The 57,671-nt window shown below is 36.6% G+C and carries 53 protein-coding genes, 1 tRNA gene and 2 pseudogenes (2 of these 56 running past the window's edge); 39 read left to right on the top strand and 17 right to left on the bottom strand.

The genetic code is table 11. From position 1 onward, the window contains the following. Positions 1-332, bottom strand: partial view of an NAD(+) kinase gene (locus A6A10_RS07455; RefSeq protein ID WP_121122621.1) — the beginning only. 553 nt of this gene lie to the left of the window's left edge; only the first 332 of its 885 coding nucleotides appear in the window; it begins with the start codon at positions 330-332; its stop codon lies beyond the left edge, outside the window. Between the two features lie 139 nt (positions 333-471). On the opposite strand from A6A10_RS07455, the gene A6A10_RS07450 reads away from it, so the two are divergent. The 4 genes from A6A10_RS07450 (at position 472) to A6A10_RS07435 (ending at position 4,462) form a co-directional block, all read left to right on the top strand. After that, positions 472-2,421 (top strand): ABC transporter ATP-binding protein, encoded by a 1,950-nt coding sequence (locus A6A10_RS07450; protein ID WP_121122619.1) that lies wholly within the window; start codon positions 472-474, stop codon positions 2,419-2,421. Beyond that, complete coding sequence (tcdA, locus tag A6A10_RS07445; RefSeq protein WP_121122617.1) at positions 2,421-3,197, top strand: tRNA cyclic N6-threonylcarbamoyladenosine(37) synthase TcdA; 777 nt, start codon at positions 2,421-2,423, stop codon at positions 3,195-3,197. Before A6A10_RS07450 ends, tcdA begins: the two co-directional genes overlap by 1 nt. 72 nt (positions 3,198-3,269) lie before the next feature. Continuing rightward, a complete protein-coding gene (locus tag A6A10_RS07440) occupies positions 3,270-3,473 on the top strand; it encodes a hypothetical protein (protein WP_121122615.1) in 204 nt (67 codons plus the stop codon). Continuing rightward, positions 3,473-4,462 carry an amidohydrolase family protein gene (locus A6A10_RS07435; RefSeq protein WP_121122613.1) on the top strand — a complete coding sequence of 330 codons (990 nt, stop codon included), beginning with the start codon at positions 3,473-3,475 and terminating at the stop codon, positions 4,460-4,462. Before A6A10_RS07440 ends, A6A10_RS07435 begins: the two co-directional genes overlap by 1 nt. 502 nt (positions 4,463-4,964) lie before the next feature. Here the strand turns inward: A6A10_RS07435 and ampD are convergent. Then, positions 4,965-5,519 carry a 1,6-anhydro-N-acetylmuramyl-L-alanine amidase AmpD gene (gene ampD / locus A6A10_RS07430; RefSeq protein ID WP_121122609.1) on the bottom strand — a complete coding sequence of 185 codons (555 nt, stop codon included), beginning with the start codon at positions 5,517-5,519 and terminating at the stop codon, positions 4,965-4,967. Positions 5,520-5,577: 58 nt separating this feature from the next. Between ampD and A6A10_RS07425 the strand changes: the two genes are divergently transcribed. Further along, positions 5,578-6,417, top strand: coding sequence for a 23S rRNA (adenine(2030)-N(6))-methyltransferase RlmJ (locus A6A10_RS07425; protein ID WP_121122607.1), 840 nt, complete (start codon positions 5,578-5,580; stop codon positions 6,415-6,417). An 18-nt stretch (positions 6,418-6,435) separates the two neighbouring features. Further along, positions 6,436-7,077 carry an orotate phosphoribosyltransferase gene (gene pyrE, locus A6A10_RS07420; protein WP_121122605.1) on the top strand — a complete coding sequence of 214 codons (642 nt, stop codon included), beginning with the start codon at positions 6,436-6,438 and terminating at the stop codon, positions 7,075-7,077. A 79-nt stretch (positions 7,078-7,156) separates the two neighbouring features. On the opposite strand, the gene rho is transcribed toward pyrE, so the two are convergent. After that, the gene (rho, locus tag A6A10_RS07415) at positions 7,157-8,419 is read right to left on the bottom strand and encodes a transcription termination factor Rho (RefSeq protein WP_121122603.1); all 1,263 of its coding nucleotides are present in this window, start codon (positions 8,417-8,419) and stop codon (positions 7,157-7,159) included. Between the two features lie 200 nt (positions 8,420-8,619). On the opposite strand from rho, the gene hslR reads away from it, so the two are divergent. The 14 genes from hslR to recF all read left to right on the top strand — a co-directional run bounded on the left by hslR (position 8,620) and on the right by recF (position 23,957). Next, a complete protein-coding gene (gene hslR, locus A6A10_RS07410; RefSeq protein ID WP_121122601.1) occupies positions 8,620-9,033 on the top strand; it encodes a ribosome-associated heat shock protein Hsp15 in 414 nt (137 codons plus the stop codon). Continuing rightward, a complete protein-coding gene (gene hslO / locus A6A10_RS07405; protein WP_121122598.1) occupies positions 9,030-9,899 on the top strand; it encodes an Hsp33 family molecular chaperone HslO in 870 nt (289 codons plus the stop codon). The genes hslR and hslO overlap by 4 nt, the downstream gene beginning before the upstream one ends. A 68-nt stretch (positions 9,900-9,967) precedes the next feature. After that, a complete protein-coding gene (dnaQ, locus tag A6A10_RS07400; RefSeq protein ID WP_121122596.1) occupies positions 9,968-10,735 on the top strand; it encodes a DNA polymerase III subunit epsilon in 768 nt (255 codons plus the stop codon). A 102-nt stretch (positions 10,736-10,837) separates the two neighbouring features. Continuing rightward, positions 10,838-10,914 (top strand) — tRNA-Asp (locus A6A10_RS07395). A 174-nt stretch (positions 10,915-11,088) separates the two neighbouring features. Further along, positions 11,089-14,733 carry an exodeoxyribonuclease V subunit beta gene (gene recB / locus A6A10_RS07390; RefSeq protein ID WP_121122827.1) on the top strand — a complete coding sequence of 1,215 codons (3,645 nt, stop codon included), beginning with the start codon at positions 11,089-11,091 and terminating at the stop codon, positions 14,731-14,733. Positions 14,734-14,761: 28 nt separating this feature from the next. After that, complete coding sequence (cmoA, locus tag A6A10_RS07385; protein WP_121122594.1) at positions 14,762-15,487, top strand: carboxy-S-adenosyl-L-methionine synthase CmoA; 726 nt, start codon at positions 14,762-14,764, stop codon at positions 15,485-15,487. Between the two features lie 122 nt (positions 15,488-15,609). Next, entirely contained in the window at positions 15,610-15,834 is a 225-nt protein-coding gene (locus A6A10_RS07380; protein WP_121122593.1) for a YejL family protein, read from the top strand. Position 15,835: 1 nt separating this feature from the next. Then, the gene (locus A6A10_RS07375) at positions 15,836-17,566 is read left to right on the top strand and encodes a DUF3413 domain-containing protein (RefSeq protein ID WP_121122591.1); all 1,731 of its coding nucleotides are present in this window, start codon (positions 15,836-15,838) and stop codon (positions 17,564-17,566) included. Positions 17,567-17,754: 188 nt separating this feature from the next. Continuing rightward, complete coding sequence (locus A6A10_RS07370) at positions 17,755-18,342, top strand: Crp/Fnr family transcriptional regulator (protein ID WP_121122589.1); 588 nt, start codon at positions 17,755-17,757, stop codon at positions 18,340-18,342. 112 nt (positions 18,343-18,454) lie between these two features. Beyond that, positions 18,455-19,768, top strand: coding sequence for a cation:proton antiporter (locus A6A10_RS07365; RefSeq protein ID WP_121122587.1), 1,314 nt, complete (start codon positions 18,455-18,457; stop codon positions 19,766-19,768). Positions 19,769-19,880: 112 nt separating this feature from the next. Then, positions 19,881-20,150, top strand: a complete 270-nt coding sequence (gene rpsO / locus A6A10_RS07360) for a 30S ribosomal protein S15 (protein ID WP_121122585.1) — start codon at positions 19,881-19,883, stop codon at positions 20,148-20,150. A 152-nt stretch (positions 20,151-20,302) separates the two neighbouring features. Continuing rightward, a complete protein-coding gene (gene dnaA / locus A6A10_RS07355; RefSeq protein WP_195759397.1) occupies positions 20,303-21,655 on the top strand; it encodes a chromosomal replication initiator protein DnaA in 1,353 nt (450 codons plus the stop codon). 9 nt (positions 21,656-21,664) lie between these two features. Next, positions 21,665-22,768, top strand: coding sequence for a DNA polymerase III subunit beta (dnaN, locus tag A6A10_RS07350; protein WP_121122582.1), 1,104 nt, complete (start codon positions 21,665-21,667; stop codon positions 22,766-22,768). 100 nt (positions 22,769-22,868) lie between these two features. Further along, entirely contained in the window at positions 22,869-23,957 is a 1,089-nt protein-coding gene (recF, locus tag A6A10_RS07345) for a DNA replication/repair protein RecF (protein WP_121122580.1), read from the top strand. 93 nt (positions 23,958-24,050) lie between these two features. Here the strand turns inward: recF and greB are convergent, their stop codons facing one another. From greB to nhaB, 10 genes and pseudogenes are all read right to left on the bottom strand, one after another. Then, complete coding sequence (gene greB, locus A6A10_RS07340; RefSeq protein ID WP_121122578.1) at positions 24,051-24,530, bottom strand: transcription elongation factor GreB; 480 nt, start codon at positions 24,528-24,530, stop codon at positions 24,051-24,053. Continuing rightward, on the bottom strand, positions 24,530-25,465 hold the full coding sequence (locus A6A10_RS07335; RefSeq protein ID WP_121122576.1) for a KpsF/GutQ family sugar-phosphate isomerase: 936 nt from the start codon (positions 25,463-25,465) through the stop codon (positions 24,530-24,532). The genes greB and A6A10_RS07335 overlap by 1 nt, the downstream gene beginning before the upstream one ends. Before the next feature lie 150 nt (positions 25,466-25,615). Continuing rightward, a pseudogene (locus tag A6A10_RS07330) lies at positions 25,616-25,924 on the bottom strand (fructose PTS transporter subunit IIB); the annotation flags it as partial. Positions 25,925-26,083: 159 nt separating this feature from the next. Then, positions 26,084-26,644 (bottom strand): annotated as a pseudogene (locus A6A10_RS09705) (fructose PTS transporter subunit IIB); the annotation flags it as partial. A gap of 56 nt (positions 26,645-26,700) precedes the next feature. Beyond that, on the bottom strand, positions 26,701-27,645 hold the full coding sequence (gene fruK, locus A6A10_RS07320; RefSeq protein WP_121122574.1) for a 1-phosphofructokinase: 945 nt from the start codon (positions 27,643-27,645) through the stop codon (positions 26,701-26,703). Beyond that, positions 27,645-28,766, bottom strand: coding sequence for a fused PTS fructose transporter subunit IIA/HPr protein (gene fruB, locus A6A10_RS07315; protein ID WP_121122572.1), 1,122 nt, complete (start codon positions 28,764-28,766; stop codon positions 27,645-27,647). Before fruB ends, fruK begins: the two co-directional genes overlap by 1 nt. A gap of 128 nt (positions 28,767-28,894) precedes the next feature. Then, positions 28,895-29,311, bottom strand: coding sequence for a nucleoside-diphosphate kinase (ndk, locus tag A6A10_RS07310; RefSeq protein ID WP_121122570.1), 417 nt, complete (start codon positions 29,309-29,311; stop codon positions 28,895-28,897). 8 nt (positions 29,312-29,319) lie between these two features. Next, positions 29,320-31,362, bottom strand: a complete 2,043-nt coding sequence (gene metG, locus A6A10_RS07305) for a methionine--tRNA ligase (protein WP_121122568.1) — start codon at positions 31,360-31,362, stop codon at positions 29,320-29,322. Positions 31,363-31,530: 168 nt separating this feature from the next. Beyond that, positions 31,531-32,073 (bottom strand): disulfide bond formation protein DsbB, encoded by a 543-nt coding sequence (dsbB, locus tag A6A10_RS07300; protein WP_121122566.1) that lies wholly within the window; start codon positions 32,071-32,073, stop codon positions 31,531-31,533. Between the two features lie 12 nt (positions 32,074-32,085). Beyond that, on the bottom strand, positions 32,086-33,627 hold the full coding sequence (gene nhaB, locus A6A10_RS07295) for a sodium/proton antiporter NhaB (RefSeq protein WP_121122563.1): 1,542 nt from the start codon (positions 33,625-33,627) through the stop codon (positions 32,086-32,088). Between the two features lie 166 nt (positions 33,628-33,793). Here nhaB and fadR point away from each other — a divergent pair, with 166 nt between their 5' ends. Continuing rightward, positions 33,794-34,516: a fatty acid metabolism transcriptional regulator FadR gene (fadR, locus tag A6A10_RS07290; protein ID WP_121122561.1), complete on the top strand. Its 723-nt coding sequence runs from the start codon at positions 33,794-33,796 to the stop codon at positions 34,514-34,516. Between the two features lie 203 nt (positions 34,517-34,719). Here the strand turns inward: fadR and A6A10_RS07285 are convergent, their stop codons facing one another. Further along, entirely contained in the window at positions 34,720-36,594 is a 1,875-nt protein-coding gene (locus tag A6A10_RS07285; RefSeq protein WP_121122559.1) for a SurA N-terminal domain-containing protein, read from the bottom strand. 107 nt (positions 36,595-36,701) lie between these two features. Continuing rightward, on the bottom strand, positions 36,702-37,502 hold the full coding sequence (locus A6A10_RS07280) for a sulfite exporter TauE/SafE family protein (RefSeq protein ID WP_121122557.1): 801 nt from the start codon (positions 37,500-37,502) through the stop codon (positions 36,702-36,704). Between the two features lie 263 nt (positions 37,503-37,765). On the opposite strand from A6A10_RS07280, the gene A6A10_RS07275 reads away from it, so the two are divergent. From A6A10_RS07275 to A6A10_RS07250, 6 genes are all read left to right on the top strand, one after another. Then, on the top strand, positions 37,766-39,445 hold the full coding sequence (locus A6A10_RS07275) for a solute:sodium symporter family transporter (RefSeq protein ID WP_121122555.1): 1,680 nt from the start codon (positions 37,766-37,768) through the stop codon (positions 39,443-39,445). 3 nt (positions 39,446-39,448) lie between these two features. Next, positions 39,449-40,897 carry a sulfatase family protein gene (locus A6A10_RS07270; RefSeq protein ID WP_121122553.1) on the top strand — a complete coding sequence of 483 codons (1,449 nt, stop codon included), beginning with the start codon at positions 39,449-39,451 and terminating at the stop codon, positions 40,895-40,897. A gap of 184 nt (positions 40,898-41,081) precedes the next feature. Further along, on the top strand, positions 41,082-41,654 hold the full coding sequence (locus A6A10_RS07265; protein ID WP_121122551.1) for a methylated-DNA--[protein]-cysteine S-methyltransferase: 573 nt from the start codon (positions 41,082-41,084) through the stop codon (positions 41,652-41,654). 60 nt (positions 41,655-41,714) lie between these two features. Further along, the gene (gene metC, locus A6A10_RS07260; RefSeq protein ID WP_121122549.1) at positions 41,715-42,908 is read left to right on the top strand and encodes a cystathionine beta-lyase; all 1,194 of its coding nucleotides are present in this window, start codon (positions 41,715-41,717) and stop codon (positions 42,906-42,908) included. Positions 42,909-42,991: 83 nt separating this feature from the next. Beyond that, positions 42,992-44,090 (top strand): peptide chain release factor 2 gene (gene prfB, locus A6A10_RS07255; protein WP_121122547.1). Its coding sequence is split into 2 segments (ribosomal slippage): positions 42,992-43,066 and positions 43,068-44,090, totalling 1,098 coding nucleotides; the frame shifts between segments, so codons are not numbered across the junction. 67 nt (positions 44,091-44,157) lie between these two features. Beyond that, a complete protein-coding gene (locus A6A10_RS07250) occupies positions 44,158-44,826 on the top strand; it encodes a TenA family protein (protein ID WP_121122545.1) in 669 nt (222 codons plus the stop codon). A gap of 95 nt (positions 44,827-44,921) precedes the next feature. Here A6A10_RS07250 and tusA read toward each other — a convergent pair whose 3' ends face one another. Continuing rightward, positions 44,922-45,161, bottom strand: coding sequence for a sulfurtransferase TusA (tusA, locus tag A6A10_RS07245; RefSeq protein WP_121122543.1), 240 nt, complete (start codon positions 45,159-45,161; stop codon positions 44,922-44,924). 32 nt (positions 45,162-45,193) lie between these two features. Here tusA and pepQ point away from each other — a divergent pair, with 32 nt between their 5' ends. From pepQ to kdsA, 10 genes are all read left to right on the top strand, one after another. Continuing rightward, positions 45,194-46,525: a Xaa-Pro dipeptidase gene (pepQ, locus tag A6A10_RS07240; RefSeq protein ID WP_121122541.1), complete on the top strand. Its 1,332-nt coding sequence runs from the start codon at positions 45,194-45,196 to the stop codon at positions 46,523-46,525. Between the two features lie 91 nt (positions 46,526-46,616). Next, positions 46,617-47,993, top strand: coding sequence for an argininosuccinate lyase (gene argH / locus A6A10_RS07235; protein WP_121122539.1), 1,377 nt, complete (start codon positions 46,617-46,619; stop codon positions 47,991-47,993). Between the two features lie 110 nt (positions 47,994-48,103). Next, entirely contained in the window at positions 48,104-48,916 is an 813-nt protein-coding gene (locus tag A6A10_RS07230; protein ID WP_121122537.1) for a D-hexose-6-phosphate mutarotase, read from the top strand. Positions 48,917-48,977: 61 nt separating this feature from the next. Next, positions 48,978-50,048: a uroporphyrinogen decarboxylase gene (gene hemE / locus A6A10_RS07225; protein ID WP_121122535.1), complete on the top strand. Its 1,071-nt coding sequence runs from the start codon at positions 48,978-48,980 to the stop codon at positions 50,046-50,048. A 2-nt stretch (positions 50,049-50,050) separates the two neighbouring features. Next, a complete protein-coding gene (locus tag A6A10_RS07220; protein WP_121122533.1) occupies positions 50,051-50,641 on the top strand; it encodes a YjaG family protein in 591 nt (196 codons plus the stop codon). Between the two features lie 139 nt (positions 50,642-50,780). Next, on the top strand, positions 50,781-51,053 hold the full coding sequence (locus A6A10_RS07215; RefSeq protein WP_121122531.1) for an HU family DNA-binding protein: 273 nt from the start codon (positions 50,781-50,783) through the stop codon (positions 51,051-51,053). 127 nt (positions 51,054-51,180) lie between these two features. Continuing rightward, the gene (prfA, locus tag A6A10_RS07210; protein ID WP_121122823.1) at positions 51,181-52,263 is read left to right on the top strand and encodes a peptide chain release factor 1; all 1,083 of its coding nucleotides are present in this window, start codon (positions 51,181-51,183) and stop codon (positions 52,261-52,263) included. Between the two features lie 3 nt (positions 52,264-52,266). Beyond that, positions 52,267-53,136, top strand: a complete 870-nt coding sequence (gene prmC, locus A6A10_RS07205) for a peptide chain release factor N(5)-glutamine methyltransferase (RefSeq protein WP_121122529.1) — start codon at positions 52,267-52,269, stop codon at positions 53,134-53,136. Beyond that, positions 53,124-53,972 carry a SirB1 family protein gene (locus A6A10_RS07200; RefSeq protein ID WP_121122527.1) on the top strand — a complete coding sequence of 283 codons (849 nt, stop codon included), beginning with the start codon at positions 53,124-53,126 and terminating at the stop codon, positions 53,970-53,972. The genes prmC and A6A10_RS07200 overlap by 13 nt, the downstream gene beginning before the upstream one ends. Positions 53,973-54,001: 29 nt before the next feature. Then, positions 54,002-54,856 (top strand): 3-deoxy-8-phosphooctulonate synthase, encoded by an 855-nt coding sequence (kdsA, locus tag A6A10_RS07195; protein ID WP_121122525.1) that lies wholly within the window; start codon positions 54,002-54,004, stop codon positions 54,854-54,856. Between the two features lie 102 nt (positions 54,857-54,958). On the opposite strand, the gene A6A10_RS07190 is transcribed toward kdsA, so the two are convergent. Next, a complete protein-coding gene (locus A6A10_RS07190) occupies positions 54,959-55,993 on the bottom strand; it encodes an amidohydrolase family protein (protein ID WP_121122523.1) in 1,035 nt (344 codons plus the stop codon). Between the two features lie 544 nt (positions 55,994-56,537). On the opposite strand from A6A10_RS07190, the gene A6A10_RS07185 reads away from it, so the two are divergent. Then, positions 56,538-57,485, top strand: a complete 948-nt coding sequence (locus tag A6A10_RS07185) for a 2-hydroxyacid dehydrogenase (RefSeq protein ID WP_121122521.1) — start codon at positions 56,538-56,540, stop codon at positions 57,483-57,485. Positions 57,486-57,496: 11 nt separating this feature from the next. Beyond that, positions 57,497-57,671, top strand: partial view of a superoxide dismutase family protein gene (gene sodC / locus A6A10_RS07180; RefSeq protein WP_121122519.1) — the 5' end (the start) only. Its footprint extends 365 nt past the window's final position; only the first 175 of its 540 coding nucleotides appear in the window; it begins with the start codon at positions 57,497-57,499; its stop codon lies beyond the right edge, outside the window.

The raw sequence follows: 57,671 nt of genomic DNA, 5'->3' as shown, positions 1-57,671 counted from the left end.
TCAAAGGCAGTTTGAGGGGCAATATCCGTTAAAAATCCAAGATTACCACGATTGATCCCAATTAACGGCACGTCGTATTGAGCCAATCGTCTAGCCATTCCTAGCATATTGCCATCACCACCGATTACAATGACTAAGTCAGCCTGTTCACCAATTTCTTCAATCGTACTTGGATTGGGGAGATTCAGTTGAGTTGCAATTTTACTTTCAACTAACAAGTTATATTTTCTGTCTTTCAGCCAGTTATAAACAGCGATATGAGTTTCGAAGGCAATATCGTGACGAGGTTTGCCAACAATTGCGATCGTTTTGAAACGGCTATGTGGATTCATAATTTTTACCTAATGGAAAATCTGGTGCTATCTTATTACTCTACTGCCAATTTGTAAAATTTCTTACGAAACTGACCGCTTACAAGAGCCACCAAAACTGCTAGAATTAGGACAAATTTATTTATGAGAAAAAGACAATATGGCATTAATTAATCTTTCAAATGCTTATTTAGGTTTCGGCGATCATCCTTTGCTCGATAATACCGAATTGCATATTGAAGCAGGTGAGCGAGTTTGTTTGGTCGGTCGAAATGGAGCGGGTAAATCAACCCTAATGAAAATTTTGGCTAAAGATATTCAGCTTGATGACGGAAAACTGATTTTTGAAAAAGATATCGTTGTTGCACGTTTAGAGCAAGACCCTCCTCGTCACGCAGAAGGCACAATTTTTGATTATGTGGCAGAGGGCATCGCTCATTTAGCCGATCTCTTAAAACAATATCATCATATTTCACTGCAAATGCAGACAGATTACAGTGAAACGTTAATGTCTAAACTTTCCAACGTTCAAACTCAGCTTGAACACGCAAATGGATGGCAATTTGAAAATCGTATTCAAGATACCTTACAACTGCTGGAATTAAATCCAGACACACCATTATCGGCGTTATCGGGTGGATGGTTACGTAAAGCGGCATTGGCTCGTGCATTAGTTTCTAATCCCGATATTTTGTTACTGGATGAGCCAACAAACCATTTAGATGTGGATGCGATTGCTTGGTTAGAAAATCTGTTATTAGATTTTAAAGGGAGCATTATTTTTGTTTCGCACGACCGTGCCTTTATTCGCAAAATGGCGACACGCATTGTCGATTTAGATCGTGGAAAATTAGTCTCTTACCCCGGAAATTACGATTTATATTTAGAAACTAAAGCGGAAGAATTACGTGTTGAAGCCTTACAAAATGAACTTTTTGACAAAAAATTAGCACAAGAAGAAGTGTGGATTCGTCAAGGGATCAAAGCTCGTCGTACACGTAACGAGGGCAGAGTAAGAGCCTTAAAAGCATTGCGAGAAGAACGTCGTAATCGTCGTGAAGTGTTAGGAAGTGCAAAAATTCAGATCGATCAGACCGCTAAATCGGGCAAAATCGTATTTGAATTAGAAAATGCCAGCTATGAAATTGACGGAAAATGCTTACTGAAAAATTTTAGCACTAAGATTTTACGAGGCGATAAGATCGCTCTAGTGGGTCCAAATGGTTGTGGTAAAACGACGTTTATCAAATTATTATTAGGTGAATTACAACCATCATCAGGTTCAATTCGTTGCGGAACAAAACTGGAAGTTGCTTATTTTGATCAATATCGTGCTGAGTTAGATCCAGAAAAAACTGTGATGGATAATGTGGCAGATGGCAAACAAGATGTTGAAGTCAATGGCGTAAAACGTCATGTACTCGGTTATTTACAAGATTTCTTATTCCCACCAAAACGTGCAATGACTCCCGTTAAAGCTCTATCGGGTGGAGAACGTAATCGCTTATTACTGGCTAAATTATTACTGAAACCGAATAACTTACTGATTTTAGATGAACCGACCAATGATTTAGATGTGGAAACATTAGAATTATTGGAAGAGTTGTTAGCCGATTATCAAGGTACGTTATTGATCGTTAGCCATGACCGTCAATTTATTGATAATACCGTAACGGAATGTTACTTCTTTGAAGGCGATGGCGTGCTGAATAAATATATCGGTGGTTATCACGATGCGAAACAGCAACAAGCCAATTATTTTGCCACACTTGCAGAAAACAAGCGGTCAGATTCTTCTAAAAATATGCAAAAAGTTGCCGAGAAACCACCGCTTGCAGAACCACAAAAACCAAAAGCAGAGCCAACTAAAAAAGTTAAATTATCCTACAAAGAACAACGTGAGTTAGATAATCTGCCAGCTCAAATGGAACAACTTGAAGCTGATATTGAACAGCTACAAACAGAAGTAAACAGTGCCGACTTCTTCTCAAAAGAACCAAGTTACACCCAAGCTCAATTACAAAAGTTAGCGGACGCAGAAATGGCTCTTGAAAAAGCCTTTGAACGCTGGGAAGAGCTGGAAAATATCAAGAATGGGAATAATGGGTAATGACAGAAAGAATTGATAATTACGAGCAACGTTTTGGCGGTATTGGTCGCCTTTATACACCTGAAGGCTTGGCAATACTCCGTCAATCGCATATTTGTGTGGTAGGAATTGGTGGCGTGGGTTCTTGGGCGGTAGAGGCACTTGCTCGTTCGGGGATTGGTAAAATTACGATGATCGATATGGACGATATTTGTGTGACGAATATCAATCGTCAAATTCATGCGATTTCTGGCGAAATTGGTAAGCTAAAAACGGAAGTGATGAAAGAGCGTATTGCGAAAATCAATCCTGAATGCCAAGTACAGATTATTGATGATTTTCTAACAAGCGATAACCTAGCCGAATATATCACCCATGATTACGATTATGTGATTGATGCGATTGATAGCGTGCGTGTAAAAGCCGCGTTAATTGCTTTTTGTAAACGTAATAAAATTAAAATTATTACTACTGGCGGTGCAGGGGGGCAGACTGATCCTACGCAAATTCAAATTACCGATTTAAGCAAAACGATTCAAGATCCGTTGGCATCGAAAGTACGCAGTTTATTGCGAAAAGAGTACAATTTTAGCCAAAACCCAAAACGCAAATTTGGGATAGACTGTGTGTTCTCTACTCAGCCTTTAATTTTTCCCAAAATGAGTGAAGAGTGTGAAATTTCGGCTACAATGAATTGTGCCAATGGCTTTGGGGCAGCGACAATGATTACCGCGACTTTTGGTTTTTTTGCGGTAAGCCGAGTGATTGATAAATTATTAAAAACAGCAGTAAATTGATAACGCAAACGTTTGCATTTTAATTTGGAAAAACTTATACTATCCGCCTAGTGCCAATAAGGAACTAGAAAAATGCAACATAGACCATTTAAAGATAGCAATACAGTTAGTCTGCAAACACTACATATTTACTTAAAAGAATTTATACAGCTAAACCTTGAAAAATTACGAGGTTTAGCTGTTTTTTTATGGTTAATAAATAATTTTTTAGAAAAAGATCTCTTTTTTAAGAGATCTTTTTTTTGTACCCAATTTTTAGCAGTAGAGGATAAATAATGAGCCAGTTGATTCGCACATTAAAAGGGCATATTCGTGATGAAGTTATCAAAAAAGGGGGATGGGTAAATTCCCACGCTCACGCTGACCGAGCATTTACGATGACACCAGAGAAAATCAAAATTTATCAAGAATCGAATCTTCAACAAAAATGGGATTTAGTTGATGAAGTAAAACGTCAATCAACGGTGGAAGATTATTATCGTCGCTTTAGTCAATCGATTGAATTGATGATTTCACAAGGGGTAACAGCCTTTGGCACTTTTGTAGATATTGACCAAGTGTGTGAAGATCGTGCCATCTTAGCGGCTCATAAAGCGAGAGAAGTGTATAAAAATGATATTGTCCTTAAATTTGCTAACCAAACTTTAAAAGGTGTGATCGAACCTAACGCGCGCAAATGGTTTGATATTGGTTCAGAAATGGTCGATATGATTGGTGGATTACCTTACCGTGATGAATTGGATTATGGTAAAGGATCCGAAGCTATGGATATCCTAATGGATAAGGCAAAATCCCTCGGTAAAATGTTACACGTTCATGTGGATCAATTTAATACCCCAAGAGAAAAAGAAACAGAGCAATTATGTGATAAATCCGTAGAGCATGGTATGCAAGGGAGAGTTGTGGCAATTCATGGTATTTCGATTGGCTCGCATCCAAAAGAATATCGCCAACAGTTATACAAAAAAATGAAGGCTTGCGACATGATGGTCATTGCTTGCCCGATGGCATGGATTGATAGCCCGCGTAAAGATGAAGTTTTACCTTTCCATAATGCCTTAACTCCAGCGGATGAAATGATCCCAGAGGGGATTACTGTTGCACTCGGTACAGATAATATTTGTGATTACATGGTGCCGTTGTGTGAGGGCGATATGTGGCAAGAATTAAGCCTGCTTTCAGCGGGTTGCCGTTTTACTAATCTTGAAGAAATGGCAAATATTGCGAGTATCAACGGGCGAAAGGTGCTTGGTTTAGATTATTAAATTGTAAATTTATGAGATAGATCAGAGAAAATATCAAAATTAATGGTTAGATTTCACCTAAATACGATTTTTAAAAGAGGTGGGGCTTGAGTGTATTAGGTTTATTAGACGATATAATAGATTCACTAATTTAGGCTGTGGTTATGTTTATTCCTGCGGAGTTTCTCAGTTCTTTTTTGGAAAAATTTTTTCAGGTGGAAAATGAACGATTAAGAAAGGTTATACATATAGTGTTATTTTTTCTGATTGCTTATATCATCGGAATAATATTTAAGTTTACGTTAATTAAGTTAGATGCTTTTCCATTAACAAAGATCTTAGCAAATATCTTTTGATTTTATGATTGGTGGACTAGAGCTTCACAAAAACTATAAGTATCGGTAGAAAATGACCAAGGAAGTAGAAGAGAAATCAGGGATAATTGAGCGTAAGTAATCTGTTTTCTCTTCTACCCATTTTTAAATTTTGCAAATTGTGAATAGTAAGTTACCGCTTACTTAGGTTATTTAATTTGAGAACGGTAATATTCCCAATCAAAATACTGACCGGGATCGATTTTTCTACCAGGTGCAATATCACTATGACCGACAATTCTATCGGGCGTGATTTTTGGGTAAGTTTGCAAAATCGCATGGGTTAGCTGAATAAGCGTTTGATATTGCTCGACAGTGAAAGGTTGATTATTACTGCCTTCTAATTCAATCCCGATAGAAAATTGATTACATTTTTCTCGACCTTGAAAGGAAGATAAACCAGCGTGCCAAGCCATATCATTAAAATTAACGTATTGAGTGAGTTTACCTTCTCGATTGATAAAACAGTGAGCAGACACTCGCAAATCCTTAATTTCTGCAAAATAAGAATGCTGAGTTGGATCGAGTTTCCCTTGGAAAAATTGATCGACAAAATCGCCACCGAACTCATCGGGAGGCAGGCTAATATAATGAATAACTAATAGTGAAATATCATCAATGATGGGTCTTGGATCAAAGTGTGGGGATAAAACCCGCTTTTGATCGACAAGCCAACCATTTTCAATCTTTAAAGTTTTCTGCATAGTGTAAATAACGGAAATAAGCTAGAATGAACGCCATTTTACAAGAAAGAGAATAAAAATGCTGAGTTATCGCCACAGTTTTCACGCAGGCAACCACGCCGATGTCCTAAAACATACCGTTTTAACCTTAATTCTGACCGCTTTAAAACAAAAAGAGAAAGGATTCTTCTATTTAGACACCCACGCAGGTGTGGGTCGTTATAGCTTATTCAGTGCTGAAGCGGAAAAAACAGGGGAATATATTGAGGGTATCGCTCGCTTATGGGAACGAGATGATTTACCCGAAGAAGTTTCCTTATATATCGCTGAATTAAAGAAAATCAATAAAGGAAAATTACGTTTTTATGCAGGTTCGCCATTGCTTGCGGTACAACAACTTCGCCCTCAAGATCGTGCATTACTGACCGAATTACACCCTAATGATTATCCGTTACTCCGCAATGAATTTGCTCGTCAAAGAAATGTAGTGACCAAGCGAGAAAATGGTTTTCAGCAATTAAAATCTGCTCTACCGCCTAAAGAAAAGCGTGGATTAATTTTAATCGACCCTCCTTATGAATTAAAAGAAGATTATGAATTAGTGGTAAAAGGAATCGAAGAAGGTTACAAACGTTTTGCGACTGGTGTATATGCTATCTGGTATCCAGTTGTATTACGTCAGCACACTAAGCGTATTGTCAAAGGCTTACAAGCAACAGGCATCCGCAAAATTTTACAAATTGAACTAGCGGTTCGCCCTGATTCCGATCAGCGAGGCATGACCGCAAGTGGCATGATTGTAATCAACCCACCTTGGCAGCTTGAAGCGCAGATGAAGAAAATTTTACCTTATTTAACAGAAATCCTTGTGCCAGAGGGAACAGGCAGTTGGGATGTAAGTTGGATTACACCTGAGTAATTGAGTTGAGGAAAGAAAATGCAATCTTATAAACATGATTTTATCGAATTTTGTTTAAGCCGTAACGTCCTAAAATTTGGTGAGTTTACCCTGAAATCAGGCAGAATCAGCCCTTATTTTTTTAATGCAGGGCTATTTTATACAGGACAAGATCTTGCCAAGTTAGGTGAGTTCTACGCTCAAGCTATTCAAACGAGTGGTATTGAGTTTGACGTGTTGTTTGGTCCTGCTTATAAAGGTATTCCGATTGCCACTACCGTTGCTGTTGCCTTAGCCAATCAATTTGATATTGATAAACCTTGTTGTTTTAATCGTAAAGAAGCGAAAGATCACGGCGAAGGTGGAAATTTAATTGGTAGTGCATTACAAGGCAATATTTTGCTTGTTGATGATGTGATTACCGCAGGCACTGCAATTCGTGAATCAATGGAAATTATCAATGCTAATAAAGCAAATTTAGCAGGGGTATTGATTGCACTAAACCGCAAAGAAAAAGGCAAAGGCGACTTATCTGCTATTCAAGAAGTAGAAAGAGATTATCAGTGCCAAGTTTTCTCAATTATTGATTTTGACGATTTACTACAATTTATCGAAAAATCCCCACAATACGCACCATATTTGCCGAAGATGAAGGCATATCGAGAACAATACGGTGTTTAACAAGCGGTCACTTTAAGCGATTTATTTGTAAAAAAAGCGGGCTAATTAGCCCGCTTTTGTATTATTAAGATAATAGAAACTATGAACGTTTCATAATTTCAAAGAATTCATCATTGGTTTTAGCCACAACTAACTTATCAATTAGGAATTCCATTGCTTCAACTTCGCCCATAGGATGAAGAATCTTACGTAAGATCCACATTTTTTGGAGTTCGTCTGGTGTTGTGAGAAGATCTTCTTTACGAGTACCAGAGCGGTTGAAGTCGATTGCAGGGAATACACGTTTTTCAGCAATTTTGCGTGATAAGTGTAATTCCATGTTACCTGTTCCTTTGAACTCTTCAAAGATAACTTCGTCCATTTTAGAACCCGTATCTACTAAGGCTGTGGCAATAATGGTTAAGCTACCACCTTCTTCCACATTTCTCGCAGCACCGAAGAAACGTTTTGGTCTGTGTAATGCGTTGGCATCCACACCACCTGATAAGATTTTACCTGATGCTGGAGTTACCGTATTGTATGCACGGGCTAAACGAGTGATAGAGTCGAGCAAAATTACTACGTCTTTTTTGTGTTCCACTAAACGTTTTGCTTTTTCAATTACCATTTCTGCAACTTGAACGTGGCGAGAAGCCGGTTCATCAAAGGTCGAGGCAATCACTTCGCCTTTTACTGAGCGTTGCATTTCTGTTACTTCTTCAGGACGTTCATCAATCAGTAATACAATCAAAATACACTCTGGATAATTGTGCGTGATGCTTTGTGCAATATTTTGTAGTAATACTGTTTTACCTGCTTTTGGCGGCGCGACGATAAGACCACGTTGTCCTTTACCAATTGGCGAAGCAAGATCAAGAATTCTTGCGGTAAGGTCTTCAGTTGAGCCATTACCACGTTCCATTCTTAAGCGTGAATTTGCGTGAAGAGGGGTTAAGTTTTCGAAAAGGATTTTACTGCGGGAGACTTCGGGTTTGTCGTCATTGACACGATCAACTTTGAGTAGGGCAAAATAGCGTTCACCTTCTTTCGGTGGGCGAATTTTCCCTTCAATCGAGTCACCCGTTTGTAGATTGAACCTACGAATTTGACTTGGAGAAACATAAATATCGTCAGGACCCGCTAAATACGAGCTGTCGCCAGAACGTAAGAAACCAAAGCCATCTGGCAAGATTTCAAGAACACCACGACCGAAAATGTCTTCACCACTTTTAGCGTGTTGTTTAAGGATTGCAAAAACGATATCTTGTTTACGTAAGCGGGCTAAGTTTTCTAAGCCCATTTGTTCCTCGCCCATACGAACGAGTTCTGATACTGGGGTATTTTTTAACTGTGTAAGATGCATATATAAAATATTTTTTGTTTAAAAAGATTGGGTTTAAGTTTGATTAATTTAGCGAAATTTTATACTAAGAATTGAGTGGCGAAGAATACCGCTAAATTAAATTTTTTGCAAATTTTTTGTGTGATCTTACCGCTTTTTTGCTTGAAAAAACGTAAAATTGCACCATATTTTAGCTTGTCGTTTTTTATTTCGGTAGAATTATGAAAAAACAGAGTAATGAAACTGGTGATGTTAGGTTAGATAAATGGTTGTGGGCAGCTCGATTTTATAAAACCCGTAGTATTGCAAAAGCAATGATTGAAGGGGGAAAAGTCCATTATAATGGACAACGGGCTAAAGTCAGTAAAACCGTTGAAATCGGTGCCTTTATCAAACTTAGACAAGGAAACGAAGAAAAAGAGGTTGAAGTATTAGCCTTGAGTGATCAGCGAAGAGGTGCGCCAGAAGCGCAGTTACTTTATCAAGAAACGGAAAATAGTATCAAAAATCGTGAGAAACTTGCCTTCGCTCGCAAAGCTAATGCACTTTCTATGCCTCATCCAGATCGTAGACCGAATAAAAAAGAACGTCGTGATTTGATTAAATTTAAAATAACTAACTCGGAAACACTATGACTTATACACAAGACAATGACAAACTTTACCGCTTTTTATTCCAAAACCGTGCAGTAAGAGGGGAGTGGGTCAGATTAAATAACACTTTCACAGAAACTTTAAATACCCACCATTACCCAAAAGCAGTGCAAAATCTTTTAGGGGAAATGTTGGTTGCGACCAGTTTATTAACCGCAACCTTAAAATTTGAAGGCAATATTACTGTACAAATTCAAGGGGATGGTCCATTAAAACTTGCAGTCGTCAATGGCAATAATCAACAGCAAGTACGTGCTTTAGCGCGTGTTGATGGCGAAATTGCAGACGAAGCCACTTTATCTGAAATGATCGGCAATGGTGTGCTAGTGATCTCTATTATTCCTGAAGAGGGCGAACGCTATCAAGGTGTGGTTAGCTTGGACAAACCGACCATTAGTGAATGTTTAGAAGATTACTTTGTTCGTTCAGAACAATTAGAAACACAATTAGTTATCCGTACGGGCGAATACGAAGGGAAAGCCGTTGCGGGTGGCATATTATTACAAATTATGCCAGATGGAACAGGCACACCAGAGGATTTTGAGCATTTAGCCACTTTAGCCTCAACCATTAAGGATGAAGAAATCTTTGGACTAACCGCAGAAGAATTGCTTTATCGCTTGTTCCACGAAGAAAGCGTTGAAGTTTATCCATCTCAAGACACAGAATTTAAATGTGGTTGTTCAAGAGAGCGTTCGGGGGCGGCGATTATGCTCGTTCCTGATGATGAGATTGAAGAAATGCTTGCAGAAAAAAATGGTGTAATTGATATGCAATGCGAATGTTGTGGTACACAATATTTCTTTGATAAAAAAGCCATAGATGAATTGAAAAGCACAGCAGCATAAATAACATAGCAAGCGGTTAGATTGGTAAAATATTTTGCAGATCTCACCGCTTGTATATAGAGGATAATATGAACGAACAACCAATTTTACGCCAAGTGGTATTGGATACAGAAACAACGGGGATGAATTTCAATGGTGCGCCTCATATTGGGCATAACATCATTGAAATTGGTGCCGTCGAGGTGATTAATCGCCGTTTAACTGGACGGAATTACCACGTTTATATTAAGCCTCCTCGTGAAGTGGATGAAGAAGCGATTCAAGTTCACGGTATCACAAATGAAATGTTGCAAGATAAACCGACCTTTGCGGAAATTGCCCCAGAATTTTTGGAATTTATCAAAGGGGCGGAATTAGTCATTCATAATGCCCCCTTCGATGTGGGATTTATCGATCAAGAATTTGCAACCCTCGCCAACAACACGCCTAAAGTCGAAGAAATTTGTCAGGTAACGGATAGCTTACAATTAGCCCGTAAAATGTATCCGGGGAAACGTAATAACTTGGATGCTTTGTGTGATCGCTTAGGTATTGATAACAGCAAACGTGTACTCCATGGCGCCTTACTGGATGCGGAAATACTTGCAGATGTGTTCTTAATGATGACTGGCGGGCAAATTGCTCTGCTTGCCGAAGATGACGCTGATAATAGTAATAGTTCACAGGATTACGCTGTTCAGCATCAGATCATTGACACCGATGGGCTTATTGTTCTATCGGCAACTGAGGATGAACAAGAAGCACATCAAAAGTATTTAGAGTTGCTTGATAAAAAATCCAAAGGAAACTGCTTATGGACAACGTTATATCAGTCTAACAACGAGCAGATAAACTAAAATTTCAGCGAGTTGTATAGTAAAAAAGCAATCGTAAATTTTTTTGAAAAAAAGTGTTTGACGAGGCGAATCGAAATCATTAATATACGCCTCGTTCTTTGCGGAGTGGTAGTTCAGCTGGTTAGAATACCTGCCTGTCACGCAGGGGGTCGCGGGTTCGAGTCCCGTCCATTCCGCCAATTAATTTAAACGTCATAATATACCTCCTTAGTACGTTAAAGCAAAAGCCCTCTAGATTTAGAGGGCTTTTGTTTTTCTAAAATTCTTATATTCCTTCACTGATCATTTCTCATTTCAATGCTAAAATCAGCACAATTATTTTTCTAAAAAGAATGATAGCCAAAATGACGCAAATGCAAACTCTCAACCCTATTTCTCTCCCTCTTGATCGTTCAGTATTGATCGAAGCTTCCGCTGGTACAGGTAAAACCTACACCATGGCAAATCTTTATTTGCGTTTGTTGTTAGGGATTGATTGTGTGCCTTTGCAAGTTGAGCAGATTTTAGTGGTAACCTTTACCAAAGCTGCAACTCAGGAATTGAGGGATAGGATTAGACAGAAATTGTCTGATGTGATGCGTTATTTTCAGGATCCTGATTCAAAAGAAGCAGTTCGAGCATTTGAAAAAGCTCCGTTCTTGCGAGAAGTTTATCAACAAGTGGAAGATAATTTAGAACACGCTTTGTTGCGTTTAAAATTAGCTGAACGTGATATGGATTTGGCAAGTATTTTTACTATTGATAGTTTTTGTCAGAAAATGTTATTCCAATTTGCGTTCGATTCAGGCATTCGCTTTGACGTTAATTTGCAGACTGATGAAACTGAGTTACTCGATCGCCTTAGCGAAGAAAGTTGGCGAGAGTTGTTCTATTCTGTGGGTGTGGTAGAGGCTAAATGGATTTCTGATACTTTATCTAATCCAAGTAATGCACTCAATAAAGTGCGTTCGTATTTGTCGGGCGATATTCCGCCTTTAGCTCCGGAACAAGAAAAATGGTTGAATGAGGATTATCGACAATCATTATTAGAATTTGAACATTTCTCAAAAACCTCTTGTGCATATTGGCTAGAAAATTATGAGGCTATCATTTCTCCTATTCAGCAAGCTTTTGATAAGCAAAATGAAGAAAATATAAAAATATTGAATGGAGTAAGTTATAAAGAAAAATCTTTTCAAAATACATGGCTACCAACTATTAATCGTTGGGCTAATAGCGAAAATCAATTTTTCCCTGCTAAAGAGTTAAGTTATTTTGGACAATCATTACTTGAGCAAAAAGCAAGTAAAGGAGCAGAGGTTCTTCGCAGTGAGCATTTTGTTAAAATTGATGATTTTCTCGCGGAATATGAACAGAAATTTGTTAATTTAGCCCAAGAAATTGAAAGCAAACTTCGTTACCATTTTTTCCTGCATTTACGTCAAAAATTAATCGAATATAAAGATCATCACGCAGAGAAGAATTTTCAGGATATGCTGATTTATCTCTATCAAGCGTTGAAAGGGGATAATGGTAAAGTTTTAGCGGAGAAAATTCGTCAGCAATATGGCTTTGCAATGATTGATGAGTCACAAGATACCGATCAAGTTCAGTACGAAATCTTTAGACGAATTTTTATAGATGAACAGGAAAACCAAGGGTTTATTATGATTGGTGATCCTAAACAGTCGATCTATAAATTCCGTGGTGCTGATATTTTTTCTTATTTAGATGCCTCAAAAAAAGTGTCCGGCACTTTTACGTTATCAAAAAACTGGCGTTCTTTACCTAATGTGGTTGAGTTTGTGAATAAAATCTTCACTTTTCCTGATTCCGTGGAAGCGAGTCCTTTTTTGTATGAAGATATTGGTTTCAATCCAACAGCGTTTAAAGAAACTGAGACCAAATTAGAGAATCAAGAAGAAGTAAATATTTATTTACTTCGAGAGGCTTATGAGAGAGGGCATTATCAATCGGATCTTGCGGCGCAACATTGTGCTGATCAAATTCAGCAGCAATTACATAATGCAGAGCAAGGTAATTTATTCGTTTCAGAAGAAAAAGAAGAGTTTGATGCAGATGGTAATGTGCAATCCATATTAGTTGAAAGGACATTGGTACCAAAAGATATCGCAATTTTGGTGCGATCTCATGATGAAGCGAAGAAAGTAAAACAAGCCTTATCGGAACGCGATATTCAGTCAGTATTTTTATCTGAAAAGGAAAGCGTTTATCAGACTCAAGAAGCATTAGACATAATCGCAATTTTAGAAGCCTGTTTAAACCCTTATCAACAAAGGGCGATTCTTTCTGCTCTTGGTTCAGAATTATGGGGGCTAACGGCTGATGAGATCTATCAAATTAAAAATAATGAAAAATTATGGGAATATTACGTTGAGCTATTTAGTCGCTCTCGTCTTATTTGGCAAACTCAAGGGATTTTGCCAATGTTGCATAATTTGTTTTTAACAGAACAGATTATTCAACGTATTAACCAAACAGATGATGCTGATCGTCGGGTTACGAATATTCTGCACTTGGCGGAATTGCTACAAGAAAAGATGGAAGTGACAGAAAATGAATCAGCATTATTACGCTGGTTTTCTCAACAAATTGAACAGCCAACGGGAAGTGATGAGCAGATTTTACGTTTAGAAAGTGAAGAAAATCTCATTAAGATTATTACAATCCATAAGTCTAAAGGGCTCGAATATCCTGTTGTTTGGTTGCCATTTTTGGGTAAAAAAAGCCAAGGTTTTTCAGGCAAAGGAATGTCTATTTATCGTCAAGAAGATAATCAAATTGCGTGGGATTTATTGGGGGATGATGAGGACATTAAGGCATTACAAAATAAAGCGGAATATGCGGAAGATTTACGCCTGCTGTACGTGGCATTGACTCGAGCGAAATACCAACTGCATGTGATCCTACCAGAAAAATGGTCGGCGAATTGGAATGCCATGCACTATTTATTGACTGATGGATTGCCTCAAAAGGATACTGACACAGCGGTGTGCTTAGAGAAAAAAAGCATAGCATATCGTAAAGTATTATTGGATTCAGAGCCAGAAACCACCAAGTTTTCGCCATCATCTGCTCAAGATATTCAGATTCCAAAAGTTAAAACGTTTGAGCATAAAATTAAACAAACTCATCAAGTCACGAGTTTTACTGCATTACATTCACAACATAGTTATTTATTGCAAAAAAATGATGGGATCTTACCGCTTGCTGTGAATGATGAGGCATTGGACTATGATAAAACGGCTCAAGAAAGCGTTGATGTTGAGCAAGATAACGACGAGTTTATTGAATATAGCCCTTATCGATTCCCACATAGCACGAAAGTGGGGAATATATTGCATCGCTTTTTAGAGTTGTGTGATTTCACTCAACCTATTGATGAAGATAAAGTACTTTCAGTGTGTGAGCAACTTGGCTTATCGGAAGAGTGGGTAGAGCCGACGATTGCGTGGTTTAACGCAATATTAGCCACACCTTTTGGGGAGCAACCTTTTGCATTAAATCAGATTGGATCACATAAGCGTTTAAATGAATGGCAATTCTATTTACGTTTGAGTAATGAAAAAGCATTATCTAAGTTAAATCATTTGTTGAAAAAATACAGTCCACTTGCTAAAAATGCACCCGATTTACAACTTTTCCAATTAGAAGGTTTTGTGCGTGGTTTCGTCGATTGCTTTATTGAAGTGGACGGTAAATTTTATATCATTGACTATAAATCAAACTATTTAGGGCATTTGCCACAAGATTATCAATTAGAAAATATTGAAAAAAAGATGATTCAATATCGTTATGATCTACAATATATCCTTTATACCTTGGCAGCTCATCGTTATTTAAAATCTCGTTTAGGGGATAATTATCACTATGCACAACATTTTGGCGGGGTGGCTTATCTCTTTTTAAGAGGCATGGATGGTACACCACAAAGTGGGGTATTTTTTGAGAAACCAAGTGAACATTTGATTGAAGAAATGGATGCGTTATTCGCATGATATAACTCATTATTAAGATAAAATGACTATGATGAAAGATACTTTATTTTCTGCACCCATTGAAAAATTGGGTGATTTTACTTTTGATGAATCTGTTGCGGAAGTTTTCCCTGATATGATTCAACGTTCTGTACCGGGCTATTCGAATATCATTACCGCTATTGGTATGTTAGCAGGACGTTTTGTAACGGATAATTCTAACGTGTACGATTTAGGTTGTTCTCGTGGGGCGGGGATTTTATCCATTCGCCGTAATATTGAGGGCAAAACCGCCCATATTATTGGGGTAGATAATTCTGAGCCAATGGTTGAGCGTTGTCGTCACCATTTGAGTGCTTACCATTCAGATATCCCAGTTGATGTATTGTGTGAAGATATTCGCAATATTGATATTCAAAATGCCTCAATGGTGGTGTTGAATTTTACCTTACAATTTTTGCCACCCGAAGATCGATTAGCTTTATTAACCAAGATATATCAAGGATTGAATCCTAATGGTGTGTTGGTGTTATCTGAAAAATTTACCTTTAGTGATAACCAGATGAACGAATTACTGATCGACTTGCACCATACTTTTAAACGTGCAAACGGGTATAGTGAATTGGAAGTGAGCCAAAAACGTAATGCGTTAGAAAATGTGATGCGAACAGATACGATTCAAACCCACAAAGAACGTCTTAAACAAGCAGGATTTGATAAGACAGAGTTATGGTTTCAATGCTTTAATTTTGGATCGATGGTTGCAGTAAAATAGCGTAAGCGGTCACTTAAACAACATTTTTTGCAAAAAATTCACAAGATCTGACCGCTTGTTTTCAGCGTATTTATCTATTTTGTGGTACTATCTGCGTAATTTTCACGATGAGATAAGAATAAATGGCAAGTAAATCAAAATATCAGGACAAACAAGTTGAAGCACTATTAAGTGATTTAATTATTACGCTAGAGAAGCATAAAGCCCCTGTTGATTTATCCCTAATGGCATTAGGTAATATGGTGACGAATATTTTAGTGACCAATATTAAAAATCCACAACAGCAAGAAGCATTAAGTGATGCTTTTTGTAGTGCGTTAAAAAATTCGTTAAAGTCAGCAAAATAAAATGCTTAGTTTAATCCAACGCCTACTACCTAAAAATTCATTACAATACCGAGAGGAAACCTCGCGCCGTATTGTGTGGGGGCATTGGTTTGCACTATTTAATATTGTTATCGCATTATTGCTATCCTCTCGATATGCCTTTAATGCCGATTGGCCAGATACATTACTTGGGAAACTGTACTTTTTCTTAAGTTTATTTGGCCATTTTAGTTTTGTGATTTTTGCGTTTTATCTGTTATTGCTGTTCCCGCTGAGTTTTATTATCGGCAATACAAGGACATTTCGTGGTATTTCGGTGGTGGTTGCGACTATCGGTATGACGGTTCTACTAGTCGATACCGAAGTCTTTAAGCAATTTTATTTGCACCTATCTCCGCTTGTTTGGGATTTACTGGTGAATCCAGATGAAAGTGAATTATCTCGTCAATGGCAATTATTATTTGTGCCTATGCCTCTAATATTATTGGTAGAGATACTTTATTCTAGATGGTGTTGGCAAAAGCTACGTAGTTTTAACCGTCAAAAATGGGGAAAATACGTTGCTGCTTTCTTCTTATTTGCTTTTATGGGGACGCATTTATTTTATGCCTTAGCGGATATGTCTTTATATCGCCCAGTCACTGCACAACGTGCGAATTACCCCCTCTCTTATCCAATGACTGCCCGTAGTTTCTTAGAAAAACATGGATTGATAGACAGAGAGAGTTTTGATCAGACTATTGAAGAAAATGGGCGATTAGATGGATTCTTCCTTGATTATCCTAAAGGTCGACTACAATTTGACAATAAACCAGATAATATTAACGTATTATTTATCAATCTATCAGGCTTAACGGATAGTGTGATTACGCCAGAATTGATGCCGAATTTATCGGAATTAAGTAGCCATTCTAGACGCTTTACTCAGCATTATATTGCAGGTGATACCGAAATGGCGGGGGTTGCAAGTTTATTTTATAGCTTGAGTGGTAAATATGTAGATGCAATTCTGACGAAAAAATCTCCACCTGTATTGATTTCTCGCTTACAGAATTTAGATTACCAGTTTGGGTTATTTTCACATAATAGTTTTGCGAATCCGATTTATCAGGCATTGTTCGAGAATTTTGAGTTACCACAAGCTAAAGACAGTATTGATGCATTACGTCAGTGGAATTTATGGTTAGAAACTGAAGATACCACTGTGCCTTTCTTTAGCTATTTGGATCTTGCCATTGGCGATATTAATGATAAACAGAATGTACAATTTGTTGATTCACAATTACGATTTGTATGGAATCGTCTTGCTGCTAAAGGACTTGATAAGAATACCTTTATCTTATTAACTTCAGATATTGGTCAAGAATCAACTACAGATAATAGTTTTGCAGCTCAGCACACTAAAGTACCAATGTTGATGTTCTGGCAAGGCGATAGTGGTATATATAACGGTATGTCGAGTCATCTAGATATTGCGCCAACACTACTTAATCGTTTCTTTGGCATGACTTCACCTGTCGCTTTATATTCTCAGGGAATTGATTTAACTAAAGAAAATGATCGTAGGTGGCTACTCAGTGCAAATTATAGCTGGGATGTGGCTATTATGCGAGATGGTGAACAATACCAAATTAATAAGAAAGGTGATTTTCAGCACTATAATGAGGAAGGGGCTAAAGAAACAGATGCTCGACCACCACTTGCATTATTCTTCCAATTGATTCATCAAAGTAATCAATTCGTGGAAAAATAGCGACTATATTTATTGCAATATTTATATCTAGTTAATTAATGTTCAAAGAGAAAGAAGTTACATACTATTCTTGTTAATGATATAAGAGAAGTTCTTTTTTGTATGGATAACAAGTAAATCAGTATTTTACATTTTGTAAAAATTTTACTATTCCAATACTTAAAAGATAAATAGGAGAAAATATTAAAATGGAGGCTCACATTAATCCAATGACATTAAATGCTTGTAAATTAATACCTTTGCATACCTTATCGAAAGGTATGATAATTTATGAGCAAGGTGAGACTGCGCAAGAGTTTTATTTCATACATAAGGGGTTAATAGGGTTATATCATACTTTAGATAATGGTAAAGAGAGTTTGGTTAGACTTTATCAAGAAAATGAATATTTTGGTTATCGGACTTTGTTTGGTGATAGTCAATATCACTGTAGTGCTAAAGTGCTTGTCGATGCAGAGATTACCCGAATAAAACCAACAAGCGTTAACCATTTTTTTGTTGAGAATCCAAAGGCAAGCAAAAAATTATTACAATCTTTAGCAAATGAGTTAAGAGAAGCTGAACAACGATTGGCAAAAAGCGCTTATCTTAAAACTTCTGAACGAGTAATTCAAAGTATTGATTTTCTGACAAAAAATTATCCTTATTATAATTGGACTTATCGTGAAATTGGCGAGTTTGCAGGGTGTGAAACAGAGACAGCAATTCGCATTGCGAATGAACTTAAACGTAAAGGTGCTTTACCCCCTTCCTTCACTTTGAGCAAATCTAAGTAACTTTACCAAGGCTGAATATCTTTGCATTTCTTCAATAAATTTGATTTAATTCTTACCTAAATTTCTTAGTGGAATTTGATAACCAAATTCCTCAGTTAATTAAGGATACCAAATGGGTATTTACGCGTATATTTGCTTTCTTTCTGCGCTGTCTATTTTGCTTGGATTTATTACCAGTAAAATAAGTGATAAGGTGCAATCTACTATTGCAATTACTGCATCAGCGATGGTTGGTTCGTTAGTGCTATTATTTTTTGGTTGGCTTGGTTGGTTTAATATCAGTAGCATGGCAACAGAAGTGATGCAACAAGTTGATTTCACCAGTTTCTTGCTAAATGGGATTTTGGGATTTTTACTTTTTGCGGGTTCGCTTGGGATTAAATTACCTGTATTAAAAGATCAAAAGTGGGAAATTGCAATTTTTGCTTTGTTTTCTACAACAGCATCAACCTTTTTTGTTGGTGGAATCATTTATGCTATTGCACATATAATAGGGTTACCCATCGACTTTATTTACTGTATTTTATTCGGCGCATTAATTTCACCAACTGACCCGATTGCCGTTCTTGCTATTATTAAAAACCTAAGAGCACCGAAACGCCTTTCTATGCAAGTAGAAGGGGAATCATTATTTAATGATGGTGTTGGCTTGGTTATTTTTATTACTATTTTTGCTGTTGCGTTTGGTGGGCAAGAAGCAACATTCTCTGGCATTCTAGGGTTATTCCTCCATGAAGCAATTGGCGGCATCCTATTAGGGTTTGTACTAGGCTTTGTTGCACATATCCTTATTTCATCAACAGATGATGGGAGTATGGAAATCTTGCTAACATTAACTATTCCTACCGCGGGCTTTATGTTAGCTAATAACGTATTACATGTTTCTGGTGCATTGGCGATGGTTGTTTCAGGTATTATGATTGGGAACTGGACTCGCCATTCTGGTTTCTCCGAACAAAGCCAACGTTATTTGGACCACTTTTGGGAAATGATTGATCACTTTCTTAACTTCTTACTGTTCTTCTTAATTGGTTTTGCATTACTGCTTGTTGATTTCAATATATATGGTGTAGTACTAATGTTAGTTGCTATCCCAGTTTGTTTGTTCTCTCGCTATATCAGTTTATGGTTACCATTTAAAGCATTACAAAAAGTGAGAACTTATAATCCTTATACCCTAAAAATTATGACTTGGGGTGGATTACGTGGCGGACTTGCTTTAGCAATGGCGTTATCAATCCCTGCTAAGACTGCTTTTGTGGGTAGCATAGATGTTAAAGATTTAATTCTGGTGATGACCTATTCGGTAGTAATGTTCTCTATTTTGGCTCAAGGTACAACAATTGAACCGCTCATTCGTAAAGCAAAAACTGTTGATCCAAATAAGGAAGCTTATTTACAACCAACAAATTCATCCTCGCATTAAGTAAATATATTGATTTAGTGCTGATTTGAATTTACAATGAAGATTCATGTCGTAGCTGAGTTAGAGATCGGCTATTGATGAATATAAACTAACTTACTTTTTAGGAGTAAAAATGTCTCTAAGTTTAGAAGCAAAAGCAAAAATCGTTGCTGAGTTCGGTCGTGATGAAAAAGATACGGGTTCTTCAGAAGTGCAAATCGCACTTTTAACTGCTCAAATCAACCACTTACAAGGTCACTTTGCAGAGCATAAAAAAGATCACCACAGCCGTCGTGGTTTATTACGTATGGTATCTCGCCGTCGTAAATTATTAGACTACTTAAAACGTACTGATCTTGCTAAATATTCAGAAACTATCGCTCGTTTAGGTTTACGTCGCTAATTTCAAGAATAATGAAAACCAAGCTTTATAGCTTGGTTTTTTTTATATTTATTTTTCAAATACTTTCCTCAATCTTTCCAAAATTATCGATAAAATTTACAAGATTTTTACCTCATTTTCAGGTATCATTATTCACCTTTTTTAACTGTTTGTTGGAGCAAGTTGTGTCTTCCCTTTGGTCTGATTGTTTAAGTCATTTACATTCAAAAATTTCACCTAATGATTACAGTACTTGGCTACGTCCACTTCAGGCTGATAATGCAAATGGAGAGCTAATTCTTTACGCTCAAAACCAATTTGTCGCAAACTGGGTTCAAGATAAATTCATGACTGAAATTATCGGTCTTGCTCGTTTTTTATCTAAAGATGAAAATTTAAAAGTCACCATCCGAGTAGGTACAAAACCTGTTCAAGCTCCAGCTAACACCCAAGAAAATGCTGAAAAAGAAAAAATAGTTGAAACGGAAATCACGCACAATATTAGATCAGGCTTAAATGAAAAGCTAAATTTTGATAATTTTGTTCAAGGTAAATCAAATCAGCTAGCTAAAGCTGTTGCTCAACAAGTTGCTGCCAATCCAGGGGAGAGTCACTGTAATCCTTTCTCATTATATGGTGGGACAGGTTTGGGTAAAACCCATTTATTGCACGCAATTGGCAATGAAATTATCACACAAAATCCAAATGCAAAAGTGGTCTATATTCACTCGGAAAGATTTGTGCAGGATATGGTAAAAGCAATTAAAGCGAATACCATTGAAAGCTTTAAAAAGTTTTATCGTTCCCTCGATGTGTTAATGATTGATGATATTCAATTTTTCGCAAATAAAGAAGTGACACAGGAAGAGTTTTTCCATACCTTTAATTCATTGTTTGAACGTAGCAAACAAATTATAGTGACCTCAGATGTTTTCCCAAAAAATATTGAAAATATTGAAGAACGTATTCGCTCACGATTAAGTTGGGGCGTGAATGCTGCTATTGAGCCACCTGAGCTTGAAACTCGTGTCGCAATTTTAATGAAAAAAGCAGAAGAAAGAGATGTATTCTTAGCAGAAGATGTTGCTTTTTTCCTCGCACAAAAATTAAGAACAAACGTGAGAGAATTAGAAGGTGCATTGAATCGAGCGATCGCGTGGAGTAAATTCAAAGATCGTCCAATTACTATTGATGCGGTAAGGGAATCGTTAAAGGATCTTATTGCCTCATATGATCATTTGATCACGATCGAAAATATTCAAAAAACAGTGGCAGAATATTACAATATAAAAATGTCTGATCTAAAATCTAAAAGTCGTACACGCTCTATTGCTCGTCCTCGTCAAATGGCGATGGCATTAGCCAAAGAACTAACCAATCATAGTTTACCTGAAATTGGTCGTGAATTTGGTGGAAGAGATCATACAACCGTTATGCATGCTTGTAAGACAATAAACGAGTTGCGTGATACGGATTCGAATATCCAAGAAGATTACACTAATTTAACCCGTAAATTATCGTCCTAAGGAATTGTTATGCAATTTACTATTACTCGTGAACAGTTGCTTAAGCCTTTACAACAGGTCTGTGCCGTATTAAGTAGTCGTCCTACCTTACCTGTTATTAATAATGTTTTACTTGAAATTAAAGGCAATCATCTTTTTTTAACGGGAACCGATCTTGAAGTTGAGCTAACCACACAAGCAGAATTAGATGAAGCGGTTGGTTCTGAACAAAAATTTACTATTCCAGCTAAGAAATTTTTAGACATTTGTCGAACCCTACCTGAAGATAGTGTGATTTCGCTCTTATTTGAAGAAGATCGTGCATTGATCCGTGCAGATAGAAGTAAATTTAGTTTAGCAACATTACCTGCTTCAGATTATCCAAATCTTATGGATTGGATAGCTGATGTTGATTTTACCATTAACCAAGCAACGTTATCTCACTTAATCGAAGCAACGCAATTTTCAATGGCTAACCAAGATGCACGTTATTTCTTAAATGGGATGAAATTTGAGACAGAAGGTAATTTACTCAGAACAATTGCAACAGATGGTCATCGTTTAGCAGTTTGTACTATGCCACTGAATCAAGAGTTATTAACTCATTCAGTGATTGTGCCACGTAAAGCCGTTTTAGAGTTATCACGTTTGATTAATACGAATGATGATCCTGTTAGAGTGGAAATTGGTTCAAGTAATCTTCGCGTTTCAATGAATGGTATCGTCTTTACTTCAAAACTGATTGATGGCCGTTTTCCTGATTATCGTCGAGTTTTCCCTCGCAATGCTGATCGTATTTTAGAAGCCGATGCAGAACAATTAAAACGTGCGTTGGTACGTGCAGCGATTCTTTCTAATGAAAGATTTAAAGGCGTAAGACTTGCACTTAGCCATAATTTATTAAAACTCACTGCAAATAATCCAGAGCAAGAAGAAGCTGAGGAAATTATTGATGTTGCTTACGATAATGTTGATATGGAAATCGGATTTAATGTCAATTATTTGCTTGATGTGATTAACACGCTTAAATGCCAACGTATTCGTATTAATCTCGTCGATACGAGTTCAAGCTGTTTAATTGAGGATTGTGATAACAGTACGGCAGAATATGTGATTATGCCAATGCGTTTATAATTTTATAGATATAGAAAAGAAAGGTCGCAATGTTTGTGACCTTTCTTTCTACACATTATGCAAATCTTTTAGCTAATCTTACCGCTTGTGGTTTATTCAAATGTCCCTATCTCGCTTATTAATTAATAATTTTAGAAATATCATCTCCGCCGATATTGAATTAAGTCATGGATTTAATTTTTTAGTAGGTGAAAATGGTAGTGGTAAAACGAGCGTCTTAGAAGCAATTTTCTATTTAGGGCATGGGCGTTCTTTTAAAAGCCATATTAGTAGCCGAATTATTCATCAAGAACACGATCATTTTGTGTTGTTTGGTCAGATTGCTGAAGCTAAACATGAATGGTCAGTCGGTTTACAACGCAATAGACAAAGTGAAACGCAACTCAAAATTAATGGAGAAGAAGGGAAAAAGATTTCCGATCTTGCTCATTTACTCCCAATGCAAGTAATAACACCAGAAGGGCTGACGTTACTTAATGGAGGACCTAGTTATCGCCGAGCCTTTTTAGATTGGGGACTATTTCATCAACATTCAGAATTTTATAGTAACTGGGTCAATTTAAAACGTTTATTAAAACAGCGTAATGCCGCTTTATCGCAAGTTAGGGATTACTCACAATTACGCCATTGGGATATTGAACTTGCTAAACTCGCCGAGATTGTCAGTCAAATGCGAGCAGAGTATGCCGAAGCATTAAGACCCGCCATAGAAAAAACCTGTCAGTTCTTTTTGCCTGAATTGGAAATTACGGTTAGTTTTCATCAAGGATGGGATAAAGAACGAGATTATGCGGAAATTTTATCTCAAGGATTTGAACGAGATCGTTCTGTGGGTTATACGATGGTAGGGCCTCAAAAAGCTGATTTTCGCTTTAGAGCAAATGGACTGCCCGTTGAAGATATCCTTTCCAGAGGTCAGCTGAAATTGCTCATGTGTGCCTTACGCCTAGCTCAAGGAGAATATCTGATTCAACAAAAATCCCGCGAGTGTTTATTTCTAGTGGATGATTTCGCCTCAGAACTTGACCCAACTAAACGGGCATTACTGGCTCATCGATTGCGTGAAACAGGCTCACAAGTCTTTGTAACTGCTATCACTCAAGAACAATTGCAACAAATGCAATGGTTGGAAGAGCAAGGCGATAAACGATTTATGTTACAACAAGGGAATATTCAAGCCATTAGCTAAATGGAAGCGGTAGCTTTCTCCTAATATTTTGCATAAATTATGTGTGAAAATTTAGAGGGAAGTTACCGCTTGTGTTAAAGCTTTTACAATATGCTACGCTTTCTCATACCAAATTCTATTAATATAGAGCGTTATTTTTCCTGAAGGGGTATCGACTTGGATTTCATCATCTACTTCTTTACCGATTAATGCTCTGGCAACGGGGGAGTCAATGGAGATCCATTGTTTTGCAGGATCAAACTCATCACACCCGACAATGCGATATTGTTTAATTTCTTCTTGATCGTTTTCTAGTTCAACCCAAGCACCAAAAAAAACCTTACCTTCTTGGCTTGGGTGGTAATCAACAATCTGCAACGCCTCTAAGCGTTTCGTTAAAAAACGGACTCGGCGATCGATTTCTCTTAAACGACGTTTACCATAAATATATTCAGCATTTTCACTGCGATCGCCCAAAGCTGCTGCATCTGAAACAGCTTGTGTCACTTTAGGGCGTTCATCTTTCCAAAGGTATTTAAGCTCTTGATCAAGGGCTTGCCAACCTGCTCTCGTAATATGATTTGATTTTGCCATTAGCTAGCAAACTCCACAATGCCTGATACTTTGCCTGATTCAGTTACAGCGATGAGTGAGTGAATATGTTTTTCCTTCATCAATTCCTCTGCTTGAGCTAAATAAGCCGTATCAACTATTGTTTTAGGTTCACGAGTCATAATATCTTCAGCCGTTTTTTCTAAGCTTTGAGCACCAAATTTAGCAAGTGTACGACGAATATCGCCATCGGTAATGATACCTTTTAATTCTTCATCTTGCATAACAAGAGCAACGCCCATTCTGCCTGCATTCATAATATCTAAGCAATCGCTGAATGTATTGTGTAATGTTGCAATTGGTAATTTTTTTTGCATAACATCACGCACTCGACAGAGTAATTTACGTCCTAAACTGCCACCTGGATGGAAACGAGCAAAATCTTCTGCTTTAAAATCTCGCGCTTTAATTAATGCAATCGCTAATGCATCACCTAGAGCCATCGTGACAAGACTTGAGGTTGTTGGTGCAAGATTATTTGGGCAAGCCTCACGTTCAATACTGATATCCAACACAATATCTGAATGTTGTGCTAGAGTTGAATAACGATTCCCTGTCATGGCAATAATTTTGTTACCAAAATTTTGTAAGCTGGGAATAAGTTTATTCACATCATCCGTTTCCCCACTATAAGAAATGAGGATCACGACATCTATTGATTTTAGCATTCCCAAGTCACCGTGAAAGGCTTCTGTTGGATGTAAGAAAAAGCTAGGAGTACCAGTGGAAGCAAATGTTGCTACCATTTTTTTGCCAACAAGCCCAGATTTACCGATACCCGCTACAACAACTCGACCTTCACAGTTTAGGATGAGATCAACAGCTTGATTAAAAGATTCAGATAATGATTGATTTAAACGAGTAATAGCTTGTGAATATAATGATAGAGCGTCGTTAGCATAGAGTAGGTAGTTCATGAATAACTCCGATATTAGATATAGTCTTTGCTTATTATACGTGAATTTTGAATAAATATTATATATTTAGGTTGTAGTGTGGATTTCTAGATAATTGCCAAAAGAGAAAAATGACAAATTTCCCTTTTGGCATTATGAGTGAGTATATTAATAAATTTGTGCTTCTTTTAGAGCTTTATCGAATTCTTGCTCGGTTTTCTTTAATGCAAGATTAGTCGTAGTGCGATAAAGAGGCTTACCTTTAAATTTACTCAGATCGATATCAATATCTGCGGCAATAAAAACTAAATCCGCCTCTTCAATATCTGCTTTAGAAAGTAAATTATTAGAGCCAACTTGTCCCCATGTTTCTATTTTAGCCTCCCAACCTTGTTCTTTGGCATAGTTTGCTATGGCTTCTGCTGACATGAATGTCAATGTTACCCCTGTTGGACAAGCCGTTACACCGACAATTTTTTTGATTTGACCCTTGTCCATTGTAGCATGATCGGCTCTTACGGGGTTTTTCACGTCTTCCATATTTTTATTTTTTACCTGAGATGGTTTGTCGTTATGATGATAAATTTTAGCTTCCTTAATCGCTTTATCAAATTCTTGTTCTGTTTTCTTCAATGCAAGATTTGTTGAAGTACGATAAAGTAATTTGCCCTCAAATTTACTGAGATCAATATCAATATCAGCCGCCACAAAAACTAAATCAGCTGCTTCAATATCTGCTTTTGAAAGCAAATGACTAGAGCCAATTTGTCCAGCTGTTTCAATCTTAGCTTCCCAACCTTGTGTTTTAGCATATTTTGAAATTGCTTCTGCGGACATAAAAGTGAGTGTCACCCCTGTTGGGCAAGCCGTTACCCCAACAATTTTTTTAATTTTATCTTTGGATATTGTTGTACCTTTTGCATCTTGTTGAGCATTATTATTTGCTAAAATATGTAATGAATTAACCGCTTGTAATAAGGTTTCTTCTGGTTGATTAAACGCTTGGTCAATATCAACGATAGCGCCTTTCTTACCTATTACATTGTCTGGAATTTGCTGTTCAAATAACAAAACAAATTCAGCTTGTTCAGGTTCAACAATCGTATGTCCTTGTTGCGTCGCTGCTGCTGACAATACTTCATTCACAAGAAAAGTTCTAGATTGGCCCAGTTGAGATGGAAATATTAATGCAATTTTCATTGGTTAATTCCTTTTTAGATAAATTTAATTGAATTTAAAAACATTTTTATACATATTTACAACGTAGTCAGTTTTATTTTGGGTAATAGATTATTGAGTACTAATTCATCTGAAATACCGACATTAGTTTGGGTTACTGCAAGAGCAGAAACAGCACTAGCAAAACGTAATGTTTTGATTTTGTCCCATTGATGAATAAAGCCATAAAGTAATCCTGCAATCATTGAATCACCAGCCCCAACTGTACTGACTATATGTTCAAAGTGTGGTGGCTCAGCTCGCAAAATACCTTGATCATTGACCCAAACAGCCCCTTTGTCGCCCATTGATACAATTACATTTTCTATGCCTTTTTGGTGTAATATTTTAGCTGAATAGATAATATCATCTAAATTAGTTAATGCGTGATTGGTTAAATCCTCTAATTCTTTCTGATTGGGTTTAATCAACCAAGGTTTTGCTTTAATTCCTTCGGATAATGCTGAGTGACTAGTATCTAATATGATTTTTAATCCTTGAGATTTCAAGTGAGACAGCCAACTAGAAAATTGGGAGATTTCGATTCCATCAGGTAAAGAGCCACAAATGGCAACAAGATCAAAATGCTTATACCAAGAGTCTGATTGAGCAATAAATTGTTCCCAATCTTGAGACTGAATCTTAAAGCCTTGAAAATTTAATTCTGTGACATTTGAATCGGTTTCTGTAATTTTGACATTAATTCGTGTTTTACCTTTTACACGATAAAATAGATCTCGAATATTATTTTGTTCAAATAACTGAACAAAATCACTTTGGTTATCCTCCCCTAAAAAACCAGTTACTGTAACGGGAATAGCTAGATCTGCCAATACCTTCGCAACATTAACCCCTTTACCTGAGGGATATAATCCTAGAGACTCAATACGATTTAATTCACCTAACCGAATATGCGATGAAAATCCAACTAAATCCAAGGCGGGATTAAAAGTCACACTCAGTATTCGTAATGGCGTAGTCATTATTCTTCCCCTAAACCATTTTCAATCGCTTTGCCTATTTCGTCTAGTACAACTTGAGCCTCTTTTCCTGTGGCAACAAATCTTAAATGTTGTCCTTTTTGAACACCAAGAGAGAGTATATTCATTAGGCTTTCTGCATTAACGAAAGGACTTTCAGTATCGATATTCTGAGCTTTTACTTTTACATTGTACGCTTTGATAAGATTTACCAAAATTGCACCATTACGAATATGCAAGCCATGCTGATTATGAATCGTACAGGTTTTTTCGAGTGAGTGAGAATTTGCAATTTTATCTTTGGAACTGACCGCTTGTGAGGTATCTTTTTCGGTAAAAAACTCGACAAATTGGGATTTCTTTTCAAAAGTAAATAATTGCTTACGTATTTCTTTATCAAGTAATTTTTTCCATTGAGATTCTAGATCTTGATCAGTATGCGAAAAGGTAATCAGAATTTTGTTTTCTTTATCTCTAATAACTGCAATCCCATTGGCTTGATTACCGTCTTCACTATCAATGACAAATAAATTATCTGCAATTTTGAGTGGTTGGGTTGCGATAACTGATTGTATAAACTTCGTATTCACATACCCTTTTTCTTCCAGTTTTCCTGCATTAAGAGCAGAAAGTGTAATAAGGCTGGTTGTATTTTTGTTAAAAGTGATCAGATCGGTATCAATAATAGGTAATACTTTTGATCCATTAAATAATGCGATAAATTCATTAATATCATTAATTTTAGCAAGTCTTTGGGTAATGCCTTCATCATTTAGTATGGACGTTAATTGACGTAAAATGGAAAGGTGTTCATCGGATTTAGCGGCAATACCAATCACGATATAGGCAATATTGCCTTCTCCCCATTCCACTCCTTGGGGAAATTGTATAATTTGTACGCCCGTCTTCTTGACTAAATCACGAGTGTCTAATGTTCCGTGGGGAATCGCAATGCCATTGCCTAAAAAAGTGGAAATTTGGCTTTCTCTGTCAACCATTCCACTTTCATAGCCAGATTCAACATTTCCGTATTGTACTAATCGATGAGCAATTAAATGAATAGCTTCTCGCTTATTTTTGGCATATTGATTTAATTGAATATTATCGGCTGATAAACTAAGCATTTTTTATATTCTACGTGAAAATAAGATGAATTTTACTGCTTTTTATTGAGCAAAATCTACTTATTCAGATAAGAAAAAAATCCTTTTTTGTTTGCTATCAAAAAAGGATTTCTTGTTATTTCATGAAATTACACTATTTCATTTTTGGTAAAGAAATAAGTAATTTCTCGTTTGGCTGAATCTTCTGAATCAGAACCATGTACCGAATTTTCTCGATAACTTAAGGCATAGAGATCGCGAATTGTGCCTTTTTCTCTTTTCTCAGGATCCGTTGCTCCCATTAGATTTCGATAATGACTAATTGCATTCTCACCTTCTAATACCGCAACAACAACGGGTGCTTTGATCATTGATTCAACTAAAGGCTCAAAAAAAGGTTTTCCTTGATGCTCAGCGTAAAAGCCTTCTGCTTGTGGTTTTGTTAATTGAAGCATTTTTAGTGCTTTAATCGCTAAATCATTTTTTTCTAAATATGCAAGAATTTCGCCAATTAGATGACGATGAGTTGCATCGGGTTTGATAATACAAAGAGTTTGTTGCAACATAGTTTCTCCTATTTAACCTGCATACCAGCAGTAACTCCAGAATCCGCTGAAAGTAAGAATAAGTCTGAACCGCCTGTGCCTGCTGATAAAATCATTCCTTCAGAAAGCCCAAAAGACATTTGACGTGGGGCTAAATTCGCAATCATAATCACGAAACGCCCTTCTAATTCTTCTGGATTATTGTAAGCCGCTTTGATACCAGAGAATACTTGACGAGTATGATCGCCAAGATCTAATTCAAAACGTAATAGTTTGTTTGATTTTGGTACTGACTCACATTTAAGCACTTTTGCAACGCGTAGATCTAATTTAGCAAAATCATCAATAGTAATTTCAGGGGCAATAGGCTCTACATTAGTTGCTTGAGTTTCTGTCATTTTTTCCTCTTTTTTGTTTGCTTCGGCAAATAAGATTTTGGTTTCTTCAATTACAGCATCAATTTGTTTTTTCTCCAAACGAGAGAATAATGCTTTGAATGGTGAAATTGTATGGTTAAACAGTGGAACATCAATGTTATCCCAACGTAATTCAGTTTGTAAGAAAGCTTCTGCTTTTTCTGCCAATTTAGGTAATACTGGTTTAAGGTAGCTCATTAGGATACGGAACATTTCTAATCCCATTGAACATACCGCTTGTAATTCAGCTTCTTTACCTTCTTCTTTAGCAATCACCCAAGGCGCTTTATCATCAATGTATTTATTCGCTTTATCCGTTAAATTCATGATTTCACGGATGGCTTTATTAAATTCGCGCGATTCATAATAGCTTGCGATTTGTTCAGCTTGTGTAATAAATTCAGCAAAAAGTTCAGGATTTTCTAATTCACTTGCAAGCTTGCCTTCAAAGCGTTTAGTAATAAAACCTGCATTACGAGATGCAAGATTAACCAGTTTGTTTACGATATCACTGTTCACACGTTGTACGAAATCATCTAAGCTAAAATCAAGATCTTCAATACGATCATTTAACTTTGCTGCGTAGTAGTAACGTAAACATTCTGGATCGATATGTTTTAAATAGGTGCTTGCTTGGATGAATGTTCCACGTGATTTAGACATCTTTTGTCCATCAACGGTTACGTATCCGTGAGCAAAAACATTTGTTGGTTTACGATAACCACTACCTTCCAGCATTGCTGGCCAGAAAAGGCTATGGAAGTAAACAATATCTTTTCCGATAAAGTGGTAAAGTTCTGCTTCTGAATCTTTTTTCCAAAAATCATTGAAATCAATACCTTCTCTATCACACAGATTTTGGAATGATGCCATATAGCCAATAGGCGCATCTAACCATACATAAAAGAATTTATTTTCGGCATCAGGAATTTCAAATCCAAAGTAAGGTGCATCACGGCTGATATCCCATTGCTGTAAACCACTTTCAAACCACTCTTGCATTTTATTGGCGATTTCAGCTTGAAGTGAACCAGAACGTGTCCATTCTCTCAACATATTTTCAAAACTTGGTAAGTCAAAGAAAAAATGCTCGGATTCTTTAACAATTGGTGTTGCACCAGAAACTGCTGAACGAGGATTAATTAAATCCATAGGGCTATAAGTTGAAGCACACACTTCACAGTTATCGCCATATTGATCTTCTGCTTTACAATTTGGGCAAGTGCCTTTTACAAAGCGATCGGGTAAAAACATATTTTTTTCAGGATCATACAGCTGTGAAATCACTTTACTTTTAATGAATCCATTTGCTTTTAATTTTTTATAGATTTCAGAAGTAATGGTTTTATTTTCAATACTATGGGTTGAGTGATAGTTATCAAAACTAATATTGAATCCACTAAAGTCCGCAATATGACCAGCTTTTGCATTCTCGATTAATTGTTCTGGTGTAATGCCTAATTTATCAGCATTAAGCATGATGGGTGTACCGTGGGCATCATCTGCACACACAAAATAAACTTGATTGCCACGCATACGTTGAAAACGCACCCAAATATCTGCTTGGATATGTTCTAACATATGGCCTAAATGAATAGCCCCATTGGCATAAGGTAATGCACAAGTAACGAGCATTTTTCTTGGAGTATTTGACATTGTATATACCGTAATAATAAATAATGAGTTGAATTGTAGCGGAAATAGGGAAAATTGTGTAGTTCCGTATGTTTAGCTAAAAAGATGGTAAGCGGTAAGATAACAAAAGGATTTTGTAATTCTTTAGTATTATCTTACCGCTTCATTTTTTATTTATGGGTTAATCAATTATCGAAATAATTGTCTACTAGAACCAGTTACATTAATTTTTTTAAATTGGCTGATTGTGACTAGAATAAGTATGATCAAGTAAATTGAAAATACCACAATAAGCCATTGTGGCATACTTAAACCAAATAATTGCCAATTAATTGCACTACAATCACCATTGGGTTCAAATATTGCAGGGAACCATTTATCTAATGGTAATGTTTCAGGAAATTCGACAAATGGTGAACATTGATTCCATGGAGCAGGATTAAGTTGATAATCAGTATGTTGAATAGCAAGCAGTAACCCCTTTGTTGCACTAAATAAACCAATAGCTAATGCAATCCAACGTAGTGTAGCGAATTTAGGTGCAATAATAGCTATGAGAGACGAAATTAATACACCAAGTAAAGCTACTCGTTCATAAATACACATCACACAGGGATCTAATCCCATTCCATGTTGAAAATAGAGCGCTGTTAACTCTAAAATTAAGCTACTTGCAAAAAGCAAGGCCCAGGCTCCTCTTCTTATAGAAAGTCTTTTAAGATAGCTAAACATAAAATTCCTATTTTAGTGAGTTATTAACCAACCCCAATTTAACAAAATTTTTGTGAGTGAAGGTAATAAAAATTCCATAGATAAAAAACCAGATATTGAGAGAACAATAGTATATGGTAATGCCATATAAACCATTCTACCATAAGATAATTGAATTAATGGCGCAAATGATGATGTTAATAAGAATAAAAAGGCCGCTTGTCCATTTGGTGTTGCAACAGAAGGTAAGTTTGTTCCTGTGTTAATTGCAACAGCAATGAGATCAAATTGTTCACGACTAATAATATTAGAGGTTAATGCTGTTTTAGCTTCATTGATATAAACAGTACCTACAAATACATTATCAGATATCATTGATAATAATCCATTAAATACATAAAACCATGCTAATTGAACGTCCTCTTCAGTAGATAAAACAAACTGAATAATTGGATCAAAAAGTTTTAGATCAACAATTACAGCTACAATTGAGAAAAAGACAACAAGTAATGCGGTAAAAGGTAATGATTCTTGGAATGATTTACCCAAAGCATGTTCATCAGTGATACCACAGAACGCTGTACAGATAATAATGATAGTTAAGCCAATAATACCAACATCAGCCAAATGCAATGCTAATCCAATAATTAACCAGATACCGGCTAAAGCCTGAATCAGAAGTTTTAAACGATCTTGGCGAGTCATTTTTTGTTCTCTTTGAATACTGTATTTGGTGAGAACAATCCATACTTTGCGAGGTAGTTCATCGCCATATCCAAACAGTTTATATTTTTCTAACAGATAACAAGTTGCAATACCACAAATAAAAACGACAATGCTAACAGGTGCTACACGTAAGAAAAATTCACTAAAACTCCATTGAGCTTGTGCTGCAATAATTAAGTTTTGAGGTTCACCTACCATAGTCATAACACCTCCTAATGCACTTCCTATACCTGAATGCATGAGTAAACTACGTAGGAATCCTCGGAATTGCTCTAAGATTTTTTTATGTTTTGTGATTTTATCATCATTAGTGATATCTGTAGAATCCTCAAAACTATTGCCTGAAGCAACTTTATGGTAAACTCCATAAAATCCTACCCCCACACTCATAATTACTGCAATTACAGTTAATGCATCTAAAAATGCAGAGAGAAAGGCCGCACTTAAGCAAAATGCAAGAGATAACACTCTTTTAGAATGAATAGAAATAATTAGCTTGGTAAAAAGATAAAGTAATAACTGTTTCATAAAATAAATACCAGCCACCATAAACATTAGAAGTAGAACAACATCAAAGTTTGCCATAACTTCTAGTTTAATATGATGCGGGGATGTCATTCCTATCACAACAGATTCTATTGCTAAGAGACCACCAGGTTGCAATGGATAGCATTTTAAGGCCATGGCTAGTGTTAAAATGAATTCTCCAACTAACAACCAACCTGCAATAAAAGGACTAATAAGGAAGTAAACAATGGGATTTATAATCAAAAACGCTATAATGGCAATTTTGTACCATTCTGGTGCTTGACCAAGGAAATTTTTAAAAAATGCATCAATATTCTTCATAAGATACTCAATTGAATTAAAAATACGAGAATTGTAATATACTTTTTGCCTAACTGTAATATATGATATTACTAATTAATGGATTAAAGTTTGATTTTAAACACTAAGTTGTACATTTTTTGTGGGGATTTCTTGGATATTTATTTTTTTTATTGGGATTTTAACTATGAATAAGTCAGGTATATTAAAAGCACAAAGCCCAGCAGCATTAGCTGAAGAATATATAGTTAAAAGTATTTGGAATAATCATTTTGCTATTGGCTCAGAGTTACCAGCGGAAAGGGAGTTAGCTGATATTATTGGTGTAACTCGTACGACATTAAGGGAGGTTTTACAAAGGTTATCTCGTGATGGTTGGTTGAGTATTCAACATGGCAAGGCCACTCGTGTAAATAATATTTGGGAAACTGCTGGACCTAGAATAATTGAGACTTTAATTAGATTGGATACTTCTATTATTCCTATGGTTATTACGAATGTTGTTTCTTTGCGTACTAGAATGGCGGAATATTACATTCCTGAAGCTATAAAATTAGATTCCAAAGCATCATTATTGATATTTGATGGTTTGAAGGATTTAGAGGATACAGCCGAATCATTTGCAAAGTTTGATTATAATTTATATCGAAGATTTACTTTTATAGCAGATAAACCTGTTTATGGGCTAATTCTAAATAGCTTTAAAGATTTATATCATCAAGTTGCATCATTGTTTTTCTCAGATCCAGCTGCGAGAAAATTGACTTTAGATTTTTATCGTGCACTTCAAAGTGCTAGTCAAATAGGAGATTATGAGAGAGCAAGCGAATGTATGATAAATAATAGATACAATAGTACGAAAATTTGGACACAAATGCTGAGTAATTTACCGAGCGATTTTATGGAATAACAGTATGGTAAGAAGATAGAACCTATATAGTAAATATCAACCATACTATTACATAAATTATGGCATTAATTTTGCCTTACGTGTACATCAGAAGAGGTGATTGGACGATATGATATATTCTCGTATGAAAAGGTACACTACCTTAGGTATGGAATATCTAAGGTAGTGTATAAACTAATTTCATTATTTGTAATTTGATATCCTTAGTTCAGAACCTCAAGCTGATTTATAAAATCTTCATTTAACTCAACTTTAGCTCTTTCTCTTAAATCCTTTAATAAATCACTATATAATACTTCGCTATTAGCTTGGGTCATTTGGCTAGAAATTATATTATATTCATCAGGTTGCCCATCTGTAACTTTATCTAATGCAATAATGACTATGTCCCCATTTGCATTTTTTGCTGAGGCATATTGTGGTTTATTTGATGGTTTTGGCATAGCAAAAATTGTATCCATCAGATCTCTTTGTGTTAAATCACGTTGACCAAATACGAATTCTTGAGGTTGATCAAAAGCAACACCTGTTTCATTTCCTGCAATAAGTGATTTGATTGTCTCTTCACTTTTAGCTTGAAGTAATTTTTCTGACTTTTCTTTTTTAACTGCCAATGTTATTTCGTCTTTAGCTTCTTCAAATGTTTTCACTGTTTGAGGTTGATATTGGCTTACTCTCACAAAAATAGTTTTTGCTAACGTACCTTCAGTAATATCAATTGGGTCAGAATTTTGACCATTTTGCTTAAATTGCTCATCAAACAGAATCTTAACAATTTTTTCATTATTTAATATTTCAGGGATATTATGGCGATTAAATAATTCAGTATGTTGAAGTGTTTTCCCAGAAACTTCTGCAACACTATCAAGTGAACCATTGCTTTCAAAGGCGGTATTTGCCATTTCACGTGTAACATTAGAATATTCTGTGGCGACTAACTCTCTTTTGATAATATCAGCAATTTGATCTTTAACTTGCTCAAGAGGAATTTCCTTGTTCTCTCTACGATCGATTAATTTGATGATATGAAAAGCGTTATCTACTTTAACTGGCTGGCTAACTTGTCCAACACTTAATGTTGCAACGGCATCATCAAATGCTTTAGGGAACATGCCTTCTCTTGCCCAACCTAAATCACCACCTTGAGTAGCGGATAGTGTATCCATAGATTTTGATTTCGCTAACTCCGCAAAATCCTCGCCATTTTTGAGTTGTTGTCCAATATCATTAGCAGTTGCTTCATCGGCAACTTGTATATGTGCGATATGAGATTCGCCTCTCGTTACATATTGAGATTTATTGGTTTGATAGTAGGTATCAATCTGTTCATCCGTAATTTGAATTTTGCTAGAAAGATCTTCAGGCGTGACTGAAACATACTCTACTGCAATTTCTTCAGGATTAATTAACAGTGCTTTATTTGCATCATAATATGCTTGTAACTCTTCTGGAGAAACTGTCTGATTTTCCATTTCTTTTTCAACAGAATAAGTCGCTAAGCGAACATTACGTTTTTGTAACAATAGTTTCCCAAGTAACTCTTGTTGTACTGGTACATCGAATAAGCTGTTCACAATGCCTTCTTGTATTTGTGAAAATAACATTCCACGATATACAATCCCAGCATATTGGTCTGCACTAATACCATTATTTGTTAATAGCAGTTGATAAAGTCCATTATCAAACTTACCATCTTTTTGGAAATTAGGATTACGAACAATCTCTAACTTAATTTGGTCTGCACTAATGCCCAATTTGAGAGATTGTGCATATTGAGATAGCAGTTCATCATTGATCAATTCGTTCATGATAGATTCATGAAATTGTTGAGCATATTCTGGGTTATCCATAAGATCCCAAAATGTTTCACCTAGTTGTTCATTTAAAACGGATTGTTGACGACCTTTGGCTAAATTAAAATCTTGCTGAGAGATTTCTTCACCATTTACTTTAACAGCAGAAGTATCTACAGCTAAGAATCCACCACCAATTCCACCAAGTACAAATGAAATAGATACAAGTGCAAAAATAACTTTAAACGCAAAGCTATTCGATTTTTCATGCATTTTTTCAATCATTATAATTATCCTAATACTAAAAAAATTAGATTGATTATACTGAAAAGCTAACAATTCTCAATGTTGAATTATGGGTAAAAATAATAAAATTAAGGCGCTTTTAAGTGCTATAACTGTAGTATTAGCATGTAGAGGGCAATAACTAATAAAATTCCGCCAAGACATTTCCGGGTTAATTCAGGAGTAAGCGCTCCTTTCAGTCTCATTGAAGCAAAACTTGTGACAAATGAACTTGCAATAACTATCCCTGCAATAGAAAAGTTAACATAACCAATTTGCCATGAGTTTTCTAAGTAAGTAGAAGGGACTCTTGTTAAATAACCATATAAGCTACCAAGTCCTCCAATTACCATCATATAATTTGTATAGACTGCAATTTGGGTAGGTTTAACACTGTGAAGTTGGCCTACTAATGGAGCAAGTACTGAACCTCCTCCAATGCCTGTCATTCCTGCAACTCCACCACCTAATCCACAAAGGATAATTCCTTTATAGTTCTCTTTGGTTACAGAATAATCAGACGTATCATCTGTTCGTTTATAAAAGAAAAAACTTCGAGCTGCGAGTATTAATAGCGTGATGATAAATACACTAATAATAATGGTATTAGATAAATAAAAGCTGCTCTCAAAACCAATTTGTACTCCAATTAACATACCAATTGACCAGAGAAACATAGATTTATAACTGATAGATATTTTGCGTTTATAAAAATAGCTTAAATTAATTAAAGATGTTCCAATAACAATCGTCAGAGATGTAGCTGAAACCATTTGGAATGGTAAATCTGGGAAAAGAGTACGTAGTACAGGCACCATTAATACTCCGCCACCAATGCCAAACAGAGCAGACATGATGTTAGCTAACACGCCACAAATGATCAATATGCAAATAATCAATAAAGACATTGTTCTTCCTCATTTTTCCTCAGTTATTTTTCCTCATTATCTAATAAAATTTTGACCAGATTTTATGATCATCCTCATATTCGAAAAAATTTTTCAATATGTGATCAAGATCACTTATCAGCTATGATTATTATCATATTGATAATTTTATAATCATATTATTCTAATTAGCGTCTAATTTTGTGTACTAATACAAAGTTTAGAATAACTATCTAAGGTTAGATAGTCGTATCAGTTATTCTAAGAGCATATTTGGAGGCTATATGTTTTTAACCATAGTCAGCTTTTTGGTTGTCACTTTAGCAGTGGCACTTATTTCTTGGTATAAAACCAAAAATGATGATTTAACTACTTCTAAAGGTTACTTCCTTGCGGGAAGAGGATTGAGTGCGGTAGTGATTGGATGTTCAATGGTATTGACTTCATTATCCACTGAACAACTTATTGGGGTAAATGCGAATTCCTACGCAGGGAATTTCTCTATTATTGCTTGGACAGTTCAAGCGGTTGTTCCTCTCTGTTTCTTAGCACTTTATTTACTGCCAAAATATATTCGTAACGGATATACCACAATTCCAGAATTTTTTGAAAACCGATTTGACAGACAAACTCGTTTGATTATGTCAGCATTATTCTTGGTTTTTTATCTTTTCATTGTTATTCCAACTGCTCTTTATACTGGAGCAATTGCATTTAACTCTGTATTTAATCTAGAAACTATTTTCGGGTTAAGTTACGGCGAATCAATTACTTATACAGTAATTGTAATTGGTATTGTTGGGGCTATTTACGCTATCTTTGGTGGGTTAAAAGCCGTTGCAGTATCAGATACACTTAATGCCTTTATCTTAGTAATCGGTGCATTGCTTGTGCCTATCTTTGCTTTGATATATCTTGGTGATGGTAGCTTTATGGAAGGTATCAAAGTCATTGGCACAACTCATGTGGAAAAATTCAATGCGATTGGTAGTGCAACAGATGCTGTGCCTTGGCCAGCAATGTTTACTGGTATTTTAGTTGTAAACTTCTTCTATTGGACAACTAACCAAGCTATCGTACAACGTGCATTAGGTGCGAGAGACTTAAAAGCAGGTCAAAAAGGGATCTTAATTGCGGCATTATTCCTTCTCTTATTACCTATTATTTTAAACTTACCGGGTTTACTCAGTTTCCATATCCTTGGAGAAGGATTAAAACCAATTGATGTATCTTATCCTGAATTAGTTAATCGTGTGTTACCAACAGCTTTACAAGGTTTCTTCGTGGCTGCATTGTTTGGTGCGATTTTAAGTACATTTAACTCATTCTTAAATTCATCAGCAACTATTTTCTGTAAAGACTTATTACCATCTATTAGCCATAAGTCATACACTGAACAAGAAGTGATTGTACTTGCTAAAAAAGTATCAGCAGTCATGGCGATTGTTACCATGATTATGGGACCATTACTTATGTTTGGTACAGATGGTATTTTCTTGTTAACTAAACGTTTTGCTGGTTTCGTTAATATTCCTATCGTTGCTCTTTTTGCAGTCGGCTTATTTAATAAAACAGTATCAGGCTTAGCAGCTAGAATCGCGTTGTTACTTCACGTTATTCTTTACTTCTCAATCGTATGGGTATTTGATGTTCAAGTAAACTTCGTCTATGTTATGGCGTCATTGTTTGTCTTTGATGTTGTGTTAATGCTTGTGTTAGGTACATTCTTAAGACGTACACCATACGAAGAAGATACATCAAATCATGCAAATGTAGATTTATCTAATTGGGAATATGCAAACGTAACTGTTGCATCACTTGTCTTAGGATTAATTAGTGTGTACGCCTTACTTTCTCCATTAGGTTTAGCTTCAGAAACAGGTAGTCCTTTAATGGTTATAGGCGCATATGTTATATTGCAAATTATTATTCTCGTGGTGTTTGGTAGAAAAAATAAGGCGTAATTAATGAACAATGTTATTTACATATTATTAGATCAAGTTAGAAAGGACATGCTGGGTTCTTATGGGCATGAAATTGTTAAAACTCCAAATTTAGACAGATTAGCTAAAGATGGTATCCGTTTTAATAATGCCTTTACTCCAGCATCCGTCTGTGGACCTGCTAGAACCTCTCTTTTCACTGGATTAATGCCGTCATCGCACGGCATTATCAAGAATGGTGAAAAAGGAGGAACTGGTGAAATTAGTCCATCCTTGCCGAATATTGGTCATATTGATGGCTATAACAGCTATGTAGTTGGTAAATGGCACGTTGGGACAAAATCCGTGCCGGAAGATTATGATATCAAAGGTCATAATTTTGATGGTTACGGTTACCCTGGTAGTCGTGTCTATAAAAATTTAGTCTTCGATCAAGGTCCAACTCATTCTAATCGCTATAAAGAATGGTTAGAAGAAAAGGGCTATGAAGCACCGACAGTTAGCCGAGCTTATTTTGGTGAGAACCCACATTTAAGAGTACAAGAGTTGTGTGGTTTATTATCTGGGACGAAAGAAGAAACGATAGAATATTTCATCATTGATGAAACGAAACGTTATATCAAAGAATCCCTAGATGAAGGTAAACCATTCTTTGCTTGGGTTAATTTCTGGGGACCTCACACACCATGTGTCATTCCTGAGCCATACTATTCAATGTATGATCCAAAGGATATCGTATTAGACGAAAGTTTCTTCAAACCGTTAGAAGGGAAACCAGGTCACTATCGTACAATCTCTAAAATGTGGGGAATGTGGGAAGCGAGCGAAGAACGTTGGAGAGAAGTGATCTCTAAATTCTGGGGATACATTACTCTAATTGATGATGCTATTGGCGATCTCTTTAAGTATTTAGAAGACAACAATCTATACGATAATACCTTTATTGTCGCTACTGCTGACCATGGTGATGCTATGGGTGCTCACAAAATGATTGAGAAAGGTGAATTCATGTTTGAATCAACCTATAACATTCCATTAATTATCAAGGATCCTCAATCATCTCGTGAAAATCAAGTTGATGATAATTTAGTTTATTTACATGATTTAACTTCGACCGTATTTGATATCGCAGGTCAAAAAGTACCAGAAAGTTTCCAAGGTGAAACATTGTTACCTATCACTCGTCAAAGCCAAAATAATGGACGTAAAGGTTTACTTGGTCAATTAGCAGGACACTTTGTTTATTTTGAACAAAGAATGTGGCGTAGAAAGGATTATAAATTGGTATTCAATGCGACTGATTTGTGTGAATTATATGATATTCGCAAAGATCCGGGAGAAATGCATAATCTATTCTATGATGATGCTTATCGTGATATCAAAAAAGAAATGTTAGAAGAAATGCGTGTAGAAATGAAACGATTAAACGATCCATTAGAAAACTGGGTTTATCGAATCATTGATGAAATTTAACTTTTAGCATTTTTCGTATATCAATTTGTATAATTAAATACGAGAATTTCTAGTTTAAGGCAATGCCATCTGAGCTAGATTTTCTCGTATTTTTATTTTAAAAAAAGGAAGTTTTTTAGGCGCAGAGCGAGTAGTATTGATCAACTAAAACTTTACATTCTACTCATCACATATAAGTAATATTATGAATTTGATATCCAATAATCCAATCTATTATGACTACTACACCTCGCCAATAGGCAAATTATTAATAGCCGTTGAAAATAATGCGCTGATTTTTATTAATTTTGAAAAAGAGCAGGTAATGGATTTACCTGATCATTTTCAACAAGCGCATATTGATCACTCAGAAAGTTGGTCTATTTTTTGTAAAACAAGGGAAATATTAGACCGCTATTTCAGTGGAGAACTCATTGAGTTTTCTCAATTAGATTTTATTCAACCGAAAGGCACAGTATTTCAGCGATCTGTTTGGAAAGTGCTTACGCAAATTCCTTATGGTAAAACCACATCTTATGGCGAAATTGCAAAGCAACTAGGTAATCCTAATGCGGTAAGAGCAGTTGGTGGTGCCGTTGGACGAAATCCGATCTCTATTTTAATCCCTTGTCACCGAGTATTAGGGAAAGATCAATCGCTGACTGGATTTGGCGGAGGATTACCCACAAAACGTTATCTTCTCAATTTAGAAAATATAGCGTATAAAGATAAAGGAACAGAATTTGTAAAACCTAAATTTACAAAATGGCGAGGATAAAAACTGCAGAACTTTGCTAGAATCTAACCGCTTACACACAATAATTACGAGGGGATAACAATGGAAAAACAGAAAAAATTAGCAACACAATTAATCTCGGCAGGCAGAAAAAAGACTTACACTAAAGGTGCCGTTAATCCAGTTATCCAACGAGCATCGTCTCTTGTTTTTGATTCGGTTGCAGACAAAAAAGATGCTACACGTAATCGCTATAAAGGGGCATTATTCTATGGACGTCGAGGCACGCTTACTCATTTTGCCCTGCAAGATGCGATGTGTGAACTTGAAGGAGGCGATGGTTGCTATTTATATCCTTGCGGTGCTGCTGCGGTAACAAATAGTATTTTTGCCTTTGTGGAACAAAGTGATCATGTGTTGATGACAGGTGCAGCCTACGAACCCACACAAGAGTTTTGTGATGTTATTTTAAAGAAAATGGGGGTGGAAACCACCTACTATGACCCATTGATTGGTGAACAAATAGCGAAACTGGTACAACCCAATACCAAAGTTTTATTTTTAGAAGCACCAAGCTCACTCACAATGGAAGTGCCTGATGTGCCATTGATTGTGAAAACGGTGAGAGCGATTAACCCTGACATTGTAATTATGATTGATAATACTTGGTCAGCGGGCGTACTTTTCCCTGCATTACAGTATGGTGTTGATATTTCAATTCAAGCAGGGACGAAATACTTAGTTGGACATTCTGATGCGATGATTGGTACAGCTGTCGCAAATAAACGTTGTTGGGATCAATTAAGAGAACATTCTTATTTAATGGGGCAAATGGCGGATGCGGACTCTGCCTATATGGCATCAAGAGGGCTTCGTACACTGGGTATTCGCCTTAAACAGCATCAAGAAAGCAGTATTGCTGTGGCAAATTGGCTAACAACTCGCCCCGAAGTCAAAGCTGTTTATCATCCTGCTTTGCCAAGTTGTCCTGGACATAATGAATTTAACCGCGATTTTTTAGGTACAAGCGGTCTGTTTTCATTTGAACTTTGCAAAACTTTATCGGATCAAGAGTTAGCTACTTTCTTAGATCACTTTGAGTTATTTTCTATGGCATATTCTTGGGGTGGTTATGAATCACTTATTTTGACAAACCAACCAAGAGAAATAGAACGTATTCGCCCTGCGATCACTCGCAAATTAACAGGGACTTTAGTTCGCGTTCACATTGGCTTAGAAAATGTGGAAGATCTTATTGAAGATTTATCCAAAGGGTTTGCGCGAATTAAGTGGTAAAAAAATCAAAGGGATCTGACCGCTTGTTTAATGTTATAGGCGATTTCGCTATAATTACGCTTTCAAAAATTTAAGGAAAAACCATGTTTGAAATTAATCCAATAAAAACACAATTAGCCGATATGGCAGAGCGTACCCGAGTACTTAGGGGGTATCTTTGACTTTGATCTCAAAGTAGAACGCTTAGAAGAAGTCAATGCAGAATTAGAACAGCCAGAAGTATGGAATGATCCTGAAAAGGCACAAGCACTGGGTAAAGAGCGTGTTTCTCTTGAAATGGTTGTTGATACTATTCGAGATCTTGAACAAGGTGTTGAAGATGTCGAAGGTTTAATTGAATTAGCTGTTGAAGCTGAAGATAAAGAAACCTTTAATGAAGCTCAACAAGAAGCGGATGAATTAGAAGAAAAATTAGCAAAACTTGAATTTCGTAGAATGTTTAGCGGACCAAATGATTCTGCTGATTGCTATGTTGACTTACAATCTGGTTCAGGCGGAACGGAAGCACAAGATTGGACAGAAATGTTACTTCGTATGTATCTCCGTTGGGCTGAAAGCAAAGGATTTAAAACTGAGTTAATGGAAGTGTCAGATGGTGAAGTCGCAGGGATTAAATCCGCTACAATCAAAGTATCTGGTGATCATGCTTTTGGATGGTTACGTACAGAAACAGGGATTCATCGTTTAGTGCGTAAAAGCCCATTTGATTCAAATAACCGTCGCCATACGTCTTTTAGTGCAGCTTTCGTCTATCCTGAAATTGAAGACGATATTGATATTGAAATCAATCCCGCCGATTTACGTATTGATGTTTATCGCGCATCAGGTGCGGGTGGACAGCACGTTAATAAAACAGAATCTGCGGTACGTATTACCCATATTCCAACAGGGATTGTCGTGCAATGTCAAAATGACCGTTCTCAACACAAGAATAAAGATCAATGTATGAAACAGTTGAGAGCTAAGTTGTATGAACTAGAAATGATGAAGAAAAATGCCGATAAACAAGCTTTAGAAGAAACTAAATCTGATATTGGTTGGGGCAGTCAAATCCGTTCTTATGTATTGGATGATTCACGAATCAAAGATTTACGCACAGGCGTGGAAAATCGTAATACCCAAGCAGTCTTAGATGGCGATCTTGATCGATTCATTGAAGCAAGTTTAAAAGCGGGACTATAAAATCTTAGACTTTACTTTTGGGAAACAAAATGAGTTGAGCAAAGAATAATAAAAGCAGAGGAGTAATATGATGAATAAAGTTAAATTTTCAGATTATTTAATTCAACAAGCGGAACCTTATTGGCAACAAGCAACGGATCATGGATTTATTCGAGATATGGTTGATGGGACTTTAGATAAAAAGGTTTTTGCGAATTATTTAGTGCAGGATTATGCCTTTGTTCGTGTCTTTGCTGACTTAATTGCCTATGCAATTGCTTATTCCAAAACATTAGAACAAAAGCACCGCTTATCCACTTTTTTAAGTATGATCACAAGTGCGGAAGACGATTATTTTATTCGTTCTTTTGAAGCGTTAGGGGTTGAGCCGAGTCACTATCTCGATCCAAATCTAGCCGTATTCCCTTCAATTCAAGGTTTCCACGATGAAATTAAAAAAGCGATAGATTCAGGTGCAGAGGTCGGTTATGCAAATTGCATGACGATTATTACCTGTGCTGAAGCAGTTTACTGCCATTGGGGTGTGAAATATCGTGAGAAGTCACCAGAGGCTTTTTACTTTAATGAATGGATAACGTTACATAATAATGACTATTTTCAGTCGTTAGTCGCATGGCTAAAATCAGAAATGGACCAACTAGGCGAAGATCAGAAGGTAGATCGAGAACAACTTAGTGCCTTATTTACCAAAATATGTCAATTAGAATCTCAATTCTTCGATGAAAGTTATTTGTGATTTTTTCTCATAAAGCATAAGGCGATTATTTCTACAATAGTCGCCTTTGTTGTTATAATGGCTAATCAATGTTATCAGCCATTATTGGCAAAGCCTTAAAGCCCTTTTTTGATCCAATATTGGTAAGGCTTGCTATCGGTTTCACTTTTAAGTAGTTGATGATCCATAAATTGACAAAAACTTGGAATATCACGTGTGGTAGCTGGGTCATCAGCAATAATATGTAATATCTCACCATCTTGCATACTACGAATAGTTTTGCGAGTGAGCATAACAGGTTCTGGGCAACGTAGCCCGAGAGTATCTAAAGTTTGATTGGTTGTGAGTTCGCTCATAAAATACCATTAAATTAAAATTAGGAAATAACATGAAAGTATTGTTTTCACAGCATATTGCACGTTTACAAAGCATTGTACAGCACGCATTGGAAGTTTCTCGTTTAGATGGATTATGGATTCATGCAGGATCGGCTAAAAAAAACTTTTTAGATGATCAATACGCACCTTTCAAAATCAATCCACATTTTAACTATTTTTTCCCTGATCCTTCCGCTGAACATAGCTGGCTATTTTTAGATGGTCAAAATAAGCCTAAAATTTATTTTTACGCTCCTGAAGACTATTGGCACGTTATGCCAAATCCGCCTCGTTCTGCTTTTTTCGCCGATGAATTTGAGTGGCAAATTCTGACTGATCAGCAACAGATTACCCAATACATTCAACAGCCACAGCATTGTGCTTTTATTGGGGAAGATGAATCTCTTGCTCAATCACTTGGTTTTACTGAAATTAACAGTAAAAAGGTACTCAATGTACTGCATTTTGAGCGTTCAATCAAAAGCGAATTTGAAATTGAGTGTATCTATCAAGCACAATTAAGTGCATTAAAAGGGCATCAAGTGGCTAAAGACGCTTTCTTTGCAGGCAAGACAGAATTTGAAATTAATCTTGCTTACTTAGCGGCAACACAACAGTCTGACAACAACGTCCCTTACGGCAATATCATTGCGATTAATCAAAACAGTGCTGTGTTGCATTATACCCAATTAGATTTTAAACACCCTGATATACGTCAAAGTTTCTTGATTGATGCGGGGACTACTTGTTTAGGCTATGCCTCTGATATTACTCGTACCTATGCTTTCGATCAGCAAAGTGAGTTTGCAGAGCTAGTTAATCAAATGGATCAATTTAAGTTAGATATCATTGATCAACTTCAAGTAGGATTTAATTATTTGAGTTATCATACCCAAATGCACCAATGGATCTCACAAATGATTCATCAGTTTGAATTAGTGAAATTACCCGCTGAACAAATTTTTGAAGAAGGGATTAGCCGAATTTTCTTACCTCACGGCTTAGGGCATCAATTGGGGTTACAAGTACACGATGTGGCAGGTTTTCAGCAAAATCATCGTGGTACACATAAAGCGCCACCAGAGATTTATCCAAGTTTGCGTTGTACGAGAGAATTAATCGAAGGAATGGTAGTAACTATCGAACCGGGTTTTTATTTTGTGGATATGTTACTTGCCCCTTGGAAAAATCATCCGCTTTCTCGTTTCTTCAATTGGGATAAAATCAATCAGTTGAAATCTTTTGGTGGTATTCGTTCAGAAGATAATATTGTGATGACCTCTTCTGGAGCAGTCAACTTAACAGCTAAAGCAGAAAAAGCATTAGGGCTTAAATTGAAATAATTATTGAAATAAAATGCATAATTATGCAATAATATCGCCAATGTAAGCGGTTAGATCCGCTTTTTTATTTGCAAAAATCAAGGAATTCTATATGGCACTTTGGGGTGGGCGTTTTACACAAGCCGCAGATCAACAATTTAAATATTTTAATGATTCATTACGTTTTGACTACCGTTTAGCCTTGCAAGATATTGATGGTTCAATGGGATGGGCTAAAGCTATTCAGTCTGTGGGAATCATTACCGAATCAGAATTAGGCGAGTTATTACAAGCGTTAAAACAGTTACGTGCAGAAGTAGCTCCAAACCTAGCTATCGTACTGCAAGAAGATGCAGAAGATATTCATAGCTGGGTCGAATTACAACTGATTAAAAGAGTCGGCGATTTGGGTAAAAAATTACATACGGGACGTAGCCGTAATGACCAAGTTGCTGTAGATATGAAACTTTGGTGTAAGGCTCAAGTGCTATCTTTACAAGAATCTATCCGTGCATTACAACATAAATTAGTCGAAACTGCGGAAGCAAATCAGCAATCGGTAATGCCGGGTTATACCCATTTACAACGTGCTCAACCGATCACTTTTGCTCACTGGTGTATGGCATATTTTGAAATGTTAGATCGTGATTATAGCCGTTTGACAGATGCCTATAATCGTATGAATACTTGCCCATTAGGATCGGGGGCGTTGGCGGGTACGGCTTATGTGATTGATCGTGATAAATTAGCGTTAGATCTTGGGTTTGAGACCGCAACACGTAATAGTTTAGATAGCGTTTCTGATCGTGATCACGTTTTAGAATTATTAGCAGCCGCATCAATTAGCACAATGCACCTTTCTCGTTTTGCCGAAGATCTGATTATTTTCAATAGTGGCGAATCGCATTTTGTGGAACTCTCCGATCGTGTTACTTCAGGATCTTCATTAATGCCACAAAAGAAAAACCCTGATGCGTGCGAATTAGTGCGTGGTAAAACGGGTCGAGTATTTGGTGCTTTAACAGGCTTATTGACCACTTTAAAAGGTTTGCCATTGGCTTATAACAAAGATATGCAAGAGGATAAAGAAGGTATCTTTGATGCTATCGAAACGTGGCAAGCGTGTATCAATATTTCTGCATTAGTGTTAGAAGATATTAAAGTTGATACAGAAAGAACCAAAGAGGCTGCACAGCAAGGTTACGCAAATGCGACTGAATTGGCTGACTACCTAGTTGCAAAAGGCATTCCGTTCCGTGAAGCACACCATATTGTTGGGGAAGCAGTGGTTTATGCAATTAGTCAGAAAAAAGCACTCGAAGAATTGAATTTAGAGGAATTTAAACAATTCCATACCACAATTAGTGATGATGTTTATCCAATCTTATCTTTAGATTCGTGCCTTGCAAAACGTTGTGCTAAAGGTGGGGTAAGCTTTGAACGAGTCGCCGAAGCGATTAGTGTCGCAAAACAATATTTAGCCCATTAAATTGAATGAGGGATACCAATTGGTATCCTTATTTTTTTACCTTATTTTTGTAAAATAGTGCGATAATCTAACCGCTTGTATTAATTTTATAACAGATTAAGGAGTACAAAATGAAAAAACTTCAACAAATTACACCTGAATTGAGTCTTGTTGAATATAACGAGATACCCGTATTAGAAATCGATCATCCAGAAGTTAAAGCAAAAGTGGCTTTACAAGGTGCGCATTTATTCAGTTGGCAACCAAAGCATACGGATAAAGATGTGTTTTGGTTGAGTGAAATTGAACCGTTTAAATTAGGTAGTGCAATTCGAGGTGGTGTTCCAATTTGCTATCCTTGGTTTGGTAGCTTAGGCGAGCCTTTCCATGGCACTGCACGTATTCGTATGTGGGAATTGAATCAATATGAAATTACCAAAGATAAAGTCTTTTTAAGATTTGATTTGAAAGCAGAAGATGGTAAAGGGCTTGATGCACAAATGGCGATGGAGTTAGGCGAAACTTGCACATTAACCTTGACGCATCAAGGTGCAGGACAGGCTAATCCAGCATTACATAGCTATTTTAATATTGCAGATATTAGCCAAGTTGAACTACATGGATTACCAACTACTGTATTCAATCATCTGACGCACCAACAAGAATCAGTTTCGTCCCCAAGATTAATTTCAGAAAATGTTGATGAAATGTACTCCGTTGAAAATGCGATCACGACTATTGTAGATAAAGGTTATCAACGTCAAATTGAAGTGCAACATATTAACTCAACAGAAGTGGTGGTGTGGAATCCGTGGCATAAGCCAACCAGTAATATGACTGATTCAGGTTATAAAACAATGGTATGTGCAGAAACTGCTCGAATTCATAGTTCATTGAATAAAGGTCAAATGATTCAAGCTAAGATTAGCGTGAAATCAAACTAAATTATGATATGATTCGCCCCATATTTGCTCTATGGGGCATTTTTATTTGAATGGAAAGCTTATGACTGATTTAAAAAATGATCGCTATTTAAAGGCACTATTGCGAGAGCCTGTTGATATGACACCAGTGTGGATGATGCGCCAAGCAGGGCGTTATTTGCCTGAATATAAAGCAACACGAGCAGAGGCGGGTGATTTTATGGCACTTTGTCGCAATGCGGATTTGGCTTGTGAAGTCACATTACAGCCTTTACGTCGTTATGAACTGGATGCTGCGATCCTTTTTTCTGATATCTTAACCATTCCAGATGCAATGGGGCTTGGACTAAGTTTTGGAGCAGGAGAAGGCCCTAAATTTGCCAAACCTATTGAACGCAAAGCCGATATTGATAATTTACCGATCCCTGATCCTGAAAATGAATTACAGTATGTCATGAATGCAGTGCGTACTATTCGCCGAGAATTACAAGGTGAAGTCCCCCTAATAGGTTTTTCGGGGAGCCCTTGGACGTTAGCCACTTATATGGTGGAAGGGGGAAGTAGCAAAGCCTTTACAAAAATTAAAAAAATGCTTTATACGGAGCCTCAACTATTGCATAGCTTATTAGATAAACTTGCCGATAGTGTAATTCTTTATTTGAATGCACAAATTAAAGCGGGAGCGCAATCTGTCATGATCTTTGATACTTGGGGCGGAGTGCTTGCTCACAAAGACTATCAATATTTTTCTTTACCTTATATGCATAAGATTGTCGATAACCTTATTCGTGAAAATGAAGGGAGAAAAGTCCCTGTGACTTTATTTACTAAAGGTGGCGGATTATGGCTTGAATCTATTGCAGATACAGGTTGTGATGCGATAGGGCTAGATTGGACTGTGGATATTGCCGATGCAAAAGCACGAGTAGGGCATAAGGTCGCCTTGCAAGGTAATATGGATCCAAGTGTGTTATATGCTAATCCAGAAAGAATTGAAAAAGAAGTTCAATCTATTTTAGCAGGCTTTGGACAAGGAACAGGGCATGTCTTTAATTTAGGACATGGTATTCATCAAGATGTACCAGAAGAGAGTCCAAAGGTCTTTGTTGATGCTATTCATGAATATTCTAAGCAATATCATCAAGAGGGTTAGTTATGCGAAATCCAATTCATAAGAGAATGGAACGATTTGAAAGTTGGCAACATCTCACTTTTATGGCGTGTTTATGTGAACGTATGTATCCTAATTTTCAGCTTTTTTGTGAGGTGACTGAGCGGTCAGATCAGGCAAAAGTTTTTCAAAATATTTTGAATCTTGTGTGGGAGTTTCTGACTGTTAAAGGGGCAAAAATTAATTTTGAAAATCAGTTAGAAAAATTAGAAGCAATTATTCCTGATGTGAATGAATTTGATTTTTACGGTGTTTTCCCGGCAGAAGATGCTTGTGTCGGGCTTTCTGAATTATTACACGCAATTATTGCGGGAGAAACATTAGAGCAAGCAATCAAGATTAGTCAGCTTTCATTAAGTACTGTAGCAACCTATTTAGAAACAGAACAAAATCGTGAATTAAGTGAAAAAGAATTGAAAGAATCAGTTGAAATTGGAGAAGAATTAGATATTCAATGGCAGATTTATCGGTCACTCAATGAAGTAGAAGAAAGGGATATAGAACTGATACTATCCTTAAAAAATGAGTTACGAGAGAGTGGTGTAAGTAATATTGGATTAAATGTTGACCAGTAAATGTGATTTATGTAACAATTTCCGCATTATTTGCTTTGAGAATAGCGTAGTTTGAATTAAGCTATCCTAGCATTAAAGCAAATAAGAGTTTAGGCAGGCACTGCCATTTATAAATAAAAATCTTTAGAGGATAATACCCATGAATAAAACTGAATTAGTCGATGCAATTGCAGCAGGTGCAGAATTAAGTAAAAAAGATGCGAAAGCGGCATTAGAAGCAACGTTAGAAGCAATTTCTGGTAGCTTAAAAAAAGGTGATTCTGTACAACTTATCGGTTTCGGTACTTTTAAAGTAAACCACCGTAAAGCACGTACAGGTCGTAATCCAAAAACAAATCAAGCGATTGAAATTCCAGCAGCTAATGTACCAGCATTTGTTGCAGGTAAAGCACTAAAAGATTTAGTGAAATAGTCAGTTAGTTAGTTTTATTGTAAGCCTAGATCTTATCTAGGCTTTTTGCGTTTCTATAATGTGGGTTTTCCGTTACAATATCCCTATTTATATTTTATATTCTCAACCTTTAATATATATAAACCAAATGAAAGCATCTATTATCAGTAAGTTAGAAAGTTTAAGTGAACGCTATGAAGAATTACAAGCATTGCTTGGTGATCCTTCTGTTATCAATGATCAAGATAAATTTCGTGCTTATTCCAAAGAGTATTCTCAACTAGAAGAAGTGGTTGGAACCTTTACCCGTTGGAATAAATTAAATAACGATATTGAAGAAGCGCAATTATTGCTTGATGATCCAGACATGAAAGATATGGCTCAAGAAGAAATTGCAGAAAATAAAGCGGAAATTGAGCAACTAGAACAACAATTACAAATTCTATTATTACCTAGAGATCCAAATGATGAATATAACGCTTACCTCGAAATCCGAGCAGGAACAGGGGGCGATGAAGCGGGTATTTTTGCAGGTGATCTTTATCGTATGTACAGTCGCTATGCCGAAGGAAAACGCTGGCGTATTGAAGAACTTTCCTCAAGTGAAAGTGAACAAGGTGGATATAAAGAAATCATCGTTAAAATTAGCGGTGAAGGGGTTTATGGTCAGCTTAAGTTTGAATCGGGCGGGCACCGTGTACAACGTGTACCAAAGACCGAATCTCAAGGACGTATTCATACTTCTGCTTGTACTGTGGCGGTAATGCCAGAATTACCTGAATCAGAATTACCTGAAATTAACCCTGCGGATTTACGTATTGATACTTATCGTTCTTCTGGGGCGGGTGGTCAGCACGTTAATACCACCGATTCAGCCGTACGTATTACCCATATTCCAACGGGAATTGTCGTTGAGTGTCAAGACGAGCGTTCACAACACAAAAACAAAGCGAAAGCAATGTCTGTATTAGCTTCTCGTATTGTGCAGGCTGAACAAGAAAAACAAGCACAAGAGCAAGCGGATACTCGCCGTAACTTATTAGGTTCGGGAGATCGTTCGGATAAAATTAGAACCTATAACTATCCACAAGGACGAGTGACCGATCATCGTATTAACTTAACAATTTATCGCTTGGATGAAGTCATGAACGGTAAAATTGATGAATTAATTCAACCAATTATTACAGAATATCAAGCGGATCAATTGGCTGCATTGTCAGAACAATTATAAATAATGAATTATCAACAATGGCTAATACTTGCTGAACAGCGGTTACATGATAATGTTCAGCAAGATCCTTTCTTAAATCCTAAACTTGATGCAAATGTATTATTACAAGCGGTCACAAAGCGGACTAAAGCTGCCATTTTTGCTTTTTCAGAAACCGAACTTACGCAAACAGAATTAGACCAACTAGAATCTTTTTTGCACCGCAGAATGCAAGGCGAACCGATTGCTTATATTCTTGGCGAGCGAGAATTTTGGTCATTGCCACTGAAAGTATCGCCAGCTACCCTTATTCCTCGCCCCGATACAGAAAGACTAGTTGAAGTGGCTTTAGAGTTAGCTTACAAGCGGTTAGATTTGAAAGAAAATCTGCAAATTTTAGATTTGGGTACAGGAACAGGGGCGATTGCATTAGCACTTGCCAGTGAATTAAAAAATCAAGCTCATATTATTGGTGTAGATAAATATAACGATGCTGTACAGTTAGCTCAACAGAACCAACAACAATTGGGATTTTCCAACGTCACTTTTTTACAAAGTGATTGGTTTCAAGTCTTGCAAAATCACCAATTTGACCTCATTGTAAGTAATCCACCCTACATTGATGAACAAGATGATAATTTGATGCAAGGGGATGTAAGGTTTGAACCTTTGTCTGCATTGGTAGCCCAACAACATGGCATGGCAGATTTACAAAAAATCATCATAAACTCACCGCTTTATTTAACCACCAATGGTGCTTTAATTTTAGAACATGGTTGGCAACAAGCAGAAAAGGTCAGAGAATTATTTAAACAGAATAAATGGGATTCACCCCAAACCGCTCAAGATTATGGCGGTAATGATAGAGTAACGTGGGCAGTATGGACGAAATAATTAAATCATTTGAATTATCAAAAAAAGAAAGAGATGAACTTCAACGGTTTTTATATAAAGAGTTAATTCGACTTGCAACCTTAGTTGATCCAGATGTGAGTGAGCCACAAATTTATGGCTTAGTCTCAGCCTTAGTGAAAAAGGCTCGCTATGAAGTCAATGGCACGAGTGATGCAGAGCGAATCGATCAACTCTTGAATTTCTTGTACCAAGAACAAGGTTTTCATTGCCATTCGGAAGAGTATTTTTATACGGATAATTTGTTATTGCATAAAATTTTACGCTCCCATCGTGGCATGCCAGTTTCACTTGGGGCGATTTTATTGTATTTAGGTTCGGTATTAGATTTACCCCTTTATCCCGTTAATTTTCCAACGCAATTTATTGTGCGGGCAGAGATTACCCATGAGTCAGGCAGAAAAGAGACCCGCTTTATTAATCCATGGGATGGTGCTTATCTTACCTTTGATAAGATGAGTAAATGGCTTGAAGGGGAATTAGGCTTTGGTACTGAATTAAAACGTGAATTTTTACAAATTGCCACGACAGAAGAAGTGCTAGAACGTTTAGAAACCGTATTTAAGATGGCACTCACTAGAGAAGGAAAATACGCAGAAACATTACGATTAATTGAGCATCGTTTAGCACAAAGCCCAGAAGATCCTTATGAAATACGAGATCGAGGCATGGTGTTAGCCAGTATGGATTGCTACCAAGCCGCCTATGATGATCTCAGCTATTTTATCGATCAATGTCCTGATGATCCTTCGGCGATGATGCTAAAATTAGAAATCGCAAATTTAGAAAAACAGAGTAAAGCCAACGTGCTTCACTAATTAAATTGATTGTTGATAAAGGAACAACCATGAATTCAAAAACAATTCAGCTAGACAATATCCAAATCGGAAATGATAAACCTTTTGTCCTTTTTGGTGGAATGAATGTACTCGAAAGCCGTGATATGGCAATGCAAGTCTGTGAGAAGTATGTTGAAGTGACACAGAAGTTAGGCGTACCTTATATTTTTAAGGCATCCTTTGATAAGGCAAACCGCTCTTCTATTCACTCATATCGTGGACCGGGGATGGAAGAAGGGTTAAAAATCTTCCAAGAATTAAAAGATACCTTCGGTGTAAAAATTATTACCGACGTGCATGAAATTTACCAATGCCAGCCTGTTGCTGATGTGGTGGATATTATCCAGCTGCCTGCATTTTTAGCGCGTCAAACGGATTTGGTAGAAGCAATGGCTCGTACTGGAGCAGTAATTAATGTGAAAAAACCACAATTTTTAAGCCCAGGGCAAATGGGAAATATTGTTGAGAAAATTGCAGAATGTGGTAACGATAAAGTGATTTTATGTGAACGTGGTTCAAACTTCGGCTACGATAATTTAGTAGTTGATATGCTTGGATTCAGCATTATGAAGAAAGTATCAAAAGGTTGTCCAGTAATCTTTGATGCGACACACTCACTACAATGTCGTGATCCATTTGGTGCGGCATCAGGTGGACGTCGTGATCAAGTAACAGAACTTGCACGCTCTGGTTTAGCGGTAGGATTAGCAGGCTTATTCCTCGAAGCTCATCCAAATCCAGACCAAGCAAAATGTGACGGACCATCCGCACTTCCGCTTTCAGCCCTTGAAGGCTTTATCAGCCAAATGAAAGCCGTCGATGATTTAATTAAATCATTACCTGAATTAGATACGTCAAAATGATAGAATAAAATTAACCGATAACAAATTGGCACTAAACAAAAAGACCAACTTTTTAAAAGCTGGTCTTTTTACTTATAACTTATATTTATCTGCTAAATACGATTAAGAGGCAGATGTTGCTGCATTGCTTTCTGTTAACGGCGGTAGGTTTAATGAAAATAGTTTATTGGCATTTTCACGACCAATTCGTAACTTAGTTTGGTTATCAAGCAAGATATCATCAAACCAACGTGAGCCTGCGTCCATATGTTCATAAGGATAGTCTGTTGAGAACATGATGCGGTCAATACCGACTTGATCAATCGCTTCAAGTAATGGTCTTGAGTGGAAGTGTCCACTGGTAGTTAGATGGAAGTTATTTGCTAAATAATAACCTGTACGATGTTTAGCTTTTGAGCCTTTAGCACCAAAGCGTTGCATATCTAATCTATGTTGCAAACGTGGGAGCATATAAGGTAAGCCTTCGCCTAAGTGACCTAAAATAACTTGTAAAGTAGGGTAACGATCAAACAATCCACTAAGCATCAATCTTACTGCGTGGCTTGCAGTTTCGTAACCAAATCCCCATGCTGAACCAACGAGTTCCGGATAACCTTGAATAGAACGGCGTTGGCTTGGAAGTGGTTCACGTGGGTGTAAATACATAGGTACATTGAGTTTTACCATACGATCCCAAAACACGTCTAAAGGTGCTTCATCTAAATATTGTACCTGTTCATTAGGACCAATATTGCTATAACCATTGATTAGGACACCTTTTAAACCGAGTTTAGTTACGGCACGTTCTAGTTCGTCCGCTGCGGCTTCAGGATTTTGAAGGGCAACAGAGGCAAAAGAAGCAAGTCTGTTAGGGTGTTTTTGAATAAATGAATAAGCGTAGTCATTTGCATTACGAGCCAATTCAACCGCTTCTTCAGGATCTTCAACAGATTGTACGCCCGGTGAGGTGAGTGACATAATGCACATTTCAATTCCTGCACGGTCCATTTCTGCTACGCAAAGATCAGGGTCGGCAAGTTTACGAGCAACGTCTTGTGAATAGTCCTCGCCATTACGATCTTCTTCGCCTTTAGCATCCCAATATTTATTATTTAATTCTGTGGAGAAGTGCTCTTCAAGAGCTATTTTACCTTCCATAATTGACTCCTTATCAAATGTAATAAGATGTGAATTTTGGAGATTCACACTATCATAAATGGCATAGGTGAAAGTACTGTCAATGTGATTTTGGGTATGTCTTATCCCCTTTAGTAAAGGGAAATGGCTTACGACGCATTGATAGATATTAAAATAAACACCTATACACGGTCTTAATCCTCTTTTAAGGGTAATGCCTTCCGACCTAGATTTTTTGTTACAGCTTCAATAGAGGGTGATGGGGGGAAGAGTGCTAATCCCTTTAGTTCAGGATCATGTCTTTGGACAATTGTAATGGAGATAAAGTTCCCTTATTTTTCAATACAATTATGACAACTTCTTGAGCAACACGACTAGCTAAATATATAACATAGACTAAATTGAAAAATAAATCATTTATATTTCTACGTGTTTAAAAAAAGCAATTATATTCTACTTAAAAAAATTTGAGATAAGCGGTAAGATTTTGTGATTTTTTTGTAAAAATTGATCGCTTGTTGTATAGTGAACAAGAAATAAACATTACAAATTTTAGGAGTAAATTATGCTTAATATTGTGTTTTTAGACCGAACAGGGCTACCTGCTACTCATGATATTCCACGTCCTAGTGTTCCTCATAATTGGGTTGAATATGGTCATACCTCTCCTGAAGAAACTTATGATAGAGTGAAAGATGCAGATATTGTAGTAACAAGTAAAGTAGTATTTGACAAAGAATTATTAGCCAAGCTACCTAAACTGAAATTAATTGCTATTACAGCCACAGGTACAAATAATATTGATTTAGTGGCAGCAAAAGAATTAGGTATTGTGGTAAAAAATGTTGCAGGCTATTCAAGTGTGACTGTTCCTGAACATGTTCTAGGCATGATGTTTGCATTAAAACATAGTTTAGTTGGTTATCATCGTGATCAAGTTACGTCAGATCGTTGGGCAACTTGTGGACAGTTTTGCTATACAGATTATCCAATTACCGATATTCGAGGCTCAACGCTGGGTATTTTTGGTAAAGGGAATTTAGGGACAGAAGTGGGACGTTTAGCTCAACTTTTAGGCATGAATGTATTATATGCAGAGCATAAAGGTGCAACTTCGATACGTGAAGGTTATACACCATTTGAAGAAGTATTAAAACAAGCGGATATTGTCACGTTGCATTGCCCATTGACAGAAAGTACGCAAAATTTAATTAATGAGCAGACTATTGCTCTAATGAAACCAACCGCTTATTTAATTAACACTGGACGCGGTCCCTTAGTGGATGAAACAGCATTATTATCAGCCTTAGAGAATAAAAAGATTGCGGGGGCAGCGTTAGATGTATTGGTGAAAGAACCACCTGTACTAGGCGATCCATTAATGGAAGCGGCGAAACGCTTACCAAACTTGCTGATCACGCCACATATTGCGTGGGCAAGTGATTCTGCGGTAACAATTTTAGTTAACAAAGTAGCACAGAATATAGAAGAATTTATTGCAACTGGAAAATAGGAGATAGCAATATGAAAACCAAAAGTGCATTGGTACTAGCTTTAGCAGCATTATTTGGCGCATCTGTTTCAATGGCAAATGCAGCAGATAAGCTAGAGGTCAAAGTACAAAAATTAGATCTAAAGGGTAATACAGATATTGGTATGGTAACGGTAACTGAATCGCCGTATGGGTTAGTTTTTACCC

Origin of the sequence: Otariodibacter oris (assembly GCF_009684715.1) — a bacterium.
In the GTDB taxonomy this organism is placed as follows: domain Bacteria; phylum Pseudomonadota; class Gammaproteobacteria; order Enterobacterales; family Pasteurellaceae; genus Otariodibacter; species Otariodibacter oris.
Note: the sequence above shows the minus strand (reverse complement) of the source record. Positions and strands in the feature narration are given on the sequence as shown.

Coding starts and splice junctions, on each gene's coding strand:
- A6A10_RS07450 (WP_121122619.1), top strand. CDS start 472: ATGGCATTAATTAATCTTTCAAATGCTTATTTAGGTTTCGGCGATCAT.
- tcdA (WP_121122617.1), top strand. CDS start 2,421: ATGACAGAAAGAATTGATAATTACGAGCAACGTTTTGGCGGTATTGGT.
- A6A10_RS07440 (WP_121122615.1), top strand. CDS start 3,270: ATGCAACATAGACCATTTAAAGATAGCAATACAGTTAGTCTGCAAACA.
- A6A10_RS07435 (WP_121122613.1), top strand. CDS start 3,473: ATGAGCCAGTTGATTCGCACATTAAAAGGGCATATTCGTGATGAAGTT.
- ampD (WP_121122609.1), bottom strand. CDS start 5,519: ATGCAGAAAACTTTAAAGATTGAAAATGGTTGGCTTGTCGATCAAAAG.
- A6A10_RS07425 (WP_121122607.1), top strand. CDS start 5,578: ATGCTGAGTTATCGCCACAGTTTTCACGCAGGCAACCACGCCGATGTC.
- pyrE (WP_121122605.1), top strand. CDS start 6,436: ATGCAATCTTATAAACATGATTTTATCGAATTTTGTTTAAGCCGTAAC.
- rho (WP_121122603.1), bottom strand. CDS start 8,419: ATGCATCTTACACAGTTAAAAAATACCCCAGTATCAGAACTCGTTCGT.
- hslR (WP_121122601.1), top strand. CDS start 8,620: ATGAAAAAACAGAGTAATGAAACTGGTGATGTTAGGTTAGATAAATGG.
- hslO (WP_121122598.1), top strand. CDS start 9,030: ATGACTTATACACAAGACAATGACAAACTTTACCGCTTTTTATTCCAA.
- dnaQ (WP_121122596.1), top strand. CDS start 9,968: ATGAACGAACAACCAATTTTACGCCAAGTGGTATTGGATACAGAAACA.
- recB (WP_121122827.1), top strand. CDS start 11,089: ATGCAAACTCTCAACCCTATTTCTCTCCCTCTTGATCGTTCAGTATTG.
- cmoA (WP_121122594.1), top strand. CDS start 14,762: ATGATGAAAGATACTTTATTTTCTGCACCCATTGAAAAATTGGGTGAT.
- A6A10_RS07380 (WP_121122593.1), top strand. CDS start 15,610: ATGGCAAGTAAATCAAAATATCAGGACAAACAAGTTGAAGCACTATTA.
- A6A10_RS07375 (WP_121122591.1), top strand. CDS start 15,836: ATGCTTAGTTTAATCCAACGCCTACTACCTAAAAATTCATTACAATAC.
- A6A10_RS07370 (WP_121122589.1), top strand. CDS start 17,755: ATGGAGGCTCACATTAATCCAATGACATTAAATGCTTGTAAATTAATA.
- A6A10_RS07365 (WP_121122587.1), top strand. CDS start 18,455: ATGGGTATTTACGCGTATATTTGCTTTCTTTCTGCGCTGTCTATTTTG.
- rpsO (WP_121122585.1), top strand. CDS start 19,881: ATGTCTCTAAGTTTAGAAGCAAAAGCAAAAATCGTTGCTGAGTTCGGT.
- dnaN (WP_121122582.1), top strand. CDS start 21,665: ATGCAATTTACTATTACTCGTGAACAGTTGCTTAAGCCTTTACAACAG.
- recF (WP_121122580.1), top strand. CDS start 22,869: ATGTCCCTATCTCGCTTATTAATTAATAATTTTAGAAATATCATCTCC.
- greB (WP_121122578.1), bottom strand. CDS start 24,530: ATGGCAAAATCAAATCATATTACGAGAGCAGGTTGGCAAGCCCTTGAT.
- A6A10_RS07335 (WP_121122576.1), bottom strand. CDS start 25,465: ATGAACTACCTACTCTATGCTAACGACGCTCTATCATTATATTCACAA.
- fruK (WP_121122574.1), bottom strand. CDS start 27,645: ATGACTACGCCATTACGAATACTGAGTGTGACTTTTAATCCCGCCTTG.
- fruB (WP_121122572.1), bottom strand. CDS start 28,766: ATGCTTAGTTTATCAGCCGATAATATTCAATTAAATCAATATGCCAAA.
- ndk (WP_121122570.1), bottom strand. CDS start 29,311: ATGTTGCAACAAACTCTTTGTATTATCAAACCCGATGCAACTCATCGT.
- metG (WP_121122568.1), bottom strand. CDS start 31,362: ATGTCAAATACTCCAAGAAAAATGCTCGTTACTTGTGCATTACCTTAT.
- dsbB (WP_121122566.1), bottom strand. CDS start 32,073: ATGTTTAGCTATCTTAAAAGACTTTCTATAAGAAGAGGAGCCTGGGCC.
- nhaB (WP_121122563.1), bottom strand. CDS start 33,627: ATGAAGAATATTGATGCATTTTTTAAAAATTTCCTTGGTCAAGCACCA.
- fadR (WP_121122561.1), top strand. CDS start 33,794: ATGAATAAGTCAGGTATATTAAAAGCACAAAGCCCAGCAGCATTAGCT.
- A6A10_RS07285 (WP_121122559.1), bottom strand. CDS start 36,594: ATGATTGAAAAAATGCATGAAAAATCGAATAGCTTTGCGTTTAAAGTT.
- A6A10_RS07280 (WP_121122557.1), bottom strand. CDS start 37,502: ATGTCTTTATTGATTATTTGCATATTGATCATTTGTGGCGTGTTAGCT.
- A6A10_RS07275 (WP_121122555.1), top strand. CDS start 37,766: ATGTTTTTAACCATAGTCAGCTTTTTGGTTGTCACTTTAGCAGTGGCA.
- A6A10_RS07270 (WP_121122553.1), top strand. CDS start 39,449: ATGAACAATGTTATTTACATATTATTAGATCAAGTTAGAAAGGACATG.
- A6A10_RS07265 (WP_121122551.1), top strand. CDS start 41,082: ATGAATTTGATATCCAATAATCCAATCTATTATGACTACTACACCTCG.
- metC (WP_121122549.1), top strand. CDS start 41,715: ATGGAAAAACAGAAAAAATTAGCAACACAATTAATCTCGGCAGGCAGA.
- A6A10_RS07250 (WP_121122545.1), top strand. CDS start 44,158: ATGATGAATAAAGTTAAATTTTCAGATTATTTAATTCAACAAGCGGAA.
- tusA (WP_121122543.1), bottom strand. CDS start 45,161: ATGAGCGAACTCACAACCAATCAAACTTTAGATACTCTCGGGCTACGT.
- pepQ (WP_121122541.1), top strand. CDS start 45,194: ATGAAAGTATTGTTTTCACAGCATATTGCACGTTTACAAAGCATTGTA.
- argH (WP_121122539.1), top strand. CDS start 46,617: ATGGCACTTTGGGGTGGGCGTTTTACACAAGCCGCAGATCAACAATTT.
- A6A10_RS07230 (WP_121122537.1), top strand. CDS start 48,104: ATGAAAAAACTTCAACAAATTACACCTGAATTGAGTCTTGTTGAATAT.
- hemE (WP_121122535.1), top strand. CDS start 48,978: ATGACTGATTTAAAAAATGATCGCTATTTAAAGGCACTATTGCGAGAG.
- A6A10_RS07220 (WP_121122533.1), top strand. CDS start 50,051: ATGCGAAATCCAATTCATAAGAGAATGGAACGATTTGAAAGTTGGCAA.
- A6A10_RS07215 (WP_121122531.1), top strand. CDS start 50,781: ATGAATAAAACTGAATTAGTCGATGCAATTGCAGCAGGTGCAGAATTA.
- prfA (WP_121122823.1), top strand. CDS start 51,181: ATGAAAGCATCTATTATCAGTAAGTTAGAAAGTTTAAGTGAACGCTAT.
- prmC (WP_121122529.1), top strand. CDS start 52,267: ATGAATTATCAACAATGGCTAATACTTGCTGAACAGCGGTTACATGAT.
- A6A10_RS07200 (WP_121122527.1), top strand. CDS start 53,124: ATGGACGAAATAATTAAATCATTTGAATTATCAAAAAAAGAAAGAGAT.
- kdsA (WP_121122525.1), top strand. CDS start 54,002: ATGAATTCAAAAACAATTCAGCTAGACAATATCCAAATCGGAAATGAT.
- A6A10_RS07190 (WP_121122523.1), bottom strand. CDS start 55,993: ATGGAAGGTAAAATAGCTCTTGAAGAGCACTTCTCCACAGAATTAAAT.
- A6A10_RS07185 (WP_121122521.1), top strand. CDS start 56,538: ATGCTTAATATTGTGTTTTTAGACCGAACAGGGCTACCTGCTACTCAT.